The sequence below is a fragment of the Achromobacter sp. 2789STDY5608615 genome (assembly GCF_001298995.1).
GTDB lineage: Bacteria > Pseudomonadota > Gammaproteobacteria > Burkholderiales > Burkholderiaceae_B > Achromobacter > Achromobacter insuavis.
In genome coordinates, this window is record NZ_CYTY01000013.1 from 87616 (window position 1) to 132608 (window position 44993).

Genomic DNA, 44993 nt, shown 5'->3' on the forward strand with positions numbered 1-44993 from the left:
ATCGTTGCCCCGCGCGCGTGCCACCGCCGCCGCGGCGGGCGCCCCAAGAACCCCGCTCACCGCCAGCAAACTCAAAATCAGCAGCAGCAGCAGCAGCAGCAGCAGCAGCAAAAAAAGCCCGGCTCACCCCTCCGGCAACCACTCCTCCAACGTCACCTCAAACGTCATACAAACAGGATTAGCCCCCGGCACAAACACCCCCCCCATGCACCCGCCCCGCCGGATCCGCCACCACCCCAGACAGCGACGCCACCACCGACCCGTCGGCCTGCGCCCGCACCTCTCCAGCCAGGCTCACGATCTCCACCGCCGGACCTTCCACTTGCCGGACATCCCCACCCCGCGCATACAGGCAGGCATCCACCAGACTCCCCAACGCCCCCCGCACGAACGCATTCCGGAACCCCTCCGCCAGGCACAGCTTCTCCACCGCCTGCACCAGATCCTCGTTGGGCCCGATGCGCGCATACGCCACCCGCCCCATGCTTCCGCTTTCGACCTCGGCCGGCATCATCGTCAGATCTCCCGCGGCTGCAGCAGCCGCAAATTGGTTTCGGCGTCATAGGTGGCGCGCAGCTCGAACCCTTCCAGCGCCGTCACCAGCACCGTCACTGGCGCCGCGCCCACGATCGTCGTCTGCGGGATCAGGTGCCCTCCCAGCAGCGCGCCGCTCTCATCGCAGAAGGCCGCGTGGCAGTGCACCAGCGGCTCGCCCGCATCGCCCTTGCCCAGCGTGGCATTGCCGAAGATCAGCGTGGACGCGCCCGCCGCGATCGGCGCGGTGTACGCCACCACCCGCAGATGGGCCGGGTCCGGCGGCGCCGTGCAGTAATCGAGATGGCTGAAGGCGCCGCTCAGCAGCGTCATCGAGGCGTTCGCCACGCCCAGCGGCGCCAGCCCATCGACCAGCGCCTCGAACAGGCTGGCGCCGGGCTGCAGCGCCAGGCGGATGTGGCGGCCCTGCCGCGCGCAGCGGCTGTGTATCCGTACCGGGTTGAAGGCTCCCGGGTGTATCAGCGTCCTGGGGCGGGGCAATACCGGTGATCCCCGCAACGAACGATCCACGGTGGTGGTTCGCATGATGTGCACTCCGTGCGCTTGTGGCGCAAGATGGGAATGAAAGCTGAAAACGCCGGCGTCAATGCACCGCCGGCAGCATGCCCGCCGCGGTGAAGCCGCCGTCCACGCAGATCACCTGGCCGGTCACGTAGCTGGACAGCGATTCGTCCAGCAGCCAGCCGATGGTGCCGTTCAGTTCCTCCGGCGCCGCGTAGCGATGCTGCGGCACCACCTGGCGCCAGGCCGCGCGCGCCTCGTCGGTGTGCATCTGCCCGACCAGCGGCGTCTCGATTGGCCCCGGCGCCACCGCGTTCACGCGGATGCCGTAGGCGGCCAGCTCCACCGCCATCACCCGCGTCAGCGTCACCACCCCGCCCTTGGACGCCCCGTAAGCCGCGCGGCCCGCGTTGCCGCGGATGCCCGACACCGAGGCGATGTTCACGATCGAACCGCGGCCGCGTTCGCGCATGCGCCGGGCCGCCTCGCGCGCCACCACGAACGACCCCACCAGATTCACTTCCAGGATCCGCCGCAGCAGCGCCGCGTCGGTCTCCAGGAACGGCACGTCGCGGCCGATGCCGGCCGAATTGACCAGCCCGGTGATCGGGCCGAAATCGGCCTCCAGCCGCGCCATCGCCTCGGTCACCTGCGCCTCGTCGGACACGTCCAGCCGCACGCAGCCCAGGCGTTCCGCGGGCGCCAGGCCACGCACCTCGTCTAACCGCTCCTGCGACACGTCCGCCACCAGCACCCGGCGTCCCGCGCCCAGCAGGCCACGCGCGACGGCCAGGCCGATGCCCGACGCGCCCCCCGTGACCAGTACCGCATCCTGCGCTCCATCCATGATTCGGTCTCCTCGTTGTGTACTGCGTTGTCTCTCCCTCCTGCCATCGCGGCCGCCGTCGCGGCGGCCGCGATGTCCTGCTAACCGGCCGCCAGGCAGCCGCGCTCGCGCAAGGCGTCGCGCACCAGCTTCTTGGTGATCTTGCCGTAGCCCGAACGCGGCAGCGCGTCCCAGAAGAACACCTGGCGCGGCAGCTTGTAGCGGGCCATGCGCGGCGCCAGCCAGGCCAGCAGCGCGTCCTGTTCCAGCGCCTGGCCCGGGCGCAGCACGCAGACCATCACGCCCACCTCGCCCCAGACCGGATCCGGCACCCCCAGCACCGCCGCTTCCGCCACCGCTGGATGGGCCAGCACCTTTTCCTCGACCTCGCGCGGATAGATGTTGGAGCCGCCCGAGATGTACATGTCGGATTCGCGGCCGGTGATGTACAGATAGCCCTGCTCGTCCTGATACCCCAGGTCGCCGGTGCGGAACCAGCCGTTGCGAAAGGCCTTGGCGTTGGCCTGCGGGTTGGCGTAGTAGCCGGCGAACACCGCCGGGCCGCAGACGCAGATCTCGCCGGTCTGGCCCGCCGGCAACGACCGGCCGGCGGCGTCCTGGATGCTGATCTGCATGCCGGTGCGCTCATAGCCGCAGGTGCCGGCGCGGGCCTCCGGTCCGTCGCCGCCATGGTGCTGCGCCGGCGGCAGGACGGTGATGTTGCCGGTCACCTCGCCCAGCCCGAAGTACTGCACCAGCACACCGCCCAGCTTGTCGAGCGCGCGCTTCTGGTCTTCGCGGTACATCGGCGCGCCGGCGTAGATCACGTGGCGCAGGCTGCCGTGGTCGAATTGATCGACCGCCGGATCCTCCACCAGCAGCTTGACGATGGTGGGCACGGTGAACATGTTGGTGACCCGATGGCGCTCGACCAGTTGCCATGCCTGGGCCGGGTCGAAGCGGTCGCCGTCCGGCAGCACCGAGCAGGCGCCGCGCGCCACCTGCGTCAGGAAGTGGATGCCCGCGCCGTGCGACAGGGGCGCCACCACCAGGCTGACGTCGTCCTCGGTGGTGCCCGGCATCAGGTCGCACAGGTGATTGGTCACCACGAACGCCATCTGCCCGTGCGTCAGCACCGCCGCCTTCGGATGCCCGGTGGTGCCGGACGTGAAGAAGAACCAGCACGGATCGTCGTAGTCCACGTCGGCGCAGGCGCGCGGCGCATCGGCCAGCCGCGCCTCGATCAGCGTGGCGGTGTCGGCCTCGCCGAACCCGCCCGGCCCCAGCCGCGCCAGCAGGGCCAGGTCCGGCATCGCCCGCGCCACCGCGGCCGCGTGGTCCGGCGACTGGCCGTCGCACAGGAACGCTTTGACGCCCGCCGCCTGCGCCAGGTAGACCGCCTCGTCCGGCGCGATGCGGCAATTGGTCGGCACCCACACGGCGCCCAGCCGCAACACCGCGAACAGGGTCTCGGCGAACGCGAAGCTGTTGCGCGCGTGCACCAGCACCCGGTCGCCCTTGCCCACGCCGCGCTCGGCCAGCGCCTGCGCCAGCGCCGCGGTGCGCGCGTCCAGCTCGCGCCAGCTCAGGCGCGCCTCGCCGCAGACCAGCGCGCTGCGCGTCGGGTGGCGGCGGGCGGCCTGCGCCAGGAAATGCGCCAGGTTCATGGCGCGGCGCGACACCGGCGCCACCCCGCCCGGTGGCGCCACGGAGGGCTGCGACTGGCCGCTCATTTGACGCGCTCCAGCAGGCTGACGTAGTTGGCCACGGCCGCGCCGCCCATGTTGAAGACACCGGCCAGCGTGGCGTCCGGCACCTGCATGCCGCCGGCCTCGCCCGCCAGCTGCATGCAGGCCAGCACGTGCATGGACACGCCGGTCGCCCCCACGGGATGGCCCTTGGCCTTGAGTCCGCCCGACGGATTGACCGGCAGGCGGCCGCCCGGGTAGACCCAGCCCTCCCGCAGCGCCCGCGCGCCCTGGCCGCGCGGCGTCAGGCCCATGGCTTCGTATTCGATCAGTTCGGCGATGGTGAAGCAGTCATGCGTCTCGACCAGGCTCAGGTCATCGAGGGTCGCGCCGGCGTCGGCCAGCGCCTCGCGCCAGGCGCGCGCCGCGCCCTCGAACGCGATCGGATCGCGCCGGCTCAGCGGCAGGATGTCGTTGACGTGGCGCCGCGCGCGAAAGCCGATGGCGCGGCGCAGGCCCGCCGCGGTCTCGGCATCGGCCAGCACCAGCGCCGCCGCGCCGTCGGAGATCAGCGAGCAATCGGTGCGCCGCAGCGGCGCCGCCACGTAGGGGTTCCTGTCGGAAACGGTGTTGCAGAACTCGAAGCCCAGGTCCTTGCGGATCTGCGCGTACGGATTGCCCAGGGCGTTGGCGTGGTTCTTGGCGGCGATGCGGGCCAGGGCCTCGCCCTGGTCGCCATGGCGCTCGAAGTAGGCCGAGGCGATGCGGCCGAACACGCCGGCAAAGCCGCCGGGCAAGTCCGCTTCTTCCTTGCGGTAGCTGGCGTTCAGCAGGATGTCGCCGACTTCCTCGGTGGGTCGCGCGGTCATCTTCTCGGCGCCCACCACCAGCGCCACCCGGCCGCGCCCGGCCTCGATGAAATCCATGGCCGCATACAGCGCCGCGGACCCGGTGGCGCAGGCGTTTTCCAGTCGGGTCGCGGGCACGTACGCCAGCGCCGGATCGGCCAGCGCCACCAGCGCGGCCTGGAAATCCTGCTTCTGGAAGCCGCTGTTCATCACGCCGGCATAAATGCCGTCCACATCCCCGGGGCCGATGCCCGCATGGGCCAGGGCGGCGCCCGAGACCCGCGCCATCAGGCTTTCGGTATCGGGATCGTCGAGTTTGCCGAACGGGACATGCGACCATCCCACGATGACGGCACGCTTGCTCATTGCTGTCTCCTCTGTTGGCAGCCCCGCCCCGCCGACATGGCGGATCAGGACTTGGGCTTGGCGGCCGGCGGGCGCGTTCGCGCCTCGCGGCCTGCCGGGTTGGCCTGTGCTAGCAGGCGTTTGGCCTCGCGGGACAACAGCTTGGCCAGCTGGAACTGCCTTTCCTCGTCCATGCGCGATTCGACCGCGGCAATGCTGAGCGCGCCCAGCACATGGCCCTGCTCGTCGCGCAGCGGCATGCCGATGCCCCACGAGCCCGGCACCACCAGGCCGCGGTTCACGGCATAGCCCTGCTCGCGCACCTCGTCGACCAGCGTGCGGATCAGCGGCACGGAGTAATGCGGATAGCGCCGCTCGATCAGGCCGGCATTGGCCTGCAGGCAGGCCTCGACCTCGTCGTCGGGCAGCGCCGCCAGGATCGCCAGGCTGCCGGCGCCGATGCCCAGGGGATGACGGTCGCCGGGCAGCAGCACATGAGTCTTGAGGGGGTAATCGCCGTCCTCGCGCAGCACGCAGACCGCGAACACGTCGCGGCGCAGCGAAAAGAAGGCGGAATCGCCGCACTCGTGCGCCAGCCGCGCGACCACGGGCGCGGCCAGGCGGTTGATGCCGAAGCGTTCGCTGGCGATGTTGCCCAGCACATGGCATTCGGGGCCGAGGAAGTAGCGGCGGCTGGCCAGGTCCTGCTCGACCATGCCTTCGGCGGCCAGGGCGGCCAGCAGGCGGTGCACGGTGGGCTTGCTCATGCCCGTATCGCGCGTCAACGCCAGCAGGCCCGCGCCTTCGCCGCGGGTGCGCGACACCGCGCGCAACACCAGCATGGCGCGGGATATCGCCTGGGCGCCACCGACCTGGGATGAGGTCTCCGTCACGTCTCCGCCTGTTTTTTCATCAGGTCCATTTTGTGGACCATCGATCTGATTTTGTTTTTTCATTCTGCACCAGTTTTATTGATTTACGCTAGTGAATCAATGTGATTAAATGAATTTAAGGGTAGTACGCAGGTCCATATAATGGACCTCATGCAAAGATAAAGCAACAAGCCTGGCAAGGCGCTTTATCCGGCCGTCCTCGACGGCGGCCGGATCTCATAACCAAGGAGACAGCATGAACACGACTCGACGCAACCTCATGCGCGCCGCGGGAGGCGGCGCGCTGCTTGCCCTGGCCCCGTTCCAGCGCACGCTGGCGGCGCCCCAGTTCCGCTACAAGTACGCCAACAACCTGCCGCCCTCGCACCCGATGAACCTGCGCGCCAACGAGGCCGCGCAGAACATCCTCAAGGACACCGGCGGCCGCTTCGAGCTGGCAGTGTTCCCCAGCAGCCAGCTGGGGTCCGACACCGACACCCTGAGCCAGCTGCGCGCCGGCGCCGTCGAGTTCTTCACCCTGTCGGGGCTGATCCTGTCGACCCTGGTGCCCAGCGCCTCGATCAGCGGCGTGGGCTTCGCCTTCCCCGACTACGCCGCGGTCTGGAAGGCGCTGGACGGCGACCTGGGCGCGCACATCCGCGCCGACATCAACGCCAAGGGCCTGTTCGTCATGGACCGCATCTGGGACAGCGGCTTTCGCCAGGTCACCACCAGCTCGCGCGCCATCAGCGGCCCGGACGATTTCCGCGACCTGAAAATCCGCGTGCCGGTCAGCCCGCTGTGGACCTCGATGTTCAAGGCGCTGGGGTCGTCGCCGGCCAGCATCAACTTCAACGAAACCTATTCGGCGCTGCAGACCCGCGTGGTGGACGCGCAGGAAAACCCGCTGGCCATCATCCAGACCGCCAAGCTGTACGAAGTGCAGAAATACTGCTCGATGACCAACCACATGTGGGACGGCTTCTGGTTCCTGGGCAACCGCCGCGCCTGGGAAAAGCTGCCGGCCGACATCCGCGAGGTCGTCGCCAAGCACATCAACGCCGCCGGCATGGCCGAGCGCGCCGACGTGCTGGCGCTGAACAACCAGCTGCAGGCCAAGCTGGCCGAGGAGGGCCTGACCTTCAACACGCCCGACCCCGCGCCCATCCGCGATGCGCTGCGGCGCGCCGGCTTCTACGCCGGCTGGAAGGAAAAGTACGGCGACAAGGCCTGGGGCCTGCTGGAGCAGGCGGCCGGGAGCCTGTCATGAGGGCTGCGCTGACCCATCCGGCGGAGGCGCCGCCCCAGGCCGCCGCCGCCCCGGGCAGCCGGCGGCCATGGGCCATCGCCGCCGACAACGCCCTGGGCCACCTGGTGGAGATTCCCGCGGCCATCCTGGTGGTCGCGGAAATCGTCATCCTGTTCTCGGGCATCGTGGCGCGCTACGTGCTGCACACGCCGCTGGTGTGGTCCGACGAACTGGCCTCGATCCTGTTCCTGTGGCTGGCCATGCTGGGCGCGGTGATCGCCTTCCGCCGCGGCGAGCACATGCGCATGGGCGCGCTGGTCAACCGCGCCTCGCCCGCCACCCGCGCGCTGCTGGACATGGTGGCGGTGGCGGCGGCGCTGGCGTTCCTGCTGCTGTTGCAGGCGCCGGGCTACGAGTACGCCTCGGAAGAGCAGTACGTCACCACCGCCGCGCTAGAGATCCCCAACATCTGGCGCGCCGCGGCCCTGCCGGTGGGTACCGCGCTGATGCTGCTGATCGCGCTGCTGCGGCTGGTCGAACGGGCGCAGTGGCGCGTCACCGGGCTGGCGCTGTTGCTGGTCGGCGGCGTGGTGGCCGCCATGACGGCGCTGCAACCGGTCCTGGCGGGCCTGGGCAACGTCAACCTGCTGATCTTCTTCGTCGGCGTGGTGGCGGCCACGGTGTTCGCGGGCGTGCCGATCGCCTTCGCGTTCGGGCTGGCCACCTTCGGCTACCTGTCGCTGACCACCGACGTGCCGATGATGGTGGTGGTCGGGCGCATGGACGAAGGCATGTCGCACCTGATCCTGCTGGCGGTGCCGCTGTTCGTGTTCCTGGGCGTGCTGATCGAGATGACCGGCATGGCCAAGCGCATGGTGGCGTTCCTGGCCAGCCTGCTGGGCCACGTGCGCGGCGGCCTGTCGTACGTGCTGATCGGCGCCATGTACGTGGTCTCGGGCATCTCGGGCGCCAAGGCCGCCGACATGGCGGCGGTGGCGCCGGTGCTGTTCCCCGAAATGCGCGAGCGCGGCGCCGACGAGGGCGACCTGGTGGCGTTGCTGTCGGCCACCGGGGCGCAGACCGAGACCGTGCCGCCCAGCCTGGTGCTGATCACCATCGGCTCGGTCACCGGCGTGTCGATCACGGCGCTGTTCACCGGCGGCCTGCTGCCGGGGCTGGTGCTGGGCGTGATGCTGTGCCTGGTGGTTTGGTGGCGCAACCGCCGCGAAGACCTGAGCGCGGTGCGCAAGGCCAGCGGCCGCCAGATCGGCCGCGCCCTGCTGGTGGCGCTGCCGGCGCTGGCGCTGCCCTTCGTGATCCGCGCGGCGGTGGTCGAAGGCGTGGCCACCGCCACCGAGGTCTCCACCATCGGCATCGTCTACGCCACACTGATCGGGCTGCTGGTCTACCGCTGCTTCGACGCCAAACGGCTCAAGCCCATGCTGGTGGACACCGCCTGCCTGTCGGGCTCGATCCTGCTGATCATCGGCACCGCCACCGCCATGGCCTGGGCCCTGACGCAATCGGGCTTCTCGACCCAGCTGGCGCAGGCCATGGCCGGCCTGCCGGGCGGCGCCGCCACCTTCATGGCGGTGTCGATCGTGGCGTTCGTCATCCTGGGCAGCGTGCTGGAGGGCATTCCCGCCATCGTGCTGTTCGGGCCGCTGCTATTCCCGATCGCGCACCAGATGGGCATCCACGAGGTGCACTACGCCATGGTGGTGATCCTGTCGATGGGCCTGGGCCTGTTCGCGCCGCCATTCGGCGTCGGCTACTACGCCGCCTGCGCCATTGGCCGGGTCGCGCCCGAAGCCGGCATCCGGCCCATCCTGGGCTACCTCGGCTCGATGGCGGTCGGCATCGTGGTCATCGCCGCGGTGCCGTGGATCTCGACCGGGTTCCTGAAGTAGCCCGCCTGGTCGGCCGCCGCGCCTTCGCGGCGGCCGACCCTTCTTCCATTGCGCCTGGCGACCAGGCGCCATCGCGTGGGGAAAAACCCACACGCCCGCAATCCCCCACTGTCCGCGCGGTTGATGCTCGTACACCAGTTCTATAGAATCTTCAATTCGGGCCTGTGCCCATTCTTTTTTCCCTTCACCTACACCTGGGAGGCGCAAGATGATGAATCCGCATACCGCCATCCCGCGCGTATCTCCGCGACGCCATTAAGTCGTCGCCCGCGCGGCCCCATCGCCAGACTACCTGGCGACTGGTCCGCCGTGCCCGCCCCAAATCCCTGAACGCAATGCCCGCGCCGTGAGGCGCAGGTCGTATCACCTTCTTTCCCACAAGGAATCCGGCGCCTTCGCGTTGCCGGGCGATCGCAATGAATCGAACAAAAATCGATCTGCGAGGACAAGCCTTCAAGGACGTCCTCGGCTTTACCTTCCGCTATTGGCGCGCCCAACCCTGGCGCACCGCATTGATCGTCGGGCTGGCGCTGCTGTCGGCCCTCGCCGACGTGCTGACCCCGCTGTACGCGGGCCGCCTGGTCGACGCCGTGGCTTCCGGCGCCGCGGCCGACCAGCAGGCCTGGAGCGCGGCCATCACCGCGTTCTGGCTGCTGATCGCGCTGGGCATCGGCGGCACGCTGCTGCGCCAGGGCGTGTTCCAGAACATCATCGTCTTCACCCTGAAGATGATGAACGGCATGGTGTCGAACGCCTTCTACCGGGTGCAGCGCTTTTCGACCGACTGGCACGCCAACAGCTTCGCCGGCTCGACCGTGCGCAAGATCACCCGCGGCATGTGGGCGGTGGACCTGCTGAACGACACGCTGCTGGTGGCGCTGCTGCCCTCGGTCATCATGCTGGTCGGCGCCACCGTGCTGCTGGGCATCCACTGGCCGGTGATGGGCCTGGTCGTCGGCCTCGGGTCGGTGCTGTACATCGCGGTCACGGCGGCGCTGTCGCTGGGCTACGTGGCGCCGGCGGCGCGGCTGGGCAACGCCTGGGACACGCGCATGGGCGGCGCGCTGGCCGACGCGGTCAGCTGTAACCCGGTCGTCAAGGCCTTCGGCGCCGAGACGCGCGAGGAAGCGCGCCTGGAGCGCGTGGTCGACAAGTGGCGCCGCCGCACGCGCCGCACCTGGATCCGCGCCACGATCAACGGCGGCATCCAGGGCGCGATGCTGGTGGCGATGCAGGCTGGCATCCTGGGCGCGGCGCTGCTGCTGTGGTCGCGCAACCAGGCCAGCGTCGGCGACGTGACCTTCGCGCTGACGATGTTCTTCATGCTGCAGGGCCACCTGCGCGACGTGGGCATGCACATCCGCAACCTGCAGCGCTCGGTCAACGACATGGAGGAACTGGTGGCGCTGGAAAAGCAGCCGCTGGGCGTGGACGACCGCCCCGGCGCGGGCCAGATCCGCGTCACGGCGGGCGAGATCCGCTTCGAGGACGTGACCTTCCGCTACGGCCGCCACGAGGCGCCGCTGTACGACCGCTTCTCGGCGCGCATCGCGCCGGGCGAACGGGTCGGGCTGGTGGGCCATTCGGGCTCGGGCAAGACCACGTTCATCAAGCTGATCCAGCGCCTGTACGACGTCAACGGCGGCCGCATCGCCATCGACGGCCAGGACATCGCCCAGGTCAGGCAGGCCTCGCTGCGCAGCCAGATCGCGATCGTGCAGCAGGAGCCGGTGCTGTTCCACCGCACGCTGGCCGAGAACATCGCCTACGCCCGCCCCGGCGCGACGCAAGCCGAGATCGAGCAGGCGGCGCGGCTGGCCAGCGCGCACGACTTCATCATGGCGCTGCCCAAGGGCTATGAGACGCTGGTGGGCGAACGCGGCGTCAAGCTATCGGGCAGCGAGCGCCAGCGCGTGGCGATCGCGCGGGCCTTCCTGGCCGACGCGCCGATCCTGATCCTGGACGAGGCCACCTCGAGCCTGGACAGCGAAAGCGAAGTGCTGATCCAGCAGGCCATGGAGCGCCTGATGGTCGGCCGCACCACGCTGGTGGTGGCGCACCGCCTGTCGACGGTGCGCGCGCTGGACCGCCTGCTGGTGATGGACCATGGCCGCATCATCGAGGAAGGCAGCCATGACCAGCTGATCCGCTTGAAGGGCGGCCTGTACCGGCGCCTGTTCGAGCGCCAGGCCCTGGAGCTGACCAAGGGCCTGACGCAATCGGAAATGCTGGCCGATGGCGCCCGCCCCCTGCCGGCGCGCGCCGACGGCGAAGGCCAGGACGAGGACGAAACGTCCCTGGCCTTCGGCAAGTAAGCAGAAAGGGCCTGACGCGAGTCAGGCCCTTTTTTCATGGCGCCGCGCCGCCCGGCAGCGTGCGCGGCCCGGCCGCCTCAGCGATTCAGCGTCAGGCGCACGCCGAACGCGATCAGCGCGCCGCCGAACACCGTGCCCTGCCATTTCTGCACGCGCGGATGCGCCGCCATCCAGCGGCCCAGGGCGCCGCCGGCCAGCGCGCACAGCACATCGAACGTCAGGCCCAGGCTCACCAGGATCACGCCCAGCAAGGCGAACTGCTGGCCGATCGGGCCCTGCGCCGGCGACACGAACTGCGGCAGCAGCACCGAGCAGAACAGCAGCGCCTTGGGATTGAGCACGTTGGTCAGCACCCCGCTCAACAGCGCCGCGCCCAGCCCCTTGCCGCGCGCGGCCGCCTGCGCCTCGTGCGCCACGCCGTACGACATCGGCCCCGCCCGCAGCAGCCGCAGGCCCAGCCAGATCAGATAGCAACCGCCCACCGTGCGCGCCGCGTCGAAGGCCCAGGGATGGGTCTTGAACAGCGCCGCCAGCCCCAATGCCGCCAGCGTCACGTGGGCGGCGCGCGCCAGGGCCAGGCCCACGGCCACCGCCAGCGCCTGCCCGCGGCCGCGCAGCGCGCCGGTCTCGAGCAGCAGGATCATGTCCGGCCCCGGCACCACATAGACAATCAACAACGCCCCGAGAAACAACGCCATGTCGGCCATACGCCACGCTCCGCACTGCTGGAAATGGCGATCATTCTAGGGAAAAGGCATCGGCATGTGCTTGCTATTCCTGCCAAGCGTAATAACATGATTGGCACACTGAACCAATCCATATCGCAGAATTTTCATTTCATGCCAAAACGCCAACTTGACGCCTACGACCGGCGCATTCTCGAGGCCCTGCAGCAGAACGGCCGCCTCACCAATGTCGAGCTGGCCGAGCAGATCGGCCTGTCGCCGTCGCCCTGCCTGCGGCGGGTGCGGCTGATGGAGGAAGCCGGCGTGATCCAGGGCTACGAGGCCCGGCTGGCGCCGGACGAGGTCGGGCTGGGCCTGACCGTCTTCGTCGGCGTGAAGGTCGAGCGCCACCACGAGCGCGACGCAGACCAGTTCCGCAAGGAAGTCTGCGCCCTGCCCGAAGTGGTGGCGGCCCATCTGGTGTCGGGCGAATCCGACTTCCTGCTGCAGGTGGTGCTGCCCGACCTGCGCGCCTACGAACGCTTCCTGCTGACCACGCTGCTCAAGCTGCCGGGGGTGAAGGACATCCGCAGCAACTTCGCGATCCAGACCGTCAAGCCGCAGAGCCCGCTGCCGCTGGACCATCTGGGACATTGAGCGCGGCCTGCCGCACCTTGGCGCTGCGCTGCTCGAAGCGCGCCTGCGACTGCGCCAGGTATTGCCGCACGATGTCCGGCTCCGAGGTCTTGGGCGTGCCGCCGGGAAACGGCGGCTCGGGGTCGTATTCGATCTGCAACTGGATCAGCTTGGCGACCTCGTCGCCGCACAGCGTGGCGACCACCTTCAGCGCCATGTCGATGCCCGAGGTGACGCCGCCCGCGGTGAAAACGTTGCCATCCACGCACAGCCGCGCATCGGTCGGCACCGCGCCGAAATGCGCCAGCAGTTCACGCGCGCGCCAATGGCTGGAAGCGCGGCGGCCGCGCAGCAGGCCGGCCGCGCCCAGCAGCAGCGAACCGGTGCAGATGCCGAAGACGTAGCGCGCGCCCAACGCTTGCCGGCGCGTGAAGGCTACCCAGTCCGGGTCGAGGATGGCATCATCCGTCCCCGGCCCGCCGGGCACCACCAGCAGATCGCAGGGCGGCGCCGACGCCAGGGTCTGGGTCGGCACGAAACGCAGGCCGCGGTCGCTGCGCACCGGATCCGGCGTTTTTGCGACAAAATCGACGCTGAACCCGGGCGCGGCGGCGAGCACTTCGTATGGCCCGGTCATATCGAGCTGGGTCAGCCCTTCGAACAAGAGAATATTCACATGCACGACGATGCTCCTTCGCAGAACGGAACCGCCAGCGTAGCTCCAGGCGCCGGCGCGCGTGCGCCAAATACCCCCACGATCGCGCCAAAACGCATCGTCTTCCTGCTCTACGACGGCTTCCAGCCGCTCGACCTGGCCGGCCCGTGGCAGGCCTTCAGCGGCGCCAACGAGGAAGGCGGCGCGGGCTACCAGCTGAGCACCGTCGCGGCCACGCCGGTGGTCGCCGCCTGGGACCAGGGCCTGCGCATGCAGGTCGACGCCACCTTCGCCGAGGACGACGACGCGCCGATCGACATGCTGTTCGTGCCGGGCGGCCCCGGCATCGACCAGGCCGGCGCCCACGGCGAGACCCTGGCCTGGCTGCGCCGCCGCAGCCCGCAGGCGCGCCGCACCTGCAGCGTCTGCACCGGCGCCTTCCTGCTGGCGGCGGCCGGCCTGCTGGACGGCCGCCGCGTCACCACCCACTGGCGCTCGGCCGACCGGCTGCGCCAGCTGTATCCCGGCCTGCGGGTGGAAGACGACCGCATCTTCATCGAGAGCGGCGCGATCTGGACCTCGGCCGGCGTCACCGCCGGCATCGACCTGGCGCTGGCCCTGATCGAGCGCGACGCTGGCGCGCAGGTGTCGCAGGACGTGGCGCGCCGCCTGGTGGTGTTCATGCGCCGCAACGGCGACCAGCGCCAATACAGCCAGTCGCTGCGGCTGCAGGACCGCCTGGCCGCGCCGTTCCGCGACCTGGTCGAGAAGATCGAGGCGAGCCTGTCGGCGCGCTGGTCGGTGGACGACATGGCCGATGCCTGCCACATGTCGCGCCGCACCTTCCAGCGCAAGTTCGCGGCGCATTTCGGCGTGACGCCGAGCGAGGTGCTGCGCCAGCTGCGGCGCGAACGCGACGGTGCGCTGCGCGCGGCGGGCCGGGCCTCGGGCAAAGTCCTGCGCCATGCGCTCGGAAGCGCCGGCCGTCCACTCTGACCGGCCCGCACGCCATGAACCCGTCCGCCTCTCCGTGTCCCGAATGCGGCCTACCCCAGGTCATCACCGAACAGGGGCTGAGTCTGATCGCGCGCTGCGGCGGCTGCGGCTGGATGGTGGCGACCACCAACCCCAACCACCCGATCATGGACCGCACGCCTTACACACTGCGGGCGCGGCCCGGCGCCCTGGCCACGGCCAGCGCCATCGCCCGCCTGGCGGTGGCGCTGGGCATCGGCGTCAAGCGGGCGCGCGAGCTGATCGCCCAGGACCTGCCGGTGGCCGAGAATGTCCTGGCGCTCGAAGTCATCCGGCTGCACGGGGTGCTGGCCGGCGCGGGGCTGCAGGTGGAGATCACGCCGGCCTTCCGCTGGCCGCTGGACCCGCGCGACTGACGCGGCGCTGCCCGCCCGGTCCACCCCCGGCTTCCCGTAGCGGTCCTACCCCGCCAGCCCCACCGACATGCCGCCGCAGACATACAGCACCTGCCCGGTCATGAAGCCGGCGCGCCGGTCCAGGAACGACGACACCGCATGCGCCACGTCCTCGGGCCGGCCGATGCGGCCGACCGGGATGGCGGCCTCCAGCGCCACGGTCCTGGGGTCGCCCGGCGGGTTGGACTGGTCGAACAGCTCGGTGGCGATCGGCCCGGGCGCCACGGTGTTGACCGTGATGCCGGCCTTGCCCAGTTCCAGCGCCCAGGTGCGCGTCATGCCCACCAGGCCGGACTTGGTGGCGCCGTAGACCGTGCGGCCCGGCTTGCCCAGGCCGGCGCGACTGCCGATGTTGACGACCCGGCCGTAGCCGGCCTGGCGCATGCCGGGCAGCAGCGCCTGCATCAGCAGCAACGGCGCGGTCAGATTCACCGCCACCATGCGCGCCAGTTCCTCCTGGGTCACGGCTTCGATGTCAGCGACCTGGATCATGCCGGCGTTGTTGACCAGGTGCAGCACCGGCCGCGCCGCCGCCAGCGCGGTGGCCGCCGCGGCCGTGGCGGCGGCGTCGCCCAGGTCGACCGACTGGAAGCGTTCGCCGGGCAACGCCGCGTCCGGCGGCCGGCGGCTGAAGTTGACGACCTCGAAGCCGTCCTGCAGCAGCCGCGCGACGATGGCGCGGCCGATGCCCCGGCTGCCGCCGGTGACCAATGCGATGGGGGTTGTCATTGCGCGGTGATTCCCTTGTCCTTGATGAGGCCGCCCCATTTGGCGCGCTCCTGGCGCTCGAACGCGGCCAGGTCCGCGCCGAACAGCGTGCCGGGCCGGGCGCCCATGGTAGCGAAATTGGTGGCGATGGCGGGCGTGGCCAGGCCGCTGCGCGCCGCCTCGACCAGTTGCCGCACCACCGGTTCGGGCGTGCCGCGCGGCGCGTACAGCGCGAACCACGCCGTCACGTCGAAACCCGTCAGGCCGGACTCGGCCACGGTCGGCAGGTCCGGCAGCGACGGATCGCGCGCGGCGGACGTGACCGCCACGCCGCGCACCAGGTTGCCGTCCTTGATCTGCGCCAGCGCGCCGGGCAGGTTGTCGAACAACAGATCGACCTGGCCGCCGGCCACCGCCGGCAGCGACGCCGAGGTGCCCTTGAACGGCACGTGCAGCATCGTCACGCCAGCCATGGCCTCGAAGTAGGCGCCGGTCAGGTGCACCGACGACCCCACGCCGGGCGAGGCGTAGGTCAGCTTCTTGTCCCTGGACTGGCGCGCGGCCTGGATCACGTCGGCCACCGTTTTGTAGGGCGACTTGGCGCTGACGGCGATGACGTTGGGCGTGGTCGACACCAGCGCGATCGGCACCAGGTCGCGCTCGGGGTCGAACGTCATGTTGCTGTAGAGGAACTGGTTGATGGTCTGGGTGCCGATCGTGCCCAGGCCCAGGGTGTAGCCATCGGCCTTGGCGCGCGCCACGTAGGCCATGCCGATGTTGCCGCCCGCGCCCGGCTTGTTCTCGACCAGCACGGTCTGCTTGAGCGCCGGCTGCAGCGCGTTGGCGATGGCGCGGCCGAAGATGTCGGCGCCGCCGCCCGGCGGATACGGCACGACCACGGTGACGGGATGCTCCGGATAACCGGCCGCGTGGGCCGCGGACAGGGCCAGCACGGCCAGGCCGGCCGCGGCCAGCGCGCGCCGCCCGGCGCGCCTGTGCAGGGAATGCGTCATGGATCTGTCTCCTCGCGAATCCGCTTGGCGCGGATTTCTTCTGGCTCCGCCTTGGGGCGGATGCTGTCGATGGGCGTCCTCGGGATGCGGACACTTCCTATAGTACGTAAATACGTACTATATTCACAAGACTCGAAAAACACACCGGAGACAAGCCCATGAAACGCTGGACGCGCCGCCCCGAGGGATCGACCTGGGGCGATTTCGGAGCGGATGACGAACTCGGCCGCCTGAACCTGCTGACCGAGGAAAAAGTGCTGCAGGCGGTGCGCGAGGTGCGCACGGGCAAGGTGTTCTGCCTGTCGCTGCCGCTGGACCTGCCCGGCGGCAACGTGCTCAACCCGCGCCGCCATCCGCCGCAGCTCAAGCCCACCTTCCGCGACGGCGCGCCCTACCTGAACTTCACCATGGCGCGCGTGCAGCCCGGCGCCGTGGACGTGCTGTCGGACGACCAGGTGACGCTCAGCATGCAGTACTCCACCCAGTGGGACGGCCTGTGCCACGTCGGCGCCCAGTTCGACATCCAGGGCGACGGCGAGGCCCGCCGCGTCTACTACAACGGCTATGCCGCGGGCGTGGACGTGTTCGGCGGCGATGACGCCGGCGCCGATGCCTGCTGCCCGCCGGGCGGCTCGTATGCGCGCAAGCTCAGCATCAGCCGCTACGCCGAGAAAGGCATGCAGGGCCGCGGCGTGCTGGTCGACCTGGCGCGCGCCTTCGGCCCCGGCCGCACCCTGGTCGGCTACACCCAGCTGCAGGCCGCGATGCGTGAGCAGCAGGTGGTGGTCGAGCCGGGCGACATGCTGGTGCTGCGCACCGGCTTTGCCGAAGCGCTGATGGAGATGAACGGCCAGCCCGATCCGCACCGGCTGGAACAGACCGGCGCGGTGCTGGACGGCGCCGACCCGGCGTTGCTGGACTGGATCACCGCCAGCGGCATCGCCGCGATCTGCGCCGACAACTACGCGGTCGAGGCCTATCCGGCGCGCACCGCCGGCCCGGGCCATTCGATCCTGCCGCTGCACCATCACTGCCTGTTCAAGCTGGGCGTGCCGCTGGCCGAGCTGTGGTACCTGAAGGCGCTGGCCGACTGGCTGCATGGACAGGGCCGCAACCGCTTCCTGCTGACCGCCCCGCCGCTGCGCATGCCCGGCGCCGTGGGTTCCCCCGTGACCCCGATCGCCACGGTGTAGGCCATGACGCAACCCGCTCCGACCTTCGCGCAGCACCTGGACGCGCTGGCCGCGCTGCATCCCGACCGCCCCGCCCTGATCGACCGCGACCAGGCCATCAGCCACGCCGATCTGCGCGCGCGCAGCCGCGCCCTGGCCGCCGGCCTGGCGCGCATCGGCGTGCGGCCCGGCCAGCGCGTGGCCGTGTGGCTGCCCAACTGCGCCGCCTGGGTCGAAACCTTCCTGGCCTGCGCCCACCTCGGCGCGCTGGCGCTGGCCGTCAACACGCGCTTTCGCGCCCTGGAACTGGCCGACATCCTGGGCCGCGGCCGCGCCGACTGGCTGGTGTTCTGGCCCGGCTTCAAGGGCATCGACTTCGCCGGCATCCTGGACGGCGTCGCGCCCGAATCGCTGGCGCGGCTGCAAGGCATCGTCGCCGTGTCCGAGACGGACGCACAAACGGACTCACAAACAGACGCCCCCATCGCCGCCTCGCTGCGCGGCAAGCCGGTGCACCGCTATGCCGACCTGCGCGCCTGCGCCGACGCGCCGCCGCCGCCCCAGCCCGACGCGGGCGTGCTGTGCTTCACCACCTCCGGCACCACCTCGCAGCCCAAGTTCGTGCTGCACGACCAGCGCACCCTGCTGCGCCACGGCGCGGCGGTGGCGCGCGCCTTCGGCTATGACGACCACAGCCGCGTGCTGGCCAGCGCGCCGTTCTGCGGCGCCTTCGGCTTTGCCACGCTGGCGGGCGGCCTGGCGCACGGCGCGCCGGTGGTGTGCGCGCCGGTGTTCGACGCGGCCGAATCGGCCGCCGCGATCCAGCGCCATCGGGTCACCCACACCTACGCCAACAACGAGGCGCTGGTCGCCATGATGCGGGCGGGCGCGCCGGGCGCCTTCGCGTCGGCGCGGCTGTTCGGCTTCGCCAGCTTCACGCCGGCGCTGGATCACATGCTGGACCTGGCGCGGGAAGCCGGCGTGCCGCTGACGGGGCTGTATGGCTCCAGCGAACTGATCGCGCTGGTGGCCGGCCAGCCGCGCGATCCGGCCGAAGGCGACATGGCCGCGCGCCACCAGCCCGGCGGCACCCTGGTCTATCCCGAGGCGCGGGTGCGGGCGCGCGATCCGGCCAGCGGCGCGGTGCTGCCGCACGGCGAATCGGGCGAGCTGGAAATCCTGTCGCCCAGCCTGATGCGCGGCTACCTCGACAACCCCGAGGCCACCGCCCGCGCCTGCACCGACGACGGCTACTTCCGGACCGGCGACCTCGGCTACACGCTGAACCCGCGCCAGTTCGTGTTCCAGACCCGCATGGGCGACTCGTTGCGCCTGTCCGGCTTCCTGGTGAATCCGGTCGAGATCGAGCAGATGGTGGAGTCGCTGCCCGGCGTGCGCGCCTGCCAGGTGGTCGGCGCCACCCGCGACGGCAAGACCGTGCCCTACGCCTTCGTGCTGCTGCAGGACGGCGCCGACGCCGATGCCGCCGGCTGGACGGCGGCCTGCAAACAGGCCATGGCCGGCTTCAAGGCGCCGGCCGGTTTCACGGTGCTGGACGCGTTCCCGTCCGTGGAAAGCGCCAATTCGGTCAAAATCCAGAAACATCGGCTGCGCGAGATGGCCGACGCCCTGCTCGCCGCCCCCGCCACCTCCTGACCGATCCGACCATGCCCGCGCGCCCGCTTTTCTCGCACAGCCCCCAACCGCTCTACCTGCAGGCGGCCGCGCTGTTCCGCGGCCACATCCAGAACCGCACCTGGCGGCCCGGCCAGCAGATCCCGCCGCTGGAAGCGCTGATGGAAACCTATGGCATCTCGCGCGCCACCATCCGCCAGGCCCTCGGCCAGCTGGAACAGGACGGCCTGATCCGGCGCTCGCGCGGGTCCGGCACCTTCGTCAATGCCGACCTGCCCGAGACGCCGACGCTGCTGATTCCCAAGACCTGGGCCGAAACGGTCGAGCTGAGCAACCAGCTCGGCACCGTCTCGCTGGTGGAATCGAGCGCCGATTCGCCGCTGCCCGACACCCTGGGCATGCCGTGCGCGGCCGACCGCGGCGGCCGTTTCCAATACCTGCGGCGCGTGCACACCACCGAGGCCGGGCCGTTCTGCTACAGCGAGGTATTCCTGGAAAGCAGCCTGTTCCGCAAGCATCGCGCCCGCATCCAGAAAAGCACCGTGGCGCCGGTGCTGGACCAGTTCTACGGCGCCCGCATCAGCGAGGCGCGCCAGGTGCTCAACGTCATCGAGGCCGGCCAGGAATCGGCGGAATCGCTGCGGATCCCGGTGTCCTCGCCGGTAGCCGAACTGCGCCGCTACGCCTGCATCGATGGCCGCGTGGTGTATTTCGCGCGGCTGGAATTCCCGTTCCGCAAGGTGCGCATGGAGTTCGACCTGCTGACCCAGCGCTAGCGCGCGCGGTCGTCCCTCGGAGCCATTCCATAGAAGCGCGGCCGTCCGGCCAAGCGCTCGCAGTACCCGCAAGCATCCGGCATAACCATAAATGGAGACAACCATGACCCCCATGCCCCGGATTTCGCAGCAACGCAGCACCCCCAATCCGCGTCTCGCACGCGCCCTCGTCGCGCTGACCGCGGTCGCCGGCCTGTCCCTCGGCGGCCCCGCCCAGGCCCAGACCGCCCCCGCCGCCCTCTCCGACGACATCGTCCGCCTCGGCCTGATCCTGGACATGAGCGGCATCTACGCCGACGTGACCGGCAAGGGCAGCGCCACCGCCGCGCAGATGGCCATCGACGACTTCGGCGGCACCGTGCTCGGCAAGAAGATCGACCTGCTGGTGGCCGACCACCAGAACAAGACCGACATCGCCGCGGCCCGCGCCCGCGAGTGGTACGACACGCAGAAGGTGGACGCCATCATGGACGTGGCCGGTTCAGCCCCGGCGCTGGCGGTGCTGGAAGTGGCGCGCGAGAAAAAGAAGATCGTGGTCTTCAGCGGCCCCAGCACCGAGCGCATCACCAACGACCTGTGCTCGCCCTATTCGGTGCACTACACCTATGACACCTGGTCGCTGGCCAACACCACCGCCCGCGCCACCGTCGACCGGGGCGGCAAGAGCTGGTACTTCCTGACCGCCGACTACGCCTTTGGCCACACCCTGCAGGCCTCGGCCACCGACGTGGTGAAGGCCCGCGGCGGCACCGTGCTGGGCGCCGCCCGCCACCCGATCGGCACCAGCGATTTCGCCTCGTACCTGCTGCAGGCGCAGGCCAGCCGCGCCCAGATCGTCGGCCTGGCCAACGCTGGCGGCGACACGGTCAACGCCATCAAGGCGGCGCGCGAATTCGGCCTGACCCAGAGCGGCCAGAAGATGGCCGGCCTGCTGCTGTACATCAACGACATCCACGCCATCGGCCTGGACGCGGCCGCCGGCCTGATGCTGACCGAGGCCTTCTACTGGGACATGAACGACCAGACCCGCGCCTGGTCGCAGCGCTACTACGACAAGCTCAAGAAGATGCCCAACATGAGCCAGGCCGGCACCTATTCGTCGGTGATGCACTACCTGAAGGCCGTGCAGGCGGCCGGCACCGACGCGCCCGACGCGGTGATGAAGCAGATGAAGGCCATGCCGATCAACGACTTCTTCGCCGCCAATGGCCGCATCCGCGAGGACGGCCGCATGGTGCACGACATGTATCTGTTCGAGGTCAAGACCCCCGCGGAATCGAAGCGGCCCTGGGACTACTACAAGCTGGTGGCGACGCTGCCGGGCGACGAGGCCTTCATGCCGTTGTCCAAATCGACCTGCCCGCTGGTGAAGACGGCGGCGAAGTGAACGGACGCCCTGGGCGGCTCAGGCCGCCCGGGCGACCGCCGCTTCCAGCATCTCCAGCCGGTCCTGGCCCCAGAACAGCTCGCCGCGATAGACATACGATGGCGAGCCGAACACGCCGGCCGCCACCGCCGCATCGGTGTTGTCACGGTAGGCCTGGCGCGCCGCCGGCTGTTCGGCCGCGGCCAGCAGCGCCGCGGCATCCAGCCCCTGCTCCCGCACGATGTCGCGCAGCGTGTCCGGCGACGAGATGTCGCGCTCCTCGCACCACTCGGCCGCCAGGATGGCCTTGTACAGCGCCGCCACCGGCAGGCCGGCCGCATCGGCCGCGATCACGATGCGCGAGGCCGGCCCCGCGTCCGGGCACATATAGGCTGGCGTGGGATTGACGTGGATGTCCAGCTTGCGGCACCAGCGCGCCAGCTCGGTCACCCGGTAGGCCTGGCGCTCGGGCGCGCGCTGGCCCAGCAGCACGCCGCCGGTGCGCGCATAGACGTCGGGCAGGTCCACCGGCAGGTAGCGGATGCGCGCCTGGTGGCGCGCCGCCAGGGCCTCCAGCCGGTCGGCGCCCAGGTAGGCCCAGTCGGAATTCATCCAGAAGTAATAGTCGATCGTCTTCATGTCGTCCTCAGGTCCGCGCGCCAGCCGGCACGCCCAGCGCCGCCGCGGCCGACGCGTCGCCGCGCATGCGCCAGGCGCTGAATACCGCGATCACGCCCAGCGCGCTCAGGTACCACACCACGTACTTCGGATCGCCGCCGGCGCGCGCCAGCAGCCAGGTCGCGATGATCGGCGCCAGGCCGCCGCCGATCGCCCCCGACACCTGCACCGCCAGCGAAATGCCGGTGTAGCGCACCTCGGCCGGGAACTGGCTGGAGAACAGCGTGCCCTCCGGGCCGTACAGGCAAGCGTAGACCAATCCCACCGCCAGGCATACCGCGACGATGATCCAGCCGGTCTGGCCCGTGGCCAGCAACTGGAAGAACAGCGGCGCGCACGCCAGGATGCCGACCGAGCCGGCCATGAACACCCACTTGTGGCCGACGCGGTCGCCCAGCATGCCGAACAGCGGCATGGTGAACAGCGCCAGCGCCGCGCCCCAGATGGTGGCGTCCAGCATCACCGAGCGCGCGATGCCCAGCGTGCCGGTGGCGTAGGCCAGCGAAAACGTGACCACGGTATAGAACCAGGTGACTTCGGCCAGCCGCGCGCCCACCACCGTCCACAGCGCGCGCCGGTGGTGCTTGAGGACTTCGGCCACCGGCACCTCGACCTTGGCGCCCTGCTCGCGCATCTGCTCGAAGTCGGGCGACTCGGCCACCTTGACGCGGATGAACCAGCCCACCGCCAGCAGCACCACGCTGGCCAGGAACGGCAGGCGCCAGCCCCAGGACAGCATGTCCTGCTCCGGCAAGCCGGCCACCGCGCCCATCGCCAGCGACGACAGGATCAGGCCCGGCGCCACGCCGGCCTGCGGCAGGCTGCCGAAGAAGCCCTTCTTGCCCTCGGGCGCGTGCTCGACCGCCATCAGCACCGCCCCGCCCCACTCGCCGCCCACCGCGATGCCTTGCAGAAAGCGCATCAGCACCAGCAGCACCGCGGCCCAGTAGCCGATCTGGTCATAGGAGGGAATCAGGCCGATCAGGATGGTGGGCACGCCCATCAGCAGCAGCGTGATCAGCAGCATCGATTTGCGGCCGATCTTGTCGCCGTAGTGGCCGAAGATCACCCCGCCCAGCGGCCGCGCGAAAAAGCCCACCGAATAGGTGGCGAACGCGGCCAGCGTGCCGGTCAGCGGATCGAAGGACGGAAAGAAGATTTTGTTGAAGATCAGCGCGGCGGCCGTGCCGTAGAGAAAAAAGTCGTACCACTCGATAGTGGTGCCCATCATGCTGGCCAGGCCGGCCGTTACGTAGTCCCGGCGCGAACGCGCGCGCGGCGTCTTGGTCGTCATCATCGTGACTTCCCCTTGAAAGTATCGTTATGGGTACAGCTTGATATCAGCGGGCCGGCCGCGGCAGCGGCGCGATGCCGTGGGTCTGGCGGCACCAGTAGTCGAAGGTGGCGCGCACGATCGACGGCTTGAGCAGGTAGTCGTGCGCCTCGCGCGCCAGCGCGTCGTCCACCGGCGTCAGCGGACCGAAGGCCTGCGCGCGGATCTGCATGCGGGCCGCCCGCTCCAGGTAGACCGACAGGTAGGTCGCCTCCTCGCAGCTGGCGCCGGCCGTCAGGTAGCCGTGGTGCGCCAGGATGATGGCGCGCTTGGCGCCCAGCGCGCCCGAGATGATGACGCCCTCCTGGTCGGCGATCGGCACCCCGGGCCATTCGCCCAGGAAGGCACAGTCGTCGTGCAGCGGCGTCATGTCCATCTGCGCGATCACCAGCGGCTGGCGCGCCGCGGCCAGCGCCGAGGCCCACGGCGAATGAGTGTGGATGATGGACTGCACGTCGGGCCGCGCCTCGTAGACCCACAGGTGAAAACGCGTCGCCGGATTGGCCATGCCTTCGCCCGTGAGCGTGTGCAGGTCGCGGTCGACCTCGATGAAGTCGGCCGGCGTGGCCTCGTCGAAGCCCAGGCCGAAGCGCAGCGTCCAGTAGGCGCCGGGGCGCTCGGAGCGCACGCTGATCTGGCCGGCCAGGCCGGCCTCCTGCTCGGTCATCGCCAGGATGCGGCAGGCGTAGGCCATGGTCTCCTGGAGGGTGCGCGGCACGGCGCGCAGGTGCTGCGCCATCTCCTGGGTGGCGCGGGTGTCGAAGTACGCTTTTTCGCGCAGGGTGTTGTCCATGCTGCTGCCTCCTGATGCGGTTCGGGATGGCGCGGACGGATGCCGCGCCTTGCCGCACAGTATGGAAAGCGCCCCCGCATCGAGCCATGCAGCCGGGCTCATAGCAGCTATTCGACGCGGCCGCGCCAGGGGCCGGCCGCGCGGCCCGAGGGTAAACGAGGACGGCGCGGACTCGGCACCGTGGACTCAGCCCGGCGGACTTGGCCCCGCAGATTCAGCCCCGCGGACTCAGTCCCGCGCGATGCGGCGGGCGCAGTCCAGCAGCTCGCGCACCAGCGGCAGCGGCTGGCGTTGCGCCAGCGTGATGGCGACCACGCGCCGGCGCAGCACCGGGCTGCCGATGGCGACCTTGCGCAGGCCGTAGTCGGTCAGCAGCTTTTGCGGGATACGCGATGGCAGGATACAGGCGCCCACCCCCCGAGGACACCAGCTTGAGCATGGCGTCGATGGTCTCGGCCTCGGCCACGAATTCCGGCTGCAGGCCGGCGCTGTGGATCATCTTGCGCAGCGCATAGTGCGAGGGAAAGCCCACCAGCCGCAGCGCCATCGCGCCCAGGTCGACGCCATCCTCGGCCGCGACGCCGTCGCGCACGATCAGGCACATGTCGTCGTCGAACAGCGGCGTCGAGGCCAGCGCATCCGACGCCACGGCGGCGTCGTAGACGAAACCGATGTCGGCCTTGCCGCTTTCCACCAGCGTCACCACCTCGGGCGAACTGCGGCCCATGACCGACAGATTGACGTGCTCGCGGCTGCTGACGAACTGCGCCACCACGTCGGCCATGAAGTAGTAGCTGAGCGTGTGCACGGTGGCCAGCCGCACCGATCCCTGCGTCACGCCCTCGCGCTGGCGGACGGCTTCCAGCGCCTGGTCGATGGCGCGGTAGGCCGGCTGGATGCCCTCCAGCAGCCGCGCGCCCGCCTCGGTCAGTTCGACCCCGCGGCCGGTGCGCACGAACAGCGGCTTGCCCACGTGGGCCTCCAGCGCGGCCAGCTGGCGGCTCAGGCCGGACTGGGTCTGGTCCAGGTCCTCGGCGGCGCGCGAGAGCGATTTCAATTCGGCAATGCGCACGAAATAGCGCAATTGCCGGTCCGGCGTGTCCATGCGGCTTCCCCAGCGGGCCCGCGCGGGCCCTGTCGTTATCCATCGCGCCCGTGGCGGGCGCCTGCGACAGTGTGCACCAAGGCCCCGGCGGCCACTACCGGGATTTGCGCTAGGCGGGGCGGCGCTAGCGCGCCTGGGCCGCCGCGTCGCGGCGCGGGTCCGGCCGGACCAACACCGGCGCGCACAACAGGTAGAGCGCGGCGCCCGCCACCCACGGCCAGCCGGTCCAGCCGCCCAGGCTGGCCGCGTACAGCGCGGTGAACGCCAGCGGCCCGGCGATGGCGGCGGCGCTGGCCAGGCTGTTCATGGCGCCCTGCAATTGCCCCTGGCTGCCCGCGCCCGCGCGCGCCGACAGCAGCGCCTGCAAAGCCGGCGCGCCGACGCCGCCCGCCGCCAGCAACAGCATCAGCGGCGCCACCATCCAGCTGTGCGTGGCCCAGGCCAGCAGCACATAGCCCGACGCATCCGCCGCCATGCCCACCGCCAGGGCGCCGCGCTCGCCCAGCCGCGCGCTCAGCGGCCCCGGCAGCGTCGCCTGCATCAACGCGTGCAAGGCGCCGAACCCCGCCAGCGACAGGCCCACCGCCGCCGCGTCCCACTGGAACCGGTCCTGGCCGTAGAGCACCCACAGCGACCCCGGCACCTGCCCCGCCACCTGCATCACCAGGAACACCCAAAGCAATCCGCCCAGGCCCTTGCCGCTCAGCGCCTGACGCAGCCCCGCCACCGGATTGAGCGTGCGCCACGACCAGGGCGGCCGCGCGCCCTGGCGCGATTCCGGCAGCCACGCCAGCGCCAGCAGGCAGGCCACGCCGTTGGCCAGCGCCGCGGCCACGAACGGCATGCGCGCGCCGGCCAATCCCGCCAGCCCGCCCAGCGCCGGACCAACGATCAAGCCCAGGCCGAAACAGGCCGACAACTGACCGAAACGGCGGGCGCGCCGCGACGGATCGCCGGCATCGGCGATGCTGGCGGCGGCCACCGCGCCGGTGGCTCCCGTGATGCCCGCCAGGATGCGGCCCGGATACAGCACCCACAGCGCCGGCGTGGCCGCCATCACCACGTAGTCGACGGCCGCGCCCGCCAGCGACGCCAGCAGCACCGGCCGCCGCCCGTAGCGGTCGGACAGCGCCCCCAGCACAGGCCCGGCCACGCATTGCGCCAGCGCGTACAGCGACAGCAGCAGGCCGTAGTGGGCGGGGGTCGAAGCCGGGTCGCTCAACTGGTCGAGCAGGCCGGGCAACACCGGCATGATGAGCCCGATCCCGGCGGCGTCCAGGGTGACGATGAAAAGCAGCAAAGCGATGGCGCGGTCCGGCATGAGGATGAAATTTATCAACGATAAGTTTTCACATGATAAATTGATCGCTGATAAATTATCAAGCCGGATCGGAGTCCCCATGGCCAAATTGCAACGCGACGCCGTCATCGCCAGCGCGCTCGAACTGCTCAATGAAGTGGGCGTGGACGGCCTGACCACCCGCAGGCTGGCCGAGCGCCTGGGCGTGCAGCAGCCGGCGCTGTACTGGCATTTCAAGAACAAGCAGGCGCTGCTGGACGCGCTGGCCGATGCCATGGCGCGCAACCACGTCCATTCGATGCCGCCGCCCAGCGCGCCCTGGAAGGACTTCCTGTACGCCAACGCGCGCAGCTTCCGCCAGGCGCTGCTGGCCTACCGCGACGGCGCCCGCATCCACGCCGGCACCCGCCCCACCGAGCCCCAGTACGATCGCGTCGAGGCGCAATTGAAGCTGCTCTGCGATGCCGGCTTCAAGCCGCTGCAGGCGGCCAACGCCCTGGTCGCCATCGGCCACTACGTGGTCGGCTCGGTCATGGAACAGCAGGCCGCCGAAACCGCCGCCCCCGAACGCGACGCCCCGCCCCCGCCCCCGCCCGCCCTGGCCCGCGCCATGAAGGCGCTGGACAGGCAGGGACCGGACGCCACCTTTGAATACGGCCTGGCAATGATGCTCAACGGCCTCGCGCCCGACTGAATACCGCCGGCCCACGCCCCCCAGGACACCCCGACATGACCACCCCACCCTCGCGCCCCATTCCCGCCACCATCGCCGCCGTGGTGCGCGACGGCCACGTGCTGCTGGTGCGGCGCGCCAACCCGCCCGACCAGGGCCGCTGGGCCTTTCCCGGCGGCAAGATCGAGGCCGGCGAACGGCTCGAGGATGCCGCCGCGCGCGAACTGTTCGAGGAATGTGGCGTGCGCGCCGAGCCGCTGCGCGTCTTCGACGCCGTCGACGTGTTCGACCATGACGAGGCCGGCGCGCTGCGCCGGCACTTCATCCTGATCGCGGTGCTGTGCCGCTGGCAGGCCGGCGAGCCGGTGGCCGGCGACGATGCGCTGGACGCGCGCTGGGTGCCGCTGGCCGAGCTGGAGGGCCAGGCCCTGGCCACCAGCTTCGGCGTCGCGGCGCTGGCGCGCAAGGCGGCGGCGCTGGCCGCCGACGCCGGCATTCTCTGATACCGTAAGCGTTCCCCACCCTGGCGGGCCAGGCCCGCCCCGCGCCGATGTTCGAACCCTACCTGTCCCGCTGGAACCTCGTGCCCGACGGCGCTCCCATCACGACCCATGCCGCCCGGCTGCTGCCGGTGCGCCAGGCCGGCGTGCCCGCGATGCTGAAGGTCGCGGTCGAGGAAGACGAGCGCCAGGGCGGCGTGCTGATGACTTGGTGGGACGGCCACGGCGCCGCGCGGGTGCTGGCGCACGAAGGCGACGCCATCCTGCTGGAACGCGCCACCGGCACGCGTTCGCTGGCCGAGTATGCCCGCAACGGCCGCGACGACGAGGCCACCCGCATCCTTTGCGGCGTGCTGCGCGAACTGCACGCGCCGCGCGCCAAACCGCTGCCGCCGCTGCGGCCGCTGGAGGAATGGTTCGTCGAGCTGTGGCCGATGGCGCGGGCGCGCGGCGGCATCCTGGCGCACAGCGCGCGCCACGCCCGCGCGCTGCTGGACGATCCGCGCGACCCGGTGGTGCTGCACGGCGACGTGCACCACGACAACATCCTCGACTTCGGCGCGCGCGGCTGGCTGGTGATCGACCCCAAGCGGCTCCACGGCGAGCGCGCCTTCGACTACGCCAACATCTTCTGCAACCCCGATCTGGCCGACCCGGAGCCGCCGGTGGCCATCGTGCCGGGCCGTTTCGAGCGCAGGCTCGGGATCGTGCTGGAGGAATCGGGACTGGACCGCCGCCGGCTGCTGCAATGGGTGGTGGCCTGGTGCGGACTGTCGGCGGCATGGTTCATGGGCGACGGCGACGACGCCGCCATCGACCTGGAGATCGCGCGCCAGGCGCTGGCGCTGCTCGACCGCTAGCGCGATGGCCCGTCGGCGGCGCCGCGCCGGCGCGAACCGCATCGCCGGCCGCCGGACCGCGCCGGCGCGGAAATACCGTGATACGACGGGCCGGTGGGATCCGCCCCGTATTGCGAGTAAGGTAATGAATAATGCGGCCTGGATCGACTGGCATGTTGGCCGCTGCCGCCAGCAGGAACCCGAATCATGAAGACCCTTCGTTCAACACTGCGGCCAATCCTGGCCGCCCTCGCCTGCGCATCGATCACCGCCTGCGCCAGCCAGCCCCCCGCGCAGACCGACCTGCGGTATCGCAGCCGGCCAGCGCCCCAGGCGCAGGGCGCGGCCGGCGCCCCGGGCGCATCGGACCAGCGCCTGACCATTCAGTCCGGCGAGGGCGAACGGATCAACCTGCCCTGGTTCATCCGCGACACGCAGGAATGGATCAACACCAACTGACCGCGGCAGGCCTTCCCGCTCGGGCCTGATGCGCGCGCCGCCCGCGCGTCCCGACGCGGCCCGTCCGGCGCCCCACCCTCATCCCGCCGCGATCTGCTCCAGATACCGCGTCGGCGACACCCCCATCACCTTGCGGAACATATAGACGAAGGCGCTGGCGCTGGCGTACCCCAGCGCCCGCGCCACGTTCACCACCGGCTGCCCCTGCAGCAGGCGGCAGATGCCTTCGTCGATCCGCACCTGCAAGCGCCAGTTGTGAAAGCTCATGCCGGTCTCGTCCTTCATGCGCCGCGCCAGCGTGCGCGCGCTGGCGCCCATGCGCTCGCCCCACTGCTCCAGGGTGTCGTCGTTGCCGGGCGACTGCAGCACCGCCGCGCAGACCTTGCGCAGGCGCCGGTCGAACGGCAGCGGCAATTGGCGATGCTGCCGCTCGGTGCCGGCCAGCAGGTTCAGCAGCAGCTCGGCGCTCAGCCGCTGCACCGGCCCGTGGCGCGCCACCGGCTGGTTCAGCGCCAGGATCAGTTCGCGCATCAGCGGCGCCACGTCCAGCGCGCAGGTATCCTTCCACAGCCAGGGCGCGGCGTCGGGCGCGATGAAGGCCGAGCGCATCGTCACCTGGCCGACCATGCGCACCTCGTGGGCCACGCCGGGCGGAATCCACAACGCGCGCATCGGCGCCAGCAGCCAGGCGCCGTCCTCGGTCATGACGCGCATGATGCCGGTGGGCGAATACATCAGCTGGATGCGCTCGTGCGAATGCGGCTCTTGCCGCTGGCCATCTTCGTAGTGGAACGAGCGCGCCACCACCGGAGGCGCCTCGACGGGAAACTCATGCATTGGCGGGATTTCGATAGCAAGGGTTGAAAGAACCGCGATCCAGCCAGTTATGTCCGTTTTTCGACATTTTCTGTCCAGCAAACAGGGAACTTGCTTTTTATCATTAATGCAAATGATTCCCATTGTTTTCAAAAGAAAATGACGCCCGCCGCACTTCTCCCTGTCGCATTTGCCCCACGCCACCCCTTTTCGTTCCGCCTGACTCTCGCCGCCGCCCTGCTGGTCCAGGCCTGCGCGCCCCTCGTGGCGCGGGCCGACGACGTCCCGCAGCTGAGCCCCGTGCGGGTCACCGGCGCGGCCGAGAAACTCTCCGACCCCGGCCAGACCGAGGGCTCGCAGTCGTACACCGCCAATACCGTCACCGTCGGCAAGACCGGCGCCAATGTGCGCGACATCCCCAACTCGGTGTCGGTGGTGACGCGCCAGCGCATGGACGACCAGAACATGGTCACGGTGGAAGACGCGCTGCGCGAAACCACCGGCGTCAGCGCCATGACCTACGGCGACGGCACCGCCTACTTCACTGCGCGCGGCTACGAGACCGACGTGCAGTTCGACGGCGTGCCCGCCAACGGCGCGCTGCAATACCTGCCCCAGTTCGACCTGGCGCTGTACGACCGCGTCGAGGTGCTGCGCGGCCCGGCCGGCCTGCTGCAGGGCTTCGGCAGCCCCGCCGGCACCGTCAACCTGGTGCGCAAGCGGCCGCTGGACACCTTCAGCCTGACCGGCGCGGTGATGGCCGGCTCGTGGAACAACTACCGCACCGAACTGGACGCGACCGGCCCGATCACGGCCGACGGCCGGGTGCGCGCCCGCGCCGGCTTCGCCGCGCAGGACCGCGACTTCTTCTTCGACAAGGCCCACAACCGCCAGGGCCTGGCCTACGGCTCGCTCGAATTCGACCTGAGCGCCAATACCACCCTGACCCTGTCGGCGGCCTACCAGCGCCAGCGCGAGGCGCCGTTCGACTACGGCCTGTCGATCTACTCGAACGGCCACATCATCGATTCGCCGCGCAAGGGCTTCTACGGCACCGACTGGTCGCGCGGCGACACCACCATGTCGGAAATCTATTCGGAACTGAGCCACCGCTTCGCCAATGGCTGGACCGGCCAGGTGTCGATGAACTACCGCTCGACCGACATGGACAGCCGCTACGGCTACGTCAACGGCCCGGTCAATCCCGTCAACGACCGCGCCGGCTACCGCCTGCAGGTGCAGAAGGACCAGATCCGCTGGATGGGCTTCGACACCCATGCCTCGGGCCCCTTCAGCCTGCTCGGCCGCACCCACCAGGCGATGATCGGCGCCAACTACGCCGAGCGGCGCCAGGACAGCCGCTCGGGCGGCATGAACCTCAGCAGCGTGTCGATCTACGACATCGACGTGCCCAACCCCGACCTGCCCTACACCTCGGGCGACGACTCCAAGACCAGCCAGATGGGCGTCTACGGCCAGTTGAGCTTCAACGTGGCCGACCCGCTGACGCTGATCGTGGGCGGGCGCCAGAGCTGGTACCGCACCTCCACCCAGGCGATCCTGCCGGTGGCCGGCGACACGCGGCGCGATCCCGAGGTGCGCAAGTTCGTGCCCTACTACGGCGCGGTGGCGCAGTTGAACTCGTGGCTGTCGGCCTATGCCAGCTATTCGGACATCTACGCCTTCTCGGAAGCCTGGCAGATGACGGCCGACGGCAAGCCGCTCAAGCCGCGCACCGGCAAGCAGTACGAGATCGGCCTGAAGGGCCAGTTCCTGGACGGCGCGGCCAACGCCTCGCTGGCGCTGTTCCGCATCCGCGACAAGGACCGCGCGGTGCCCGACGACGCCAACCCGGGCCGCTACCTGGCGCAGGGCGAGGCCCAGAGCCAGGGCGTCGAGGCCGAGATCAGCGGCCGCCTGCTGCCCAACTGGGACCTGTACGCCGGCTACACCTACCTGCAGACCCGCTACCTGTCCGACCCGACGCAGGAAGGCCAGATCGTCAACCCGGAAACGCCCAAGCACCTGTTCAAGGTCTGGACCACCTACCGCTTCACGCCCGACGTGCTGCCGGGCTGGCGCGTTGGCGGCGGCGTGCGCACGCAGAGCCGCACCAGCCGCAACAACGTCTCGTGGCAAGGCGGCTACGCGGTGGTCGACGCGCAGATCGGCTACAAGGTGAACCGCAACCTGGACGCCTCGCTGACGCTGAACAACGTCTTCGACCGCCACTACTACGCCCGCGTGCCGTCCAACTTCTACGGCATCTACGGCGAGCCGCGCAACGTGATGCTGACGCTGCGCGCCACGTACTGAGGCGCGCGTGGGGTCCGGTCCGACAACGGGCCGGCGCCCCGTCCTGTCAAACGGACGCCGGGATCGATCGGTTAAGGTGTAGCCCCACACCCCTTAACCCTTCATTCCTGGAGTAATGAATGACCGGATTGATTATCGTGGTGGCGGCGCTGGCATTCCTGATGCTGGCGGCGTATCGAGGCTACAGCGTCATCCTGTGCGCGCCCATCGCGGCCATGGGCGCGGTGCTGCTGACCGACCCGTCGGCGCTGGCGCCGGTGTTCTCGGGCATCTTCATGGAGCGCATGGCGGGCTTCGCCAAGCTCTATTTCCCCGTGTTCCTGCTGGGCGCAGTGTTCGGCAAGCTGATCGAGCTGTCGGGCTTCTCGCGCGCCATCGTGCGGGCGGTGCTGCGGCTGATCGGCGCCGAGCGCGCCATCGTCGCCATCGTGCTGGTGTGCGCGGTGCTGACCTACGGCGGCGTGTCGCTGTTCGTGGTGGTGTTCGCGGTCTATCCGTTCGCGGCCGAGATGTTCCGCCAGGGCGGCATCCCCAAGCGGCTGATGCCGGGCGCGATCGCGCTGGGCGCGTTCACCTTCACCATGACGGCGCTGCCGGGCACGCCGCAGATCCAGAACATCATCCCCACCACCTTCTTCGAGACCACCACCTGGGCCGCGCCCTGGCTGGGGCTGATCGGCGCGGCCTTCACGCTGAGCGCCGGCGTGGCCTACCTGGAATGGCGCCGCAAGCGCGCCGCGCTGGCGGGCGAAGGCTACGGCACCGAGCTGCGCAACGAGCCGGACACGCCGGCCGGCGGACGCGAGCATCACCCGCTGGTCGCGCTGCTGCCGCTGGTGGTGGTGGGCGTGGCCAACTACCTGCTGACGCGCTGGATTCCCGGCTGGTACCCGGCCGGCTCGCAGGTCGACCTGCCCGGCCTGCCGCAGCCCATGCCGGTCAACGCCCAGGACCAGGTGGCGCTGTGGGCGGTGATGGGCGCGCTGATCGCCGGCATCGTCACCATCCTGCTGTTCTCGTTCTCGCACATCAAGGCGCACTTCGCCGAAGGCAGCAAGAGCGCGGTCTCGGGCGCGCTGCTGGCGTCGATGAACACCGCGGCCGAATACGGCTTCGGCGGCGTGATCGCGGCGCTGCCCGGCTTCCTGATGGTGGCCAGCGCGCTCAAGGCGATTCCCGACCCGCTGGTGGGCGAGGCGGTGGCGGTGACGTCGCTGGCCGGCATCACCGGCTCGGCCTCGGGCGGCATGAGCATCGCGCTGGCGGCCATGGCGCAGACCTTCATCGACAGCGCCCAGGCGGCCGGCATTCCCATGGAAGTGCTGCACCGCATCGCCGCCATGGCCAGCGGCGGCATGGACACGCTGCCGCACAACGGCGCCGTCATCACCCTGCTGGCCGTCACCGGCCTGACGCATCGCCAGTCCTACGGCGACATCTTCGCGATCACGCTGATCTCGACACTGTCGGTGTTCCTGGTGATCGCCGTGTACTACCTGACCGGCATCGCCTGACCGGCCGGCCCGAAGGCCTGGCCGAAGATCTCGGCCAGCCACTGGCTGAACACCCGCACCCGCGCCGACACCTGGCGGTTCTGCGGGTACAGCACCGACACCGGCATCGGCGCCGGCGGCAGGTCGGGCAGCACCACCCGCAACCGGCCCGACGCCAGTTCGTCGGCGACCCGGTAGCGCGGCACCTGCGCCAGCCCCAGGCCGGCCAGCGCCGCGCTGGCGTAGAGTTCGGCGCCGTTGACGCTGACCACCGAGCCGGGCCGCGCCAGCACGTTGCGGCCATCCACCATGAAGTCCAGCGGCAGGCTGCGGCCGGTCGATGACGAGATGTAGTCCACCGCCCGGTGGCCGTCCAGGTCGTCCAGCGTGGCCGGCTCGCCGAAGCGCGCCAGATAGGCCGGGCTGGCCACGGTGACCTGCGGCATCAGGGCGATCTGCCGCCCCACCAGCGACGAGTCCTGCAGCGTGCCGGCGCGCAGCACGCAGTCCACGCCCTCGCGCACCAGGTCGATCAGCCGGTCGTCTTCGCCCAGGTGCAGCACGATGTCGGGATAGCGTTCGAGAAAGGCCGGCAGGCCCGGCATGACGAACACCCGCGCCAGCGTGCCTTGCAGGTTGACCCGCAGCAGGCCCTTGGGCGCGGTGTTCAGGAAGGCGCCATCCGCCTCCTCCAGGTCGGCCAGCAGGCGCACGCAGCGCCGGTAATAGGCCTCGCCGTCATGGGTCAGCCGCACCTGGCGCGTGGTGCGTTCCAGCAGGCGCGCGCCCAGCCGCTTTTCCATGCGCTTGATCAGGTTGGTCACGGTGGCGCGGGGAATCTGCAGGTCCTCGGAGGCCTTGGAGAAACTGCGCCGTTCGGCGATGCGCACGAACACCTGCATTTCCTGGAAGCGGTCCATGCGCCCCCCCCCATTATTAACGTAGATGAAACTATGTTAGCAAAAATAGAATAATTATCTTTTGTTTGGAATAGTCCATGATTCGTCTCACCCACTCACCCAAGGACAATCCATGACTTCCCAAGCTTCCCAACGCGTCGCCCTGGTCACCGGCGCCTCGCGCGGCATCGGCGCCGCCATCGTCCGCCGCCTGGCCGCCGACGGCTTTGCCGTCGCCATCAACTACGCCTCCAGCGCCGCCGAGGCCGACGCCCTCGCCGCTGAAGTCCGCCAGGCCGGCGGCCGGGCCCTGGCGGTGCGCGCCGACGTGTCCAAGGCCGCCGAGGTGCGCGCCATGTTCGACCAGGTCGAAGCCGGCCTGGGCCGCATCGACGTGCTGGTCAACAGCGCCGGCGTGCTCAAGCTGCAGACGCTGGCCGAAACCAGCGACGCGCTGTACGACCAGACCTTCGACATCAACACCCGCGGCACCTTCAACACCCTGCGCGAGGCCGGCACGCGGCTGGCCGACGGCGGCAGCATCGTCAACGTCTCCAGCACCACGCTGGCGCTGAACATGCCCACCTACGGCATCTACATCGCCAGCAAGGCCGCGGTGGAAAGCTTCACCCGCGTGTTCGCCAAGGAACTGCGCGGCCGCCGCATCACGGTCAACGCCGTGGCGCCCGGCCCCGTCGCCACCGAGCTGTTCAAAACGGGCAAGAGCCCGGAACTGATCGAGCATTTCGCCAAGATGCCGCCGCTGGAGCGCCTGGGCGAACCCGAGGACATCGCCGGCGTGGTGTCGTTCCTGGCCAGCGCCGACGGCGGCTGGATCAATGGCCAGGTGCTGCGCGCCAACGGCGGCCTGGCCTGAGCGCCGACCCGTTTCCGGAGACTTCCATGGCATCCGTCATCCTCATCACCGGCGCCGGCAGCGGCATCGGCAAGCTGTCCGCCGAAACCCTGGCCCGCGCCGGCCACACCGTCTACGCCACCATGCGCGACATCGCCGGCCGCAACGCCGGCCGCGCCCAGGCCATGCGCGACTGGGCCGCGGCCCACGGCGCCGATCTGCATCCGCTGGAACTGGACGTGCTGTCGCAGGCGTCCGCCGACGCCGCGGTGGCCGCCATCGTCCAGGCCCAAGGCCGGCTCGACGTGGTCATGCAGAACGCCGGCCACCTGGTGATCGGCCCGACCGAGGCGTTCACCGCCGAAGACATGCAGCACGCCTTCGACACCAACTTCTACGGCGCCCAGCGCGTCAACCGCGCGGCCCTGCCGCAGCTGCGCCGGCAGCAGTCGGGCCTGATGCTGTGGATCAGCAGCACCACCACCAAGGGCGGCTTCCCGCCGTTCATGGGGCCGTACGGCGCGGCCAAGGCGGCGATGGATTCGCTGGCGGTGAGCCTGTCGTACGAACTGGCGCGCTTCGGCATCGAGACCTCGATCGTGGTGCCGGGCGCCTTCACCCGCGGCACCGAGCACTTCCCCAGCGCCGGCAAGCCCAGCGACCAGGCCCGCGTGGCAGCCTATGCGCGCTACGACGGCGTGATGGACCAGGTCGGCGCGCGCCTGAGCGCGCTCACGCCCGACGACGCCACGCCGCAGGCGGTGGCCGACGAAATCGCCCGCATCGTCGGCCTGCCGGCGGGCAGCCGGCCGGCGCGCTCGGTGGTCGACTTCGTCGGCGATGGCGCCGAGGAAGTGCTGGCGCTGGCCGAGGAACTGCGGATCGCGTTCGCCGAACGCATCGGCATCGCCGACCTGCTGCATCCGTCGACGCCGCGCGCTTGAAAAAAGCGGCGCCCTTGCCGCGCGGCAACGCGGGCGGGAACGGTAGAATCCGCCATCCCGCGCGCGCGCTCGACGACGCGCGACGAATGGCTTTTCATGGGGAACCGCCATGCCCGCACCGCAGCCTTCAGCATTGCCGCAAGACCGCCGCGCCGCGCGCGACGGACGCCAGGAACAAGCCCCCGCGTGGACACGCGTCGGACGACGCAAACCGGCCGGCGCGTGGGCCGGCGCCTTCGCCGCGGCCGCGCTGTGCGCCGCGTCCTGGACCGCCCGCGCCGCGCCGGACGTGCAGACCGGCGACCTGGTCTTCCAGCAATCCCGCTCCGCCCAGAGCCAGGCGATCCAGCAGGCCACCCACTCGCCCTACAGCCACATGGGCATGATCGTGATGCGCCAGGGCGCGCCCTACGTGCTGGAAGCCGCCGCCACGGTCAGCTACACGCCGCTGGCCCAGTGGACGGCGCAAGGCGAAAACGGAAAATACGTCGTCAAGCGCCTGCGCGATGCCTCGCGGCTGACGCCCGAGACGCGCGAACAGCTGGCCCGCACCGGCGCGCGCTATCTCGGCAAGCCCTACGACGCGGCCTTCGGCTGGTCGGACGACCGGATCTATTGCTCCGAGCTGGTGTGGAAGATCTACCAGCGCACGCTGGGCCTGCAGATCGGCGCGCTGCAACCCCTGAAGCAGTTCGATCTGAGCTCGCCCACCGTGCGCGCCACGATGCAGGCGCGCTACGGCAAGGACATCCCGTGGGAGGAACCCATCATCTCCCCGGCCGCGATGTTCGACTCGCCGCTGGTGGCCACGGTCCCGGACCGCTGACGCGGCGGGCGGCGCGGCCGGTCGCGCAATCGGCGGCGCCGCCGGCCGCTCGGGCCACGCCTATTGCGGCATGTCGAAGCCCTGCTCGCGCAGGTACTTCGCCACCACCGGCTGCCACTTCTGCGGCGCGTGGGTGAACAGGCTGTGGCCGCTCTCGCCGTCGGGCCCCATGGGCACGAAGGTGGCGTGGCCGCCGGCCTGGTTGTAGGCCTCGACCCAGCGCCTGGGCCAGTCCGGCCCCCAGTGCAGGTCGTTCTCGGTATAGATCCACAACATCGGCAGCCGCGTGGCCTGGCCATAGCCCGCGTACGTGGCCTGCAGGCGCTCGGGGCCGCACGGCTTGCCGGGCGAGCGCAGCGGATCGCCGCCCGAGCCGCCGGCGAAGTTGATGGCGGTCTTCACCCCCGCGGGGTTCTGCGCCGCCAGCGCCACGGTCGAACCGCCGCCCACCGACTGCCCCAGCACCACCACCCTGGCCGGGTCCACGTCCGGACGCTGCGCCATGACCCGCAGCACCTGGTCGATCTGGCTGGCGGCGCGGTCGAACATCGGGGTGAAGCGGCGCTCGCCGCAGGGGCCGCTGTTCTCCAGGTCCGGCCCGCCGGTGACGCCATAACCCAGGCGCACCGGCAGCGCGACCACGAAGCCGGCATCGGTGAAGAACCTGGACGCCGCCGCGTAGCGCGCCCGTCCCAGCTTGGCGCGGCCGGCGGCGTCGCCGGCCCGGCCATGGTTGATCACGATCAGCGGATGACGGCCCTCGCCGGCCGGCGTGAAGACGGTCACCACGACCTCGCCGGTGGCGATGCCGCCGTTCTCCAGCGCCACCCGCACCGGCACCTTCTGCACGCTTTCGTTGGCGGCCAGCTTGGGCGGCGGCGCGGCGCACGCCGTCAAGAGTCCCAGTCCGCCGATCATCGTGATTCTTGCCAGAACACCCATGTTGCCCCTCGTCAGGAATAGGCTCGCCGCCCGGGTGAGCGCAAGATACTCCGAGCGCGCCCGCCCCGCCATCGTCGCGAACCCGGCCCGCGGCGATTTATTCCAGGCCGGACTCATTCCATGAAAATTACTTGTTTGTCGTGATCAACGGTCGGGCCTAGCATGACCGGCATCGCCCACGATTCCAATGGAGACAGCAAGCTCATGAGCGCCCCGATTCCCGCCTTCCCCCACAGCCACATCGAGCGCGATGCGCGCGGCGTCTATACGCTGCGGATCGACGACGCCAAGAGCCTGAACATCCTGGCCTCGCCGGTCACGCTGGGCCTGACCCAGGCGGTGCGCTGGATCGCGGCGCAGGCCGACGCCCGCGCGCTGGTGCTGCGCGGCAGCGGCGACAAGGCCTTCGTCGGCGGCGCCAACATCTATGAAATGGCCGAGCTGGATCCGGACGGCGGCCGCGCCTTCATCACCCGCCTGCGCGACCTGTGCGAAGCGGTGCGCGCGGTGCCGGTGCCGACCATCGCCCGCCTGCCCGGCTTCTGCCTGGGCGCCGGCATGGAACTGGCCGCGGCCTGCGACATCCGCCTGGGTTCGCGCGACGGCGTCTTCGGCATGCCCGAAGTGCAGGTCGGCATTCCATCGGTGATCCACGCCGTGCTGCTGCCGGCGCTGATCGGCCCGGGCGCCACCCACTGGCTGCTGCTGACCGGCGCCACGGTCGACGCCGAGCAGGCCCTGCGCTGGGGCTTCCTGCAATTCCTGTGCGAGGCCGGCGAGCTGGACGCGCTGGTCGAGCGCACCGTCGCGCCCATCGCCCACAGCGGGCCGCTGGCGGTGCGTTCGCAGAAAGCGCTGCTGCGCTATTGGGAGACGTCCACGGTCGAGGCCGGCCTGGACCGCAGCGTCGACGCCTTCGGCGCCGCCTTCACTACCGACGAGCCGAGCCGCTACATGGCGCCGTTCCTGGCCCGCAAGCGCGCGCGGGAGGCGCAATGACGGCCGCGGCCACCGGCCCGCTGGCCGGCGTGCGGGTGATCGACATGACCTCGGTCGGCATGGGCCCCTACGCCACCCAGATCCTGGGCGACATGGGCGCCGAGATCATCAAGATCGAAGCGCCCGAGGGCGACGTGTTCCGCGCCTCGGCGCCGGCCGCCTCGCCCGGCATGGGCGCCGTCTACCTGAACCTGAACCGCAACAAGCGCAGCCTCACCCTGAACGTCAAGGAGCCGGAGGACCTGCAACGCCTGCTGCGGCTGATCGACGGCGCCGACGTCTTCATCTCCAACGTGCGCCCGCGCGCGCTGGCGCGGGCCGGGCTCGACGCCGCCAGCCTGCGGGCGCGCAACCCGCGCCTGATCACCTGTTCGGCGGTGGGCTTCGGCCAGGACGGCCCCTACGCCGCGCAGCCGGCCTTCGACGACATCATCCAGGCCATGAGCGGCCTGGCCGACCTGCAGGGCCGCAACAGCGGCGCGCCGGCCTATATCAACACCATCATGGCCGACAAGGTGGCCGGGCTGACGCTGGCCTACGCCATCCCGATGGCGCTGTACGAGCGCGAGAAATCCGGCCAGGGCCAGGCGATCGAGGTGCCGATGTTCGAGACGCTGGTGTCCTTCACCCTGATCGAGCACATGGGCGGGCGCACCTTCGACCCGCCGCGCGGCGGCATGGGCTACAGCCGCGTGCTGTCGCCCGAGCGCCGGCCCTACCGCACCCGCGACGGCTTCCTGGCGCTGCTGCCTTATACCGACGCGCAATGGCAGCGCTTCTTCACCCTGGCCGAACGCGCCGACCTGGCCGCCGATCCGCGCTACGCCAGCGCCCAGACCCGCGCCCGCCACTTCGACGCGCTGTACACCGACCTGGCGGCCATCGTCGCGCTGCGCGGCACCGACGACTGGCTGGCGCTGCTGGCGGACGCCGACATCCCGCACTCGCGCGTCAATCCGCCCGAGGCGCTGTTCGACGACCCGCACCTGGCCGCGACCGGCTTTTTCCAGCGGGTCGAGCATCCGACCGAGGGCGCGCTCACGGCCACCGCGATCCCGGTGCGCTTCTCGCGCACGCCCGGGTCGATCCGCCGCCTGGCGCCACGCCAGGACGCGGATCGCGATATGCTCGATCCGGATTGAGTCCCCGGGGCGCGGCGGATGCGGGCTTGCGCGCGCCGGCCCCCGGGGCGCCCGCCCCCTTTCCGCCCCGATCATGAACATCACCCTGAAGCAGTTGCGCGTGTTCTGCGCGCTCTACGAGTTGCGCAGCTTCACCGCCGCCGCCCGCGCCGCCTTCGTCACGCAATCGGCGGTCAGCAAGCTGTGCGCCGAACTCGAGGCCGAAGTCGGCCAGCCGCTGTTCGAGCGCTCGACCCGCAGCGTCACGCCGTGCGAGGGCGCGGCCGACTTCTATGCCTATGCCCAGGAGATCCTGGGCACGGTGCGCGCGGCCGAGCGCAGCATGTCCGGCCTGCGTTCGCTGGAACGCGGCGTGGTCGGCGTGGCCAGCTCGCCGATGATGATGGTCGGCCTGCTGGGCGGCGTGATCGCGCACTACCACCGCCGCCATCCGGGCGTGAAGCTGGACCTGTTCGAGCTCAATACCGACGAGACCATCGAGCACGTGCGCCACGGCCGCGCCGACTTCGGCATCGTCTCCACCGACATCGAGGGCGACGAACTGGCCGCGCGCGTGATCTACCGCGACACCATGCATGCCGCCTTCGCGCCCGACCATCCGCTGGCGCGCCGCAAACAGGTCCGCTGGGCCGACCTGGCCGCCCACGAACACATCACGCTGCGCAACGTCTACAGCGTGCGCCGCGCGGTGGACCGCATCAGCGGCGAACTCGACCTGCAATTCCAGTCCGGCATCGAGGCCGGCATGCTGACCTCGGTGCTGAACCTGGCGCGGGCCGGCCTGGGCATCACCGTGGTGCCCGGCTACGTCTGCGCCTTCGCGCGCCAGCTGGGCCTGGCCACCGCGCCCATCGGCGGCGCCGGCCAGCGCGGCCACGCGCTGTGGCTGATCCAGCGCCACAACGCGCGCCTGTCGCGAGCGGCGGACGCGTTCCTGGCCGACCTGGAGACGACGCTACGGGCGCGCGAGGCGGCGCCCGACCCGACCCGCTACGACGAGGACGCCGCCGGCCAGTGAGGCCACGGCAAGCCGATGCGCGCGGCGCGGGACTTATCCGGATACGGAATAGGTCTATGAAAATTAGTCCCTTGTTGCGATAAGCCGCGCGGCCGCATCATGGCGGAAATCGCGGCCGCCACATGCCATCGCGGCCGGAGAAAAACACAGGAGACTTTCATGACCCGATCCCCGGAACGCAGCCGCATGCGCCGGTTCGCCGCCTGCTGCGCCCTGGCCCTGGCCGCCACCGGCGCCGCGCAGGCCGACGATGCCTACCCCAGCAAGCCCATCACCATCGTGGTGCCGTTCTCGCCCGGCAGCGCCACCGACACCAGCGCCCGCATCCTGACCGAAAAGCTCGGCCCGCGCCTGGGCGTGCCGATCGTGATCGAGAACAAGCCCGGCGCGTCCGGCACCATCGGCTCGTCCACCGCCGCGCGCGCCGCGCCCGACGGCTACACCCTGATCCTGACCAGCAGCTCGACGCACTCGGCCACGCCGGCCCTGTTCCGCAAGCTGCCTTACGATCCCACCGGCGATTTCATCCACGTCATCCGCATCGCCACCATTCCCATGATGCTGGTGGTGCGCGCCGATTCGCCCTACGGCTCGGTGTCCCAGCTGGTGCAGGCCACCCGCGCCAAGCCGCTCAACTACGCCTACGGCTCGCCCACCAGCCAGATCGCCGGGGCCACCTTCAACAGCGTTGCCGGCGCCGCCGCCAACGCCGTGCCCTACAAAAGCCAGCCGCCCGCCGTCACCGACCTGCTGGGCGGCCACGTCGACTACCTGTTCGCCGACCTGTCGGTGGTGACGTCGTTCATGCACAGCGGCAAACTCAAGGGCATCGCCTTCACCGGCCAGGCGCGCTCGAAGGACTTCCCCGACGTGCCGACGCTGGCCGAACTGGGCTACCGGAATTTCGACCTGGTGGTGTGGGTGGGCGTGGCCGCGCCCAAGGACACGCCGGCGCCGGTGGTAGAGCGCCTGAACCGCGAGATCACGCGCATCCTGAGCGAGCCCGACAGCATCGCCAAGTTCGAGACGCTGGGCATGCAGGTCGCGCCCAACACGCTGGCCGAACACCAGGCCTTCGCCCAGTCGCAGCGCCAGATCTGGACCCAGCGCGCGATCGACGCGAAGATCGAGCCGCAATAAACGCCCCGAGGCGCGGCCTCAGCCCATCCGGACCGGGGCCGCCGCATCCGCCAGCGGCACCACGGCCAGCCGCAGGCCCATCGCCCTGAGAATCGCCAGCAGGCTGGCGAGCGACGGATTACCCTTGGACGACAGCGTGCGATAAAGCTGCGTCGGATTCAGCCGCGCCTGCTCCGCCACGGCCTGCATGCCGCCGAACGCCTGCGTCATCTGGCGCAGCACCACCAGCAATTCCCCCTGGTCGCCATCGGCGAGAATGCTGTTGACTGTCTCCAGCGCGAGGGCGGGGTCGCTGCGATAGACCTCGACCATTGCTTCATCATGGGGCTTGCTTCTCATCATCCGTTCTCCGTTGCCAGTCATGCCAATACTCCACCGCGCGATGGATGTCGGCATCCTGCGTGCGCTTGCTGCCTCCGGCCAGCAACAGCACCAGCCGTTCACCGGACAGCGTGTAGTAGACGCGCAGGCCCGGCCCTGAATCGATACGCAATTCCCACACGCCCTCGCGGCAGAAGCGGTGATCGCCGAAATTGCCGGACGCCAGACGCGCCACACGGCGAATGACCGCCACCTTGTCGCGCATGCCGCGCAGGCCGCGTAGCCAAGTGGCATAGGAATCCTTGAGTTTTCCGGGGGTGAGGTAGTGTTCGATTCGGTACATACCATATTCGTCAAAAGACGAAGTCCAGTCAAGTCAGCACAGTCAGTCCGCCAACAAGATAAGACACTCCCTTGGTTCCTGCCGGGCGGTGCGCGACCTTTTCCTCCCCACTCGCGCGTCTTCCTGCAAAGAGAAAACGGGCGCCGAAGCGCCCGTCCGTCCTGCCTGGATCGTGTCTACCCGTCAGAACCGGTACTGCGCCGTCGCCACCACCGTGCGCGGTTCGCCCACGCGGATCTGGCCGGCGCTGGTGGCGGAGGCGTAATAGGTCTTGTCGGTGATGTTGCGCACCGCCAGGCGCCAGTCCCACTGGCCGGCGCGGTAGCCGACCAGCGCGTCCCAGGTGGCGTAGCCCGGCAGCACCGCCGAGTTGGCGTTGTCGGCATAACGCTGGCCGACGAAGGTCAGGCCGGTTTCGCCGTACAGGCCCTCGGCCGGCTTGTAGGTCAGGAACACGCTGCCGTTGCGCCGCGCCACGTTGCTGACGCGGTTGCCCGCCAGGCCGTTGTTGTCCTCGACGATGGAGGCGTTCTGCAGGCCGATGCCGCCGCGCAGGTACCAGTTGCCGGTCAGGCGTCCGGCGGCGGTCAGCTCGATGCCGCGCGAACGCTGCTTGCCGGTCAGCAGCACGATGGTCGGATCGACCGGGTCGGAGGTGCGGCGGTTGTAGAGTTCCAGCTGGTACAGCGCCAGCGTGGTGCTCAGATTCCCGTCCAGCCAGTCGCTCTTGACGCCCACTTCGTACTGGCGGGTCTGCTCCGGATCGACGTCATTGGTGTTGCCGCGCGCGTTCGGCGTGATGCCGATGAGGCTGCCGCCGACCGGCGAGAAGGTCTTGCTGTACGACGCGTAGAACGAGTGGTCGCGCACCGGCGTCCACACCACGCCGGCGCGCGGGCTCAGGCCATGGCTGTCGCGGCGGGCCGAGAGGTCCAGCAAGCGGTTGGTGGAATCGACGCTGAAGCGGTCCATGCGCAGGCCCAGCAGCACCTGCCAGGCATCGTCCAGCTTGATCTGGTCCTGCACGTAGTAGCCTTGGCTGCGGGTCTTGTGGCGGGCGGAGCTGTTGAGCGCCATGGCGCCGTTGTGCTGCTGGGACAGGTCCGGGTCGTACAGGTCCAGCGTCGGCACTGGCTGCGCGCCCGGCCCGCGCGCCAGCGTGGTGTAGAGGTCGGGCGTGCGCGTCTGGTTGGCCACGTCCACCCCGAACAGCACCCGGTGCTCGATGGCGCCGGTATGGAACAGGCCCTCGGCTTCCAGGTTGTTGCTGATGCTGCGGGTGGTCAGGTCCTGCTGCCAGCGGGTGCGGGAGACCTTGCCGGTGGCGGCGTTGTAGCCGGTCAGGTAGGTGTTGTCGAACTTGCTGTCGAGCGCGAACACGCCCAGCGTGTAGCGCAGCTGCCAGCCCGGCGCCAGCGTGTAGGCCAGGCGCGAGCGGAACGATTGCGCGCGGTCGTCGATGTAGTCGCGGTCGGGATCGCCGTAGACGGTCGAGCGGCCGACGTCGGCGGGCCGGCCGTTGACGCTGGGGATGCCGCGGTCCGGGGTGCGGTCATAGCGGCTGTATTCGTATTGCACCAGCCAGTCCAGGTCGGGCGTGATGCGCCAGTTCAGGGACGGCGCCACCAGCTGGCGGGTGCCGCCGATCTTGTGGCGGAAGCTATTGGTGTCTTCCTGGCCGACGTTCAGGCGCACGCTGACGTTTTCACCGGGGTCGGCGCTCAGGTCGCCGTAGAAGCTGCGCAAGTCCCAGCTGCCGGCCTGCGCTTCCAGGGTGGATTCACGGCCCGGCTGCGGCGCCTTGCTGACGCGGTTGACGATGCCGCCCTGGCTGCCGCGGCCGTACAGCACCGCGGCCGGCCCCTTGAGCACCTCGATGCGTTCGATGTTGTGCAGGTCGCGCACGTACTGGCTGTCGTCGCGGATGCCGTCCAGGTAGAAGTCATTGCTGGCGTCGAAGCCGCGGATGCGCAGCGAGTCGAAGCGGGTGTCCGAGGCATTGCTGACGTTGGGGATGCCGGACAGGGCCTCGCCGAGGGTGCTGATGCCGTAGTTCTGCAGGCTCTCGACCTTGACCGTGTCGATGGCCTGCG

Annotated in this window: 42 protein-coding genes and 2 pseudogenes; 23 read left to right on the forward strand and 21 right to left on the reverse strand. The window is 70.1% G+C overall.

Translation table 11 applies throughout. From position 1 onward, the window contains the following. Positions 1 to 123: 123 nt before the first annotated feature. The 6 genes and pseudogenes from AOZ49_RS13500 to AOZ49_RS13525 all read right to left on the reverse strand — a co-directional run bounded on the left by AOZ49_RS13500 (position 124) and on the right by AOZ49_RS13525 (position 5656). Positions 124 to 514 (reverse strand): annotated as a pseudogene (locus AOZ49_RS13500) (PPC domain-containing DNA-binding protein). 2 nt (positions 515 to 516) lie between these two features. After that, complete coding sequence (locus AOZ49_RS13505) at positions 517 to 1080, reverse strand: PPC domain-containing DNA-binding protein (protein WP_054432144.1); 564 nt, start codon at positions 1078 to 1080, stop codon at positions 517 to 519. Between the two features lie 58 nt (positions 1081 to 1138). Continuing rightward, a complete protein-coding gene (locus AOZ49_RS13510) occupies positions 1139 to 1903 on the reverse strand; it encodes an SDR family NAD(P)-dependent oxidoreductase (RefSeq protein WP_054432146.1) in 765 nt (254 codons plus the stop codon). Positions 1904 to 1983: 80 nt separating this feature from the next. Next, a complete protein-coding gene (locus tag AOZ49_RS13515) occupies positions 1984 to 3615 on the reverse strand; it encodes an acyl-CoA synthetase (protein WP_054475849.1) in 1632 nt (543 codons plus the stop codon). Further along, a complete protein-coding gene (locus AOZ49_RS13520; RefSeq protein ID WP_054432149.1) occupies positions 3612 to 4784 on the reverse strand; it encodes an acetyl-CoA acetyltransferase in 1173 nt (390 codons plus the stop codon). Before AOZ49_RS13520 ends, AOZ49_RS13515 begins: the two co-directional genes overlap by 4 nt. Positions 4785 to 4828: 44 nt before the next feature. Continuing rightward, complete coding sequence (locus AOZ49_RS13525; protein ID WP_231689898.1) at positions 4829 to 5656, reverse strand: IclR family transcriptional regulator; 828 nt, start codon at positions 5654 to 5656, stop codon at positions 4829 to 4831. Positions 5657 to 5891: 235 nt separating this feature from the next. Here AOZ49_RS13525 and AOZ49_RS13530 point away from each other — a divergent pair, with 235 nt between their 5' ends. From AOZ49_RS13530 to AOZ49_RS13540, 3 genes are all read left to right on the forward strand, one after another. Further along, entirely contained in the window at positions 5892 to 6905 is a 1014-nt protein-coding gene (locus tag AOZ49_RS13530) for a TRAP transporter substrate-binding protein (RefSeq protein WP_054475851.1), read from the forward strand. Then, positions 6902 to 8794 (forward strand): TRAP transporter large permease, encoded by a 1893-nt coding sequence (locus AOZ49_RS13535; protein WP_054432154.1) that lies wholly within the window; start codon positions 6902 to 6904, stop codon positions 8792 to 8794. The genes AOZ49_RS13530 and AOZ49_RS13535 overlap by 4 nt, the downstream gene beginning before the upstream one ends. Before the next feature lie 416 nt (positions 8795 to 9210). Next, on the forward strand, positions 9211 to 11109 hold the full coding sequence (locus AOZ49_RS13540) for an ABC transporter ATP-binding protein (RefSeq protein WP_054475853.1): 1899 nt from the start codon (positions 9211 to 9213) through the stop codon (positions 11107 to 11109). 77 nt (positions 11110 to 11186) lie between these two features. Here AOZ49_RS13540 and AOZ49_RS13545 read toward each other — a convergent pair whose 3' ends face one another. Next, positions 11187 to 11807, reverse strand: a complete 621-nt coding sequence (locus AOZ49_RS13545; RefSeq protein WP_231690338.1) for a LysE family translocator — start codon at positions 11805 to 11807, stop codon at positions 11187 to 11189. A gap of 141 nt (positions 11808 to 11948) precedes the next feature. Here AOZ49_RS13545 and AOZ49_RS13550 point away from each other — a divergent pair, with 141 nt between their 5' ends. Then, the gene (locus AOZ49_RS13550; RefSeq protein ID WP_006394279.1) at positions 11949 to 12431 is read left to right on the forward strand and encodes an Lrp/AsnC family transcriptional regulator; all 483 of its coding nucleotides are present in this window, start codon (positions 11949 to 11951) and stop codon (positions 12429 to 12431) included. Here AOZ49_RS13550 and AOZ49_RS13555 read toward each other — a convergent pair. After that, the gene (locus AOZ49_RS13555) at positions 12388 to 13092 is read right to left on the reverse strand and encodes a DJ-1/PfpI family protein (RefSeq protein WP_054432159.1); all 705 of its coding nucleotides are present in this window, start codon (positions 13090 to 13092) and stop codon (positions 12388 to 12390) included. The genes AOZ49_RS13550 and AOZ49_RS13555 overlap by 44 nt on opposite strands. Between AOZ49_RS13555 and AOZ49_RS13560 the strand changes: the two genes are divergently transcribed. Continuing rightward, entirely contained in the window at positions 13087 to 14061 is a 975-nt protein-coding gene (locus AOZ49_RS13560) for a GlxA family transcriptional regulator (RefSeq protein ID WP_082380437.1), read from the forward strand. The two genes, AOZ49_RS13555 and AOZ49_RS13560, sit on opposite strands and share 6 nt — an antisense overlap. A 14-nt stretch (positions 14062 to 14075) precedes the next feature. Next, positions 14076 to 14456, forward strand: a complete 381-nt coding sequence (locus AOZ49_RS13565) for a hypothetical protein (protein ID WP_054432161.1) — start codon at positions 14076 to 14078, stop codon at positions 14454 to 14456. Positions 14457 to 14501: 45 nt separating this feature from the next. Here the strand turns inward: AOZ49_RS13565 and AOZ49_RS13570 are convergent, their stop codons facing one another. Further along, positions 14502 to 15224 (reverse strand): SDR family NAD(P)-dependent oxidoreductase, encoded by a 723-nt coding sequence (locus AOZ49_RS13570; protein WP_054432163.1) that lies wholly within the window; start codon positions 15222 to 15224, stop codon positions 14502 to 14504. Beyond that, positions 15221 to 16216 carry a Bug family tripartite tricarboxylate transporter substrate binding protein gene (locus tag AOZ49_RS13575; protein WP_054475858.1) on the reverse strand — a complete coding sequence of 332 codons (996 nt, stop codon included), beginning with the start codon at positions 16214 to 16216 and terminating at the stop codon, positions 15221 to 15223. Before AOZ49_RS13575 ends, AOZ49_RS13570 begins: the two co-directional genes overlap by 4 nt. Positions 16217 to 16374: 158 nt before the next feature. Between AOZ49_RS13575 and AOZ49_RS13580 the strand changes: the two genes are divergently transcribed. The 4 genes from AOZ49_RS13580 to AOZ49_RS13595 all read left to right on the forward strand — a co-directional run bounded on the left by AOZ49_RS13580 (position 16375) and on the right by AOZ49_RS13595 (position 21186). Next, positions 16375 to 17409, forward strand: coding sequence for a cyclase family protein (locus AOZ49_RS13580; RefSeq protein WP_054475859.1), 1035 nt, complete (start codon positions 16375 to 16377; stop codon positions 17407 to 17409). A 3-nt stretch (positions 17410 to 17412) separates the two neighbouring features. After that, a complete protein-coding gene (locus AOZ49_RS13585) occupies positions 17413 to 19044 on the forward strand; it encodes an AMP-binding protein (protein WP_054475861.1) in 1632 nt (543 codons plus the stop codon). 11 nt (positions 19045 to 19055) lie between these two features. Then, positions 19056 to 19799, forward strand: coding sequence for a GntR family transcriptional regulator (locus AOZ49_RS13590; RefSeq protein ID WP_054432169.1), 744 nt, complete (start codon positions 19056 to 19058; stop codon positions 19797 to 19799). Positions 19800 to 19902: 103 nt separating this feature from the next. Continuing rightward, on the forward strand, positions 19903 to 21186 hold the full coding sequence (locus tag AOZ49_RS13595) for an ABC transporter substrate-binding protein (RefSeq protein ID WP_231690339.1): 1284 nt from the start codon (positions 19903 to 19905) through the stop codon (positions 21184 to 21186). 18 nt (positions 21187 to 21204) lie between these two features. Here AOZ49_RS13595 and AOZ49_RS13600 read toward each other — a convergent pair whose 3' ends face one another. From AOZ49_RS13600 to tet, 5 genes and pseudogenes are all read right to left on the reverse strand, one after another. Beyond that, positions 21205 to 21804: a 2-hydroxychromene-2-carboxylate isomerase gene (locus tag AOZ49_RS13600; protein ID WP_054475863.1), complete on the reverse strand. Its 600-nt coding sequence runs from the start codon at positions 21802 to 21804 to the stop codon at positions 21205 to 21207. Between the two features lie 7 nt (positions 21805 to 21811). Next, positions 21812 to 23140, reverse strand: a complete 1329-nt coding sequence (locus tag AOZ49_RS13605; RefSeq protein WP_006394268.1) for an MFS transporter — start codon at positions 23138 to 23140, stop codon at positions 21812 to 21814. A gap of 43 nt (positions 23141 to 23183) precedes the next feature. Continuing rightward, the gene (locus AOZ49_RS13610) at positions 23184 to 23969 is read right to left on the reverse strand and encodes an aldolase (protein ID WP_054475864.1); all 786 of its coding nucleotides are present in this window, start codon (positions 23967 to 23969) and stop codon (positions 23184 to 23186) included. Between the two features lie 228 nt (positions 23970 to 24197). Then, positions 24198 to 25074 (reverse strand): annotated as a pseudogene (locus AOZ49_RS13615) (LysR family transcriptional regulator). 124 nt (positions 25075 to 25198) lie between these two features. Next, the gene (gene tet / locus AOZ49_RS13620) at positions 25199 to 26395 is read right to left on the reverse strand and encodes a Tet(A)/Tet(B)/Tet(C) family tetracycline efflux MFS transporter (protein WP_054475866.1); all 1197 of its coding nucleotides are present in this window, start codon (positions 26393 to 26395) and stop codon (positions 25199 to 25201) included. Between the two features lie 79 nt (positions 26396 to 26474). Between tet and tetR the strand changes: the two genes are divergently transcribed. The 4 genes from tetR to AOZ49_RS13640 all read left to right on the forward strand — a co-directional run bounded on the left by tetR (position 26475) and on the right by AOZ49_RS13640 (position 28845). Then, positions 26475 to 27068, forward strand: a complete 594-nt coding sequence (tetR, locus tag AOZ49_RS13625; RefSeq protein ID WP_054475867.1) for a tetracycline resistance transcriptional repressor TetR — start codon at positions 26475 to 26477, stop codon at positions 27066 to 27068. Positions 27069 to 27103: 35 nt separating this feature from the next. Further along, complete coding sequence (locus AOZ49_RS13630) at positions 27104 to 27550, forward strand: NUDIX hydrolase (RefSeq protein WP_054475869.1); 447 nt, start codon at positions 27104 to 27106, stop codon at positions 27548 to 27550. Positions 27551 to 27597: 47 nt separating this feature from the next. Beyond that, positions 27598 to 28407, forward strand: coding sequence for an aminoglycoside phosphotransferase family protein (locus tag AOZ49_RS13635; RefSeq protein WP_054432174.1), 810 nt, complete (start codon positions 27598 to 27600; stop codon positions 28405 to 28407). Positions 28408 to 28593: 186 nt separating this feature from the next. After that, a complete protein-coding gene (locus AOZ49_RS13640; RefSeq protein ID WP_054432175.1) occupies positions 28594 to 28845 on the forward strand; it encodes a hypothetical protein in 252 nt (83 codons plus the stop codon). 78 nt (positions 28846 to 28923) lie between these two features. Here the strand turns inward: AOZ49_RS13640 and AOZ49_RS13645 are convergent, their stop codons facing one another. Next, the gene (locus AOZ49_RS13645; RefSeq protein WP_054432176.1) at positions 28924 to 29682 is read right to left on the reverse strand and encodes an AraC family transcriptional regulator; all 759 of its coding nucleotides are present in this window, start codon (positions 29680 to 29682) and stop codon (positions 28924 to 28926) included. 243 nt (positions 29683 to 29925) lie between these two features. On the opposite strand from AOZ49_RS13645, the gene AOZ49_RS13650 reads away from it, so the two are divergent. After that, entirely contained in the window at positions 29926 to 31977 is a 2052-nt protein-coding gene (locus AOZ49_RS13650) for a TonB-dependent siderophore receptor (protein WP_231690340.1), read from the forward strand. Between the two features lie 119 nt (positions 31978 to 32096). Further along, positions 32097 to 33491, forward strand: coding sequence for a GntP family permease (locus tag AOZ49_RS13655; RefSeq protein ID WP_054475870.1), 1395 nt, complete (start codon positions 32097 to 32099; stop codon positions 33489 to 33491). On the opposite strand, the gene AOZ49_RS13660 is transcribed toward AOZ49_RS13655, so the two are convergent. Beyond that, entirely contained in the window at positions 33470 to 34390 is a 921-nt protein-coding gene (locus tag AOZ49_RS13660; RefSeq protein ID WP_054475872.1) for a LysR family transcriptional regulator, read from the reverse strand. The two genes, AOZ49_RS13655 and AOZ49_RS13660, sit on opposite strands and share 22 nt — an antisense overlap. Before the next feature lie 112 nt (positions 34391 to 34502). Here AOZ49_RS13660 and AOZ49_RS13665 point away from each other — a divergent pair, with 112 nt between their 5' ends. From AOZ49_RS13665 to AOZ49_RS13675, 3 genes are all read left to right on the forward strand, one after another. Then, positions 34503 to 35246 carry an SDR family oxidoreductase gene (locus AOZ49_RS13665; protein WP_054475874.1) on the forward strand — a complete coding sequence of 248 codons (744 nt, stop codon included), beginning with the start codon at positions 34503 to 34505 and terminating at the stop codon, positions 35244 to 35246. Between the two features lie 26 nt (positions 35247 to 35272). Continuing rightward, positions 35273 to 36169: an SDR family NAD(P)-dependent oxidoreductase gene (locus tag AOZ49_RS13670; RefSeq protein WP_054432181.1), complete on the forward strand. Its 897-nt coding sequence runs from the start codon at positions 35273 to 35275 to the stop codon at positions 36167 to 36169. Positions 36170 to 36278: 109 nt separating this feature from the next. Further along, entirely contained in the window at positions 36279 to 36995 is a 717-nt protein-coding gene (locus tag AOZ49_RS13675) for a YiiX family permuted papain-like enzyme (RefSeq protein WP_082380438.1), read from the forward strand. A gap of 60 nt (positions 36996 to 37055) precedes the next feature. Here AOZ49_RS13675 and AOZ49_RS13680 read toward each other — a convergent pair whose 3' ends face one another. Then, a complete protein-coding gene (locus tag AOZ49_RS13680) occupies positions 37056 to 37913 on the reverse strand; it encodes a dienelactone hydrolase family protein (RefSeq protein ID WP_054475876.1) in 858 nt (285 codons plus the stop codon). Positions 37914 to 38141: 228 nt separating this feature from the next. On the opposite strand from AOZ49_RS13680, the gene AOZ49_RS13685 reads away from it, so the two are divergent. The 4 genes from AOZ49_RS13685 to AOZ49_RS13700 all read left to right on the forward strand — a co-directional run bounded on the left by AOZ49_RS13685 (position 38142) and on the right by AOZ49_RS13700 (position 42236). Next, positions 38142 to 38936: an enoyl-CoA hydratase gene (locus tag AOZ49_RS13685; RefSeq protein ID WP_054475939.1), complete on the forward strand. Its 795-nt coding sequence runs from the start codon at positions 38142 to 38144 to the stop codon at positions 38934 to 38936. After that, positions 38933 to 40078, forward strand: a complete 1146-nt coding sequence (locus tag AOZ49_RS13690) for a CaiB/BaiF CoA transferase family protein (RefSeq protein ID WP_054475878.1) — start codon at positions 38933 to 38935, stop codon at positions 40076 to 40078. The genes AOZ49_RS13685 and AOZ49_RS13690 overlap by 4 nt, the downstream gene beginning before the upstream one ends. 73 nt (positions 40079 to 40151) lie before the next feature. Then, positions 40152 to 41096 (forward strand): LysR family transcriptional regulator, encoded by a 945-nt coding sequence (locus AOZ49_RS13695; RefSeq protein WP_054475881.1) that lies wholly within the window; start codon positions 40152 to 40154, stop codon positions 41094 to 41096. A 159-nt stretch (positions 41097 to 41255) separates the two neighbouring features. Then, complete coding sequence (locus tag AOZ49_RS13700; protein WP_054432185.1) at positions 41256 to 42236, forward strand: Bug family tripartite tricarboxylate transporter substrate binding protein; 981 nt, start codon at positions 41256 to 41258, stop codon at positions 42234 to 42236. A gap of 18 nt (positions 42237 to 42254) precedes the next feature. On the opposite strand, the gene AOZ49_RS13705 is transcribed toward AOZ49_RS13700, so the two are convergent. The 3 genes from AOZ49_RS13705 to AOZ49_RS13715 all read right to left on the reverse strand — a co-directional run. After that, a complete protein-coding gene (locus AOZ49_RS13705) occupies positions 42255 to 42548 on the reverse strand; it encodes a helix-turn-helix domain-containing transcriptional regulator (RefSeq protein ID WP_231689901.1) in 294 nt (97 codons plus the stop codon). Positions 42549 to 42555: 7 nt separating this feature from the next. Then, positions 42556 to 42900 carry a type II toxin-antitoxin system RelE/ParE family toxin gene (locus AOZ49_RS13710; RefSeq protein WP_054475883.1) on the reverse strand — a complete coding sequence of 115 codons (345 nt, stop codon included), beginning with the start codon at positions 42898 to 42900 and terminating at the stop codon, positions 42556 to 42558. A gap of 183 nt (positions 42901 to 43083) precedes the next feature. Then, on the reverse strand, positions 43084 to 44993 hold a 1910-nt coding region (locus AOZ49_RS13715), incomplete at its 5' end, for a TonB-dependent receptor (RefSeq protein WP_054475885.1).

Bases quoted from the DNA above. Each gene is read 5' to 3' on its own strand.
- AOZ49_RS13505 (WP_054432144.1), bottom strand. From the start codon at position 1,080: ATGCGAACCACCACCGTGGATCGTTCGTTGCGGGGATCACCGGTATTG.
- AOZ49_RS13510 (WP_054432146.1), bottom strand. From the start codon at position 1,903: ATGGATGGAGCGCAGGATGCGGTACTGGTCACGGGGGGCGCGTCGGGC.
- AOZ49_RS13515 (WP_054475849.1), bottom strand. From the start codon at position 3,615: ATGAGCGGCCAGTCGCAGCCCTCCGTGGCGCCACCGGGCGGGGTGGCG.
- AOZ49_RS13520 (WP_054432149.1), bottom strand. From the start codon at position 4,784: ATGAGCAAGCGTGCCGTCATCGTGGGATGGTCGCATGTCCCGTTCGGC.
- AOZ49_RS13530 (WP_054475851.1), top strand. From the start codon at position 5,892: ATGAACACGACTCGACGCAACCTCATGCGCGCCGCGGGAGGCGGCGCG.
- AOZ49_RS13535 (WP_054432154.1), top strand. From the start codon at position 6,902: ATGAGGGCTGCGCTGACCCATCCGGCGGAGGCGCCGCCCCAGGCCGCC.
- AOZ49_RS13540 (WP_054475853.1), top strand. From the start codon at position 9,211: ATGAATCGAACAAAAATCGATCTGCGAGGACAAGCCTTCAAGGACGTC.
- AOZ49_RS13545 (WP_231690338.1), bottom strand. From the start codon at position 11,807: ATGGCGTTGTTTCTCGGGGCGTTGTTGATTGTCTATGTGGTGCCGGGG.
- AOZ49_RS13550 (WP_006394279.1), top strand. From the start codon at position 11,949: ATGCCAAAACGCCAACTTGACGCCTACGACCGGCGCATTCTCGAGGCC.
- AOZ49_RS13560 (WP_082380437.1), top strand. From the start codon at position 13,087: ATGCACGACGATGCTCCTTCGCAGAACGGAACCGCCAGCGTAGCTCCA.
- AOZ49_RS13565 (WP_054432161.1), top strand. From the start codon at position 14,076: ATGAACCCGTCCGCCTCTCCGTGTCCCGAATGCGGCCTACCCCAGGTC.
- AOZ49_RS13570 (WP_054432163.1), bottom strand. From the start codon at position 15,224: ATGACAACCCCCATCGCATTGGTCACCGGCGGCAGCCGGGGCATCGGC.
- AOZ49_RS13575 (WP_054475858.1), bottom strand. From the start codon at position 16,216: ATGACGCATTCCCTGCACAGGCGCGCCGGGCGGCGCGCGCTGGCCGCG.
- AOZ49_RS13580 (WP_054475859.1), top strand. From the start codon at position 16,375: ATGAAACGCTGGACGCGCCGCCCCGAGGGATCGACCTGGGGCGATTTC.
- AOZ49_RS13585 (WP_054475861.1), top strand. From the start codon at position 17,413: ATGACGCAACCCGCTCCGACCTTCGCGCAGCACCTGGACGCGCTGGCC.
- AOZ49_RS13590 (WP_054432169.1), top strand. From the start codon at position 19,056: ATGCCCGCGCGCCCGCTTTTCTCGCACAGCCCCCAACCGCTCTACCTG.
- AOZ49_RS13595 (WP_231690339.1), top strand. From the start codon at position 19,903: ATGACCCCCATGCCCCGGATTTCGCAGCAACGCAGCACCCCCAATCCG.
- AOZ49_RS13600 (WP_054475863.1), bottom strand. From the start codon at position 21,804: ATGAAGACGATCGACTATTACTTCTGGATGAATTCCGACTGGGCCTAC.
- AOZ49_RS13605 (WP_006394268.1), bottom strand. From the start codon at position 23,140: ATGATGACGACCAAGACGCCGCGCGCGCGTTCGCGCCGGGACTACGTA.
- AOZ49_RS13610 (WP_054475864.1), bottom strand. From the start codon at position 23,969: ATGGACAACACCCTGCGCGAAAAAGCGTACTTCGACACCCGCGCCACC.
- tet (WP_054475866.1), bottom strand. From the start codon at position 26,395: ATGCCGGACCGCGCCATCGCTTTGCTGCTTTTCATCGTCACCCTGGAC.
- tetR (WP_054475867.1), top strand. From the start codon at position 26,475: ATGGCCAAATTGCAACGCGACGCCGTCATCGCCAGCGCGCTCGAACTG.
- AOZ49_RS13630 (WP_054475869.1), top strand. From the start codon at position 27,104: ATGACCACCCCACCCTCGCGCCCCATTCCCGCCACCATCGCCGCCGTG.
- AOZ49_RS13635 (WP_054432174.1), top strand. From the start codon at position 27,598: ATGTTCGAACCCTACCTGTCCCGCTGGAACCTCGTGCCCGACGGCGCT.
- AOZ49_RS13640 (WP_054432175.1), top strand. From the start codon at position 28,594: ATGAAGACCCTTCGTTCAACACTGCGGCCAATCCTGGCCGCCCTCGCC.
- AOZ49_RS13645 (WP_054432176.1), bottom strand. From the start codon at position 29,682: ATGCATGAGTTTCCCGTCGAGGCGCCTCCGGTGGTGGCGCGCTCGTTC.
- AOZ49_RS13655 (WP_054475870.1), top strand. From the start codon at position 32,097: ATGACCGGATTGATTATCGTGGTGGCGGCGCTGGCATTCCTGATGCTG.
- AOZ49_RS13660 (WP_054475872.1), bottom strand. From the start codon at position 34,390: ATGGACCGCTTCCAGGAAATGCAGGTGTTCGTGCGCATCGCCGAACGG.
- AOZ49_RS13665 (WP_054475874.1), top strand. From the start codon at position 34,503: ATGACTTCCCAAGCTTCCCAACGCGTCGCCCTGGTCACCGGCGCCTCG.
- AOZ49_RS13670 (WP_054432181.1), top strand. From the start codon at position 35,273: ATGGCATCCGTCATCCTCATCACCGGCGCCGGCAGCGGCATCGGCAAG.
- AOZ49_RS13675 (WP_082380438.1), top strand. From the start codon at position 36,279: ATGCCCGCACCGCAGCCTTCAGCATTGCCGCAAGACCGCCGCGCCGCG.
- AOZ49_RS13680 (WP_054475876.1), bottom strand. From the start codon at position 37,913: ATGATCGGCGGACTGGGACTCTTGACGGCGTGCGCCGCGCCGCCGCCC.
- AOZ49_RS13685 (WP_054475939.1), top strand. From the start codon at position 38,142: ATGAGCGCCCCGATTCCCGCCTTCCCCCACAGCCACATCGAGCGCGAT.
- AOZ49_RS13690 (WP_054475878.1), top strand. From the start codon at position 38,933: ATGACGGCCGCGGCCACCGGCCCGCTGGCCGGCGTGCGGGTGATCGAC.
- AOZ49_RS13695 (WP_054475881.1), top strand. From the start codon at position 40,152: ATGAACATCACCCTGAAGCAGTTGCGCGTGTTCTGCGCGCTCTACGAG.
- AOZ49_RS13700 (WP_054432185.1), top strand. From the start codon at position 41,256: ATGACCCGATCCCCGGAACGCAGCCGCATGCGCCGGTTCGCCGCCTGC.
- AOZ49_RS13705 (WP_231689901.1), bottom strand. From the start codon at position 42,548: ATGGTCGAGGTCTATCGCAGCGACCCCGCCCTCGCGCTGGAGACAGTC.
- AOZ49_RS13710 (WP_054475883.1), bottom strand. From the start codon at position 42,900: ATGTACCGAATCGAACACTACCTCACCCCCGGAAAACTCAAGGATTCC.